Here is a 56,708-nt window from a genome sequence, read left to right as displayed (position 1 = left end):
GCCGGGTCACGAACGACTTGTTCGATATCGGGGAAGTGGCGCACCACGGGCCGGAAGACTTTTTTATCGCCATCATGACGTTACTCGGTGCGTTCGGGATCATGTTCTCGATTGACCCGGAACTCGCACTCGTCACCGTTGTCGCGGTACCGTTCCTCATCGTCATGATCACGTATGCGAATAAAAACATGAACAAGGCATGGCAAAAGATGTACACGAATATCGGGGAAGTGAACGCACGCGTTGAGGACAGTGTGTCAGGGGCACGTGTCGTACAGTCGTTCACGAATGAGACGTTTGAGATCGGACGTTTCCAAAAGGACAACAACTTCTATCGCGGCTCGAAGATTGAAGCGTATCGAGTCATGAGTAAGTCACTCGCCGGAATCTACATCACGACGCGTCTCATGACGTTACTCGTCCTCGTTTACGGAGCGTATTTGACGTATGAAGGACAGCTGTCTTACGGTCAGCTCGTCGGATTCATCTTGTACATGAACTTACTCATCAAGCCAATTGAAAAAATCACGGCACTTTTAGAGATGTATCCGAAAGGCATGGCAGGATTTAAACGCTTCACGCAACTTTTAGACGAAGAACCGGATATTAAGAATCGCGACGAAGCGGTTGATGTTGAGACGTTGAAAGGCGATATCGTCTTCGACAACGTCTCGTTCGGATACTCGGATTATCGCCAAGTGTTGACGGACATTGACTTGTCGATCAAGGAAGGGACGACCGTGGCCTTGGTCGGGACGAGCGGGGCAGGTAAGACGACAATCTGTTCACTCATCCCTCGTTTTTATGACGTCACAAAGGGTGCCATCTCGATTGACGGCATGGACATCCGTGATATGACGAAAGAGAGTTTACGTCGCCAAATTGGAATCGTTCAACAGGACGTCTTCTTGTTTGCGGGTACATTGCGTGAGAATATCGCTTATGGGAAGCTGGCTGCGACCGATGCCGATATCATGTATGCGGTAGAGAAGGCGCATCTCGGGACGCTCGTCGAGGAGCTCGAACACGGTCTCGACACACAAATCGGGGAACGAGGACTCAAACTCTCTGGTGGTCAGAAACAACGAATCGCTATCGCACGTATGTTCTTGAAAAATCCACCGATCTTGATTTTGGATGAGGCGACTTCGGCGCTCGACACGGAAACCGAGGCCATCATTCAAGATTCACTCAATGAACTAGCGGCGAATCGGACGACGCTCATCATCGCACATCGCTTGGCGACGGTGAAGAATGCCGATCGGATCCTCGTCGTGACGGCCGAAGGAATCGTCGAGGACGGGACACATGAAGAGCTCAGCCAAAAAGGCGGCGTCTTCACAAATCTGTTACAACGCCAACAGCTTTAAACGGAGGGTCACCTGTGAATGGTGACCTTTTGGGCGTGATATGAATGGTTCGTGGGTAAATACATATGGATGAACGAAAGAGAAGGAGGCAGATACACCATGAAAGCTGTGCAAGTCGTAGGATATGGGGATGTCGATCAACTTCAAGTGGTCGATATCCAAAAACCGACACCGAAAGCGGGAGAAGTACTGATCAAGGTGCGCGCCTGCGCCATTAACAATACCGAGATTTGGATGCGAGAAGGGGCGTATGGAACTGGCGAAAAGTCAGGTTGGCGCCCGGAAGGCGTCCATTTTCCCCGCATTCCCGGTTCAGACATTACGGGAGAAGTCGTCGAGGTTGGGGACGAGGTCGATCAAACGATGATCGGCCGACATGTCGTCTTGTTTCCGTTCACCTCGAGCGGACCTGAACGGAAAGAACACTTGTCAGACGATATGTCCTTTATTGGTTCAGAATATGACGGAGGTTATGCAGAATACGTTGCCTGGCCGGCCGACCTTTGTTTTGATATGCCACTCGACGATTTTGTCGAAAGTGCGGTTTTTTCCGTGAGCGGACTCACAGCGTGGCATATGAATGAACAGTTACACATCCGTTCCGGTGAGACGATTGTCGTCACAGGTGCGAGCGGTGGTGTCGGTTCGCTCAACGTTCAGATTGCTGCGAATGTTTTCGGTGCGAAAGTGTTCGCCATTGTCGGTGATTTGAAAAACGAGCAAGAATTGAAAGCGTTCGGGGCGACTGAAGTTTTTTTCCTATCGTTCTGAGACGCTCGCCGATGATATCATTGCCGCGAACGACGGTCCGATCGATGCCGTGCTTGATGTCGTCGGGGATGCGTTGTTTGATATGTCTCTTCAAGTATTGAAGAAGGGTGGGAAATTCTGCATTTCCGGTTCTGCCGGCGGACAGACGACCCATCTCGACTTCCGGACACTGTACTTGAAGCATATTGCGATGTACGGGTCTGTCCTCGGGACACGTCATGAATTTGCCGAAATGTTGCGTTCGATTGCTGAAGGGAAGCTAAAACCGGTCATTGATCGGACGTTCCCGCTTGAAGAGGCACGTGAAGCGCAAACGTACTTCAAACAATCAGGTAAGTTCGGAAAGATTGTCTTGATTCCGAACACATAAAAAGAGAGGGAATCCCTCTCTAAGTCATGCAAATTTTACTTTGAGACGATCGACGTAGGCGATGAACAGGCGGAACCGTTCTAACCAGAACTGGAAGAACGGACCGATGAGGAAAATCGATAGGACGGTGCCGAAGAAGAGCGGTCCGCCGAGCGCCCAGCCTATAAGACAAGCAGTCAACTCCATCCAAGTCCGCATAGCACGGACAGACTTTTTAAAACGGTCTGCTAAGGCAAGCGTCAATCCATCACGGGGACCGGCACCATACCCGACAGCGACGTACAGACCAGCTCCCATACCCATCACAAATATGCCGAATGTGAGCCAAACGATATTCATGATCATCCCTTCGAAAACAGGAAGCCATTGCTCATTTAAAATCAAGTTCATGAATACCCCGACGAAAACCGCGTTGACGAGCGTCCCGAACTGAGGACGAATGCGGTCAAGTATGTATTTAAATAGGATTAGTAAAAGACCGACGCATAAAATCACCGTTCCGATTGAAATCGGAAGATGGTGAGCGATTCCGATATGAAGGACGTCCCACGTGGAGACACCGAGATTTGCCGTGATCATGATCGATGAGCCGAGTGCGAGTAAGAACAATCCGGTCATGAAGAGGCCCCATTTGAAGAGAATACGTAAAAAGTGGATAGACCTTGCGTGCACGAACATCGCCTCGTTTCAATAAAATGATTGATTTATCTTAGCACACTCGATTTGAAAACATGAAAAAAACGTCTCAGCGTTAAAGCTGAGACGAGATCGTTATTTCTTCGATGATTTTTTAGCTTTATTCTTTTTATAATATTTGTAGACGAACGGTGCGACCGCCGTCGCGACTTTGATTAATGATCCCATCTTACCTTTCTTAGCCATAGTAGCACCCCTTTCTCTTCTAGATGAATATATTCCACACAAATTGGTTTTGAAAACATTTTTCAAACACATCCTAATCTTTTTGTACTAAACTGTCATCCATCATACTAAGTAATGGAGGAGGTCTCTTCATGAAAACAATTATATGGTACCAAAATGATTTACGCGTCGATGATCACTTGCCACTCGAGGAGGCGCTGCGACATGATGATCCGATAGAAGGGCATTATTTTATCAGTCCAAAGCAGCTTGTTGAGAATCGATATGGTGTCATTCCGCTCGGGAACGAACGGTTTCATTTTTTGAAAGAAACGTTAGAAGACGTGGCAGGTTCATTGAATGCTCTTGGGATTCCGTTGTATGTCCATGTCGGGCATCCGCTCGACACACTAGACCCGACCGACCGTCTCTTGTTTCAAAGGGCAATCGGATACAATGAACGAAAGCGTGAAGAAAAAGTAATCGGGGAGTGGGAGGGGGAGTACGAAACGTTCGAAGGATTTACGTTATTTGAAGAAGTTGATATCCCATTTGAAAAGATGCCGTTCCTGTTTACAGAGTTCCGTAAAGCAGTCGAATATGATGTACGATCACGCGAACTCACCTCCCGAAAGGCGACAGCGTCTAAACGCGAAGTGACGTTCCCATTCCCAGTTCAAGAAGTCGAGCAAGACCCGAGGACGGCATTCCCCTTCAAAGGTGGCGAATTAGCTGCAAAACGTCGGTTGAATGATTATTTGTCCGTGCCGATTCGAACGTATAAAGAGACACGGAATGGGTTCGGGGTCGACGATTCGACAAAGTTGTCCCCGTATTTGGCGAATGGCTCGTTGTCTCCGCGTCGAGTCTTCTTTGAATTAGAAGCGCACGAGCGGACACATAGTGTGAACGAATCGACGTACTGGCTCTACTTTGAGTTGTTGTGGCGTGAGTTTTTTCAATGGGTCGCACTTGAACAAGGAAAACGATTGTTTCGGGAGCAGGGGATTCGTTCGAAGCCGAAGGAGTGGCGGGTCGATTCTGACATCATCGAGAAATGGCGACGAGGCGATACCGGAGTGGAGTTTGTCGATGCGTTCATGCGCGAGCTAAATGCAACAGGGTGGATGTCGAACCGGGGTCGGCAAATCGTTGCCAACTATTTCGCTAAGGAGTTAATGCAGGATTGGCGATACGGAGCAGCCTACTTTGAATCGAAGCTGATCGATTATGATGTCGCTAGTAATTGGGCGAATTGGGCTTATCAAGCGGGTGTTGGAAACGACTCACGAAATCGGCATTTTAACATCGAGCGTCAACAGTTCACGTACGATCCTGACCGTGCGTTTCGTAACAAATGGTTGTGACGAAACTGTCACGAGAAGTCGGTGTTTCTCATTGACTTCTTTTTATAGAAGCGCTATAGTTAAATCAACAGATGGGATACCTGAGGTGTACGAGAGCCGCCTTCGTTATTTTGAGCCAACACTTTGAATACGGGAGACCGAACTGCTAACCGGATCAACTGCCTCATCACGTGCAGGAGGACTTGTGAAGGAAACGCTAGGTCACCCACCTGCATACGCAGGTTCAAAAGCAAGGCATCGTCACGGCACTCCGGGCCCCATCGATTTTTTTGAGAACACGTCGAGAGACGTCTTTTTTTTGAATATAATTCCGAGTAAAATAGTATGAGAAAATAGAATTGGTTGGAGGAAGAAACATGTTACACCAGTTTTCACGAAATGAATTGGCCATCGGTTCAGAAGGCCTCGATGCTTTAAAAAATAAAACGGTCGCGATTTTAGGTGTCGGTGGCGTCGGCTCATTCGCAGCCGAGGCACTTGTGCGCAGTGGCGTCGGACGCATCGTCCTCGTCGATAAAGATGACATCGACATCACGAACGTCAATCGTCAAATCCACGCGTTGTTGTCGACAGTCGGCCAACCGAAAGTAGAAGCGATGGGCAAGCGTCTCCTCGACATCAATCCAGACGTCGACCTCGTTCAACTGAAGATGTTTTATACAGAAGAGACGTACGAAGAATTCTTCGCTCAAAACATCGACTATGTCATTGATGCTTCAGACACGATCATTTATAAGATCCATTTAATCGTGGAGTGTAAGCGCCGTGGTATTCCAGTCATCTCGAGTATGGGGATGGCAAACAAGATGGACCCGACTCGCATCAAAGTCGTCGACATCAAAGATACGTCATATGACCCGATTGCGAAGATGGTCCGGACACGTCTCCGTAAAGAAAAGATTTATAAAGGGATCCCAGTCGTCTTCTCGGACGAATCTCCAATCGTGACACGCGAAGATGTGAACGAAGTCGTCGGCAAGAAAGACGCCCCGATTCGGAAAGCAAAGATGCCACCGAGCTCGAACGCGTTCGTCCCATCGGTCGCAGGACTTGTAGCTGCCGGTTACGTCATTAACGACTTGCTCGAACAAGCAGGAGTCGAGATCAATCGAATCCAAAAGTAAAACGACGCGACTCGTTGTGAGTCAGCGTCGTTTTTCCCAATACTCAAGCCGTTTTTGGATTTGTTGCTCGAATCCACGAGGCGTCGGCTTATAGTAGTTCGGTCGTTTTCGGGCCAAATTCTCAGGCCAATAGTTTTGAGGGACGAACCCGTCTTTTTCATCATGAGGATATTTATAACCGACCCCGTTCCCAAGTTCACGTGCCCCGGGACTATGGGCGTCACGGAGATGCACCGGTACAGGTCCACCTTCGACTGTTCGGACATGATGGAGCGCCTTGTCGATGGCAGTGATGACCGCATTCGATTTTGGGGCGGTCGCGAGATAAAGAACAGCTTCTGCAATCGGTATACGGGCTTCAGGAAAGCCGATGTATTCGCTCGCTCGTGCTGCCGCATCGACGACGAGTAGCGCGTTCGGATCGCTCATTCCGATATCTTCTGCGGCATGCACGTAAAGACGACGCATGATGAAGCGCGGGGACTCGCCAGCTTCGATCATGACGGCGAGCCAGTAGAGCGCGGCATCCGGGTCCGAACCACGAATCGATTTGATGAAGGCCGAGATGACATCGTAGTGTCGGTCGCCCGTTTTATCATATTTGATCGATTTTTGTTGAATCGACTCTTCTGCGACCTCTAGTGTGATGTGAATCTGCCCGTCCACTTCTGGCGTTGTTAAGACGGCGAGTTCAAGTGCATTTAATAGGACACGGTAGTCACCGTCCGCCATTTTGATATAATGGTCAGCAGCAGCTTCATCCATTTTCACAGAGTAGTTCCCGAGACCACGGGAGTCATGGAGCGCCCGTTCAAGGACGGCACGTAACTCCTCGGCACCCGGCTGCTCAAGTCGGAACACCGTCGCCCGAGACAACAGGGCGGCATTCACTTCAAAGCTCGGGTTTTCGGTCGTCGCTCCGATGAGGACGAGCTTTCCGGACTCAAGGGCAGGGAGAAGCGCGTCTTGCTGAAGTTTATTGAATCGATGGATCTCATCTAAAAAAAGAATCGTTCGCTCATCGTCGAAGTCAAACCGGGACTCCGCTTCACGAATGACGCTTCGCAATTCATCGAGCTTGGCGGTGACGGCGTTCAATTGGACGAACGTCGCCTTCGTGTAATTCGAAATGACACGAGCGAGTGTCGTCTTACCGGTACCCGGTGGACCGTATAAAATAATCGTACCGAGTCGATCCGCTTCGATGGCACGGCGAAGGAGCTTGCCCTCGCCGACGATATGTCGCTGTCCAATCACGTCATCTAACGTTTCGGGGCGCATCCGGTTGGCGAGCGGTCCACCATTCGATTGATGAAACAAATCAGGCATACGTAACCATTCCTTTCGACAAACGTTTGTTCGATTAGTATAACAGAAGGAGACTTGAAGATGAAAATATCTACAAAGGGCCGTTATGGCTTAACGATTATGATTGCGTTGGCACGAGAGACAGACAACAAACCGCTCAGTTTAAAAAAGATTGCGGCACGTCATGAGTTGCCGGAGCATTATTTAGAGCAACTGATCGGTCCGCTCCGAAACGGAGGCCTCGTCAAGAGCGTACGTGGTGCATACGGTGGCTATCAACTCGTCAAACCGGCAGAAGAAGTGACGGCAGGAGAAATTATACGCTTACTTGAAGGACCTTTAGCCGTTGTCGAGGACTCTGAAGCAGATGATGCGGTGAAACGAAAGCTTTGGGATAAAATCAAAGAGGCAATCGATACCGTCCTAGATGAGACGACACTCGCTGACCTCGCAGAAGAAGAGTCAGACGGCTACATGTTTTATATTTAAGAACGAGGTGACCTTATTATGAACTATTTTGATCACGCTGCGACGACGCCGATGCGACCGGAAGTCCTTGAAGCGATGACACCTTACTTTTTAGAGACGTATGGGAACGCGTCGAGCATTCACGGGATTGGTCGTAATGCCCGAGCGGCGCTCGATTCGTCACGTCGTGTCCTTGCGAAATGGATCGGTGCTTCACCGAACGAAATCGTGTTCACGTCAGGTGGGACGGAGTCGGATAATTATGCCTTGTTCGGTGCAGTCTATGCCCACAAAGGAAAAGGCAAACATATCATCACGACGAAAGTCGAACATCATGCCGTGCTTCATGCGATGGAACAGCTCGAACGAGAGGGGTTTGATGTCACGTATCTCGATGTCGACGCGTCAGGAGCTGTCGATGTAGATGTGTTCCAGGCCGCGTTACGAGATGACACAATTCTCGTGTCGATCATGTATGGCAACAACGAGGTCGGGACGCGCCAACCGATTCAAACGATTGGCGAGTTGTTACAAGACCATCAAGCCATTTTCCATACTGATGCGGTACAGGCGCTCGGTACAGAAGAAATCGATGTGAAAAAGATCCATGTCGATTTATTGTCGGCGTCCGCGCATAAAGTGAATGGGCCAAAAGGTATCGGTTTTCTTTTCATGAAAACAGGTGTAAAATTAGCGTCACGTTCTTTTGGTGGACAACAAGAACGTAAACGTCGAGCCGGCACGGAAAATGTTCCGGGTGCCGTCGGATTCCAAAAAGCAGCTGAACTCGTCATGGCAGAGCGTGAGGACCGGGTGACACTCTATGCGTCGCTCGATCTGGCGCTGCGTCAACGTCTTGACGAACTAGGCGTAACTTATGAAGTGAACGGGTCAAACCGTTTACCTCACATCGTGAACCTATACATCCCTGGAATTGACCTTGAACCTTTCCTCATCATGATGGATATGCGAGGCATGGCGATTTCGAGTGGGAGTGCCTGCACGGCAGGGTCGATCGAACCGTCCCATGTATTGTCGGCGATGTACGGGGATTCAGAACGGACGCGTCAGTCTGTTCGAATCAGTTTTGGACACGGCAACTCGGTCGAGGACGCGAAACGGCTCGCGGAGCGACTACAAGAAGTCGTCTCGACATTTATGAACGGAGTGAGATAGATGAATTTACGCACGAAAGCCCCTGAAGAGACGACGGTCGTCGTCGGCATGTCAGGTGGCGTCGATTCATCGGTGACGGCCCACGTATTGAAAGAACAAGGGTACAATGTCATCGGAATCTTTATGAAAAACTGGGACGACACGGATGAGAACGGTGTGTGTACGGCGACAGAGGATTATGAAGACGTCATCGCCGTGGCCAACCAAATCGGGATCCCGTACTATGCGGTCAACTTTGAAAAAGAATATTGGGACCGCGTCTTTGAATATTTCTTAGCAGAATATCGTCTCGGTCGAACGCCGAACCCGGACGTCATGTGTAACAAAGAAATCAAGTTCAAAGCATTTCTTGACCATGCTCTTCGACTCGGTGCCGATTTTGTCGCGACGGGGCATTACGCCCAAGTGAATTACGTTGACGGCGAGCACCGTCTGCTACGAGGAAAAGACGACAACAAAGATCAAACGTATTTCTTGAACCAATTGTCTCAAGACCAACTCGCGCGGACGATGTTCCCGATTGGTCATATGGACAAGAAAGATGTGCGTGCGATCGCAGAAGAAGCAGGACTCGCGACAGCGAAGAAGAAAGACTCGACTGGGATCTGCTTTATCGGAGAACGGAATTTCAAAGAGTTCTTATCGGAATATCTTCCGTCACAACCAGGTGAGATGCGGACGCTCGACGGTGTCGTCAAAGGACGTCACGACGGGTTGATGTATTATACGCTCGGACAACGTCACGGTCTCGGGATTGGTGGCGACGGGGACCCTTGGTTCGTCGTCGGAAAAGATTTGGAGAACAACGTCTTGTTCGTCGGACAAGGCTTCCATCATGACGCGCTCTATTCGGACGCGCTCCTTGCTTCAAAACTCTCTTGGACGGGTGTTGCTCCAACAAATGAGTTCCGGGCGACGGCGAAGTTCCGCTATCGTCAACAAGACGTGCCGGTCACGGTCGCTCCGCTCGAAAATGGCGAAGTCCTCGTCAAGTTCGATGAGCCGCAACGTGCCATCACACCAGGACAGGCCGTGGTCTTCTATGACGGCGACGTCTGTCTCGGTGGAGCGACAATCGACGAAGCATACCGCAATGGCAAACGACTCGACTATATCGGATGAGGTGATTGAATATGAACGCAAACGAACAAGGCATCCAAGCGATGCAACAAGGTGAATTTGAACAGGCAGCCAAACATTTCAATGAGGCGATTGAAGAGAACCCGACGGACCCAACAGGTTTCGTCAACATGGGAACGTTGCTTCAGGCGATCAACGATTACGACCGTGCCGCCATCTTCTATGACAAAGCGATTAAACTCGATGATTCATTCGGTGCCGCGCACTATGCGAAAGGCGCTCTCGCTTATGAACTTGAACAATTGGAGTCTGCGGAGACCTCGCTTCGCCAAGCACTCCTTTCGGGGATGGACGATGCCGATCTTCATTTCATGCTCGGCTTGACGTACAAGGCGATGGGTGATTTTGTTCGCGCGATGCCACGTCTACGTGAGGCGAAGAAGCAATCGCCGGAAGACGTGGAAATCACGTTCCAATACGGACTTGCACTTGCGCAAAGTGAACAGTTGGAAGAAGCGGTCGACGCATTGGAAGAGACGCTCGACCTCGATACGAGCCATACGGATGCACGCTACAACTTGGCAATCGCATATGCCTTCTTGGGAGACCAAGAAAAAACCTATGCCGAACTTCAACGCGTCTTGGAGATGCAACCGGATCATGAACTTGCACGTGACGCCATCGCGAAGATGGATGCACTGCTTGGGAACTGATTTCTTGAATAGGAAAGTGCCATCGCAATGGAGCGATGGCACTTTTTTCGTTAACGCGATTAGAGTTGTTTCGTCGTGATTTTGACGGGTTCTCCGGCAAATTCTCCGTAAGCCTCGTCCATATTTTTCGTATACAGTTCGATAATGTTATGGCTCGGATCCTTAAAGTAAGCAGAGCGCTCTTTCCCATTTTTCGTCTCGTCTTCATCCCACGTTCGCAGTTTGACCGGGACATTGGTATCATTCAAAATCTCAAGTGCTTTTTCAAACGACTCTATCGGAACGAAGAACGCGCAATGGACGTGGACGCCACCTTCGTCATAAAGTGTGTCCCAATCGGTCACATCTTGTTTGCGGTTCGCGTTTTCTTCCTCTGTGAAGTTACGCTTCAACCAAAGTCCGAGTCGTGTATTCCCTCCGATATAGAGCCATGTTGCCCACGGCTCGTTCGCATGTTCTTGGGATTCACTCGGTTCCGCATCGTCACCGACCCATTGTTCGACGACGGGGAGACCTAATTTTTCATGCCAAAATGCTACCGCTTCTTCCATATCCGTCACTTCTAACACGAGTTCGCATAATCCGCTGACTGGAATTCGTTTACCCATTTATGACTCCTCCTTCATTGTGTCATTCGAACAGTTCCCCGTTTCTTTGAATCAAAAACGCGACTACCCGTCTTGAAGTGGGGGAATGACAACCTATAGAAGGAGGTCGAGTGGCTTGCGAAAATTCAGCATGGTCAGTGTCATTTTGTTTTTCATTACCGAGTATGTGTGGTTCACACAATTACTTGAATCGGTGAATGAACGACTGGCAGACGGGAAGTGGACGAATACGATTTTGTATCAAGTGGTCATTGAACCACGAGGGCTCTTGACGTTATTACTCATGCTGTTCGTAGCGCTCCTCATTGTCGGATGGGTTGTTCACTACGTGTACTCGGAACGGAAGTCTTGGCAGCATACATCTGAACACGTCGGTGTCGGGTGGGTCGTTCCATTGATTCTTGCAGTACTCGGATTCCTCATTCCGAACGTATATGCCCAGGTTGGGATTTTACTCCTTCAGGTAACGTTCATTCCGCTCATCCCATTCATCCATCAGACCGTCCCGTTTTGGAAAGTCGTGACGAACTGGTTGATTCAGTTGGCGGTCATCGGTCTCGTCCTATTCGGGGCGAGGGGAATGCTGGAAGATTCGATTCGAATCGAGAAGACCGAGCTCTTCACAAAACTCGAGGCATATCAGGCATCTGGGGACTTAGACCGGATTCAGCGTCTGATTGAAGAAGTGGACCTTGATCAGGTTGAGCGCATTTTGGACCGGGTCGATATCGAACAGTTGATACGCATTTTAGAAGTCGTCGACCTTGATCGGATTGAACAAATCTTAAATCTGTTCGGATAGGTCATTTGTTCAATCGATTCATCTCGGGCTATAATGGATGATGGAAAAATAGCTGGAGGTGTCGGATATGATGGCAGCACCTTATGAGTTGACTGGAAAAGTCATTCGAGTCCTGTTTCAATCAGAAGAAGAAGCGCACACAATCGCGCTCGTACGAATAAAAGAAAAGAATTTTGAGACGGACGAGACCGAGATGGTCATCGCGGGCGTCGGTGTCGGCATCGAGAAAGGCGAGACGTATAAGGCGCACGGTCGTCTCGTAGAACACCCTAAATTTGGGAAACAGATGAAGGCCGATTGGATTCGCCGTGTCGTACCGATGACGAAACGGGCAGCCGTCCGCTTTTTGACGAACGGATCTTTCCCTGGAATCGGTCAAAAGACGGCGCAGAAGATTGCGGATGCTCTCGGCGACGATTGTATCGACCAAATCGTGAAACATCCGAGCATCCTGTCAGAGGTCGACGGGTTGAAAGAAAAACAGGCACGTGTGATTACGGAACGTCTGAACGTCTTATACGGGGTCGACCAACTGTTACTATTTCTCGCCCCATTCGACGTGACGCCACGTCTCGCCTCAAAGATTCATAAAGAATATGAAGGCCGAGCGATGGAAACGATTGAAAAGAATCCATACGCGCTCATGTACGATGTGCAAGGTATCGGCTTCAAAACGGCCGATGCCATCGCCGCGCATTTTGGGATTCAAGGAATCCATCCTGAACGCATCGCGGCAGCAGTACTTTACGTATTAGAACTCGAACAAGGGAACGGTCATCTATATGTAACCGCAGACCAACTCGAGGCCGAGATGCCTCGCATCATCGGAGCGGACCCAGGTGACGTCCTCGTCACGGCTTTGGAGTCACTTGCGAAAGAGGAACGAGTCGTTATCGAAGACGGGGTCGTCTATCACCCCCGTGTCTTCCGTGCCGAACGGAAGGCGGCAGAGGAGTTGGCCCGAATCATGGCGACGTCGACGACAGAAGACGTGGACATGACGACAATCTTTGATGCGGTCGGACGTGTTGAGGAGATGTTCTCGATCGAATATGCGACACAGCAACGAGAAGCCATCGAGCTCGCCCTTAAATCACCGCTCATGGTACTCACCGGAGGGCCGGGTACAGGGAAGACGACTGTCGTTCGAGGCATCATTCATGCACTCAGTGACGTCTTCGATTGGAAGTTAGAGCCTGTACCGAACCAACCGTTCCCATTCGTCTTGGCCGCACCGACGGGTCGAGCGGCGAAACGCCTCAGTGAGTCGACAGGGCTACCGGCCTCGACAATTCACCGTCTGTTGAAGTTCGACGGAAGTTCGTTCCAAGTGGATGAGACGAATCCGCTTGTCGGGAAAGTGCTCATCGTCGATGAGGCATCGATGATTGACATCTTCTTGTTTAGGAGTTTACTGAAGGCTGTTCCGAACGGCATGAAAATCTTGTTCGTCGGAGACCGCGATCAGCTCCCGTCTGTCGGACCGGGGCAAGTACTTGCGGATTTGATGCAGACGGACGGGATTCCGGTCGTTCGACTTGACGTCGTCCATCGTCAAGCGTCGGAGTCGAGTATTTTACGGCTCGCGCATTCTTTGAACGCCAAGAAAATGCCGGACGATTTGTTGGCGGCGCTCCCGGACCGTCGTTTCTATACGGCGAATCAGGAGACGGCGCTTCAAGCGATCTGTCAGATGGCAGGGGCTGCCCTTCGGAAAGGGTATTCACCGTTTGACATCCAAGTACTCGCTCCCACGTATCGTGGTGTATGCGGGATTGACGGGTTGAACGAGGCGCTCCAAAATGTGTTCAATCCTAAGTCGAATGCCCGTGAAGTAAAACATGGGACACGCATTTACCGAAATGGCGATAAAGTGCTACAACTCGTCAATAATGCTGAAGAAAACGTATATAACGGAGACATCGGTGAAATCACGAACATCTTCTTCGCCAAAGAGAACGTCGACAAGGTCGATAAGATTTATATTCGATTCGACCAAACGGAAGTCGAATATAACCGTAGTGAATGGGATCAGTTTACTCACGCCTACGCCATCACGATTCATAAGTCACAAGGTTCGGAGTTCCCAATCGTGCTCATGCCGGTCTTCTTCAACGGAGGATTCCGGTCGTCGCGTAACTTGATTTATACAGCTGTGACCCGGGCGAAGAAAAGTTTACTGCTGTTCGGGGACGTACGGGCACTCGAGGCGGCCACACGAGAAGAGGAACCAGTGCGACGGACGAAATTGGTCGAGCGCTTAGGTGGGAAGTCTTGACGTCTTCATAAGCGCGTGTGATAATGACGAATAGACAACTGAAACGATACAAACGATGAAGGAAATGAGTACGTCGTCACCACCTCTACAGAGACATCTTCCTAGGCTGCGAGAAGATGGGGGCAGGCCGACCGAAGCTATTCTGGAGTTCCCACTCAACCTGGGCGCATCATCCACGTTAACGGATGTTTCGAGGCACGGTGTTACCGTGCGAACGAGGGTGGTACCACGAAGCGATGCTTTCGTCCCTTTCCACAGGGGCAGGCATCGCTTTTTTTCGTTTCGTTCAGAATTTAAGGAGGAATTGTTCATGAAACCGCTCAAATCATTGACTGGCGCACAGATTCGCCAAATGTACTTAGATTTCTTTAAATCAAAAGGTCACAGCGTTGAGCCGAGTGCTTCGCTCGTTCCGGTCGAAGACCCGACTCTTTTGTGGATCAACTCAGGCGTAGCGACACTCAAAAAATATTTTGATGGTCGTGTCATCCCTGCGAACCCGCGCATCGTCAACGCTCAAAAATCGATTCGGACGAACGATATCGAGAACGTTGGGAAGACCGCTCGTCACCATACATTCTTCGAAATGCTCGGAAACTTCTCAGTCGGTGAATACTTCCGTGAAGAAGCAATCACATGGGGTTGGGAGCTATTGACGAGTGACGAATGGTACGGTCTCGACACGGAGCGCCTGTCCGTCACGATTCACCCGGACGATGAAGAGTCGAAACAGATCTGGTTGAAGCTCGGTGTGCCGGCTGACCGCATCATCCCGCTTGAAGATAACTTCTGGGAAATCGGTGAAGGCCCGTCTGGTCCGAATACAGAGATTTTCTTCGACCGAGGACCAGCGTTTGGAGACGACCCGACCGACCCTGAACTGTATCCAGGTGGGGAGAACGAGCGTTACCTTGAAATCTGGAACATCGTATTCAGTCAATATAACCATGATGGGCACGGGAATTATACGGAACTCCCACGTAAAAACATTGATACGGGGATGGGACTCGAACGGATGGTGAGCGTCCTTCAAGACGTTCCGACGAACTTCGATACCGATCTCTTCATGCCGATCATTCGTGAAACAGAAAAGATCAGCGGAGACGTTTACCGCCAAGACGGCAGCAAAGATGTCGCGTTCAAAGTCATCGCGGACCATATTCGTACCGTATCGTTCGCGATTGGTGATGGGGCACTTCCGTCGAACGAAGGACGTGGATATGTACTTCGTCGCCTCCTCCGTCGTGCCGTGCGTTATGCGAAGATGCTTGGCATCGAGCGTCCGTTCATGTATGAACTCGTCGATGTTGTCGGAGACATCATGATCGACTTCTATCCACAAGTGACTGAGAAGAAAGATTTCATTAAAAAAGTTATTAAAAACGAGGAAGAGCGTTTCCATGAAACATTGAACGATGGACTCGCGATCTTGAACGAAGTTGCAAAAGCACAAAAGGCAGCAGGGTCGAACGTGATCAGCGGTGAAGATGCGTTCCGTCTTTATGACACATACGGCTTCCCACTTGAATTGACAATCGAATACGCAGAAGATCATCAGATGACGGTCGATGAAGACGGCTTCAAAGAAGCGATGAATGAGCAACGTGAACGTGCACGACAAGCGCGTACCGACGTTGAATCGATGCAGATTCAGTCAGGTGTGCTCGCGGACATCACGATGCCATCGACGTTCCTCGGCTACAACAATTTAGAGACGAATGCAAAAATTGTCAGCTTGATTCACGATGGCGAACTCGTCGACGTCGTCGCTGCCGGGGAAGAAGCACAAGTGATGCTCGATCAGACACCATTCTACGCAGAAAGCGGTGGTCAAATCGGTGACAAAGGACAAATCGTCGGAGAAGATTTCGTTCTTCGTGTCAAAGATGTGTCAAAAGCACCGAACGGTCAAAACTTACACACGGTCACGGTCGAATCAGGTGTGGCAAAAGCGGAAGCGGCAGTCACGGCAACGGTTGACCAAGCATCACGTCAAGCGATCGTGAAAAACCATACGGCGACGCATCTTCTTCACCGCGCGCTAAAAGACACGCTCGGCGAGCACGTCAACCAGGCTGGATCACTCGTGACACCAGATCGCCTTCGTTTTGACTTCTCTCACTTCGGTCAAGTGACACCCGACGAGCTTCAATCGATTGAGCGTCAAGTAAACGAGAAGATTTGGGCATCGATCGGTGTCGACATCGAAGAGATGAACATCGCTGATGCGAAAGCAAAAGGAGCGATGGCACTCTTTGGTGAGAAATATGGCGATGTCGTTCGCGTCGTATCAGCAGGTGACTACTCGGTTGAACTTTGTGGTGGTTGCCACGTATCCAATACGGCTGAAATCGGACTCTTTAAAATCTTGTCTGAGTCAGGGATTGGCGCTGGGACACGTCGAATCGAAGCGGTCACAGGTGCTGGCGCATACGAAGTGATGAACATGCAAATCGAAACGCTTGAAGCGGCAGCGAAACTATTGAAGACGAAACCTCTCGAGGTTCCGGTACGTGTTCAGGCACTTCAAGCTGAAATCAAAGAAGTAGAGCGCGCTTCAGAGTCACTCAAAGCGAAGCTTGCGAACATCGAAGCGTCTTCTTTAACAGAGGCAATCGAGACAATCGGTGACGTCCAATTGATTGCGAAACGCGTCGATGGACAAGATATGGATGCTCTTCGTAGCATGGTCGACGACTTGAAAGGAAATCTCGGTTCTGCCGTGATCATCCTTGGGTCTGCGAACGGAGACAAAGTCAACCTCGTCGCGGGCGTGACGAAAGACTTGAATGACCGAGGCTTCCATGCCGGAAAACTTATTAAAGAAGTCGCGACACGTTGCGGTGGCGGCGGTGGCGGTCGTCCAGACATGGCGCAAGCCGGAGGTCGCGATGTAACAAAACTAGATGAAGCATTGAAGTTTGCTTCACATTATGTCCAATCACTGGCATAATAGAGTGTGAAGTGCAAACGGAAAGAGGTGGATTCTTGTGAGCCAAATGGATCGCACGATGCAATTCAATTTTCCAGAAGATGATCAACGTGCTAACACACGCGAAACGCTGATTACGGTATATCAAGCACTCGAGGAAAAAGGATATCAACCGATCAATCAAATCGTGGGATACTTATTGTCAGGTGACCCTGCCTACATTCCACGTCATAATGATGCGCGAAACTTGATTCGCAAAATTGAGCGGGACGAACTACTCGAAGAGTTGGTCAAATCGTATTTGAACGATCGTAGAGAGGGTTAATATGAAGCGAGTCATGGGACTCGATGTCGGTTCGAAAACAATTGGTGTCGCGGTAAGTGACCTAATGGGATGGACGGCACAAGGTGTGGAGACGGTCTACTGGACTGAACCTGACTTTGAAGAGGCCGTTCGTCTCCTTCGTCCGATTATCGAACAGTACGATGTGAAAGAAATTGTTGTCGGTCACCCGAAAAACATGAACGGAACAATCGGTCCTCGTGGAGAGGCGTCAGAAGCATTTGCTGAAGTCCTCACTGAACAGACTGGTCTTCCGAGTGTGTTGGTGGACGAACGATTGACGACGATGCAGGCGGAACGGATGCTCATTTCAGCAGATGTCAGCCGCAAAAAGAGAAAAGCGGTCATCGACAAAATGGCGGCCGTGATGATTTTACAAAACTACCTGGATCGTTCCGGGAATTAAAGGAGGAATCTCTCATGGCAGAAATCCGTCGTGAAGAAGAAATGTACCGTATTCCAGATGAAAATGGAGATGAGCATTTATTTGCAGAAATTTTCCGTATGACAAGCGACCGCACGAAAAAGACATTCGTCGTACTTGAGCCGGTCGGCGCTCCGGAAACAGAAGATGAAGACACAATCGAAGTATATGCATTTGAAATTGAAGAACTTGAAGATGGCGAATTCATCTTGAAGCTTGTCGAAGACGATGAAGACTTTGACGAGGTTATGGAGGCATTCGATATCGTCAGCGACGAAGTCGGTCTAGACTAAATAGGGGACGGGCGGCTAGGGATCATCCCTCGTCGCCTCTCTTTTTAAAAAGAACAGGGGAGAAATGCATGAATCATCCATCTATGTCAGATGAGAAACGTGCCCGCAACCGAATCGTTCGTCGTATCACGGTTGTCATCCTTGCCATCTTCCTTCTCGTCATCGCCACAGGATCTGCTCTCGCATATGTATTTGTGAAGCGCTCTGTCGAACCGATTGACCCGACATCGACGGAAACGGTCGAGGTCGAAGTCCCACTCGGAGCTGGTTCGGGATACATTGGTGAATTACTTGAAGAGAATGGGCTTGTAAGGAGTAGCACGATTTTCCGTTTCTATACACGCTTTAAAAATGAATCTTCGTTTCAGGCGGGGACGTATACACTATCTCCGTCACAATCAATCGATGAGTTGATTGAAACGTTGCAAACAGGTAAAGTCATTGTGGTCCCTGATATCAAGCTTGTCATTCCGGAAGGGTTCACAATCGACCAGGTGATTGCGCGACTTGCGAAAGTCGCTGAGATTCCGAAAGAAGAAATTTCAGAACAATTGAGTGACCGTGAATACATTCAGTCTCTCGTGAATGAGCACGAAATGTTGACGGAGGAAGTGTTGCAGGACGGCATCTATCATCCGCTTGAAGGATACCTGTTCCCAGCCACATATGAATTTAATAAAGGGGTAACGCTCAACGAAATTATCGATGAGATGTTATTGCCGACTGAAAGTATGTATCAAGAATACAAAGGTCGTTTAGCTGATTCAGGACGTACGTTCCATGAGACGCTCTCTCTTGCATCCGTTGTCGAGAAAGAGGCCGTGTCGACGGAAGACAGAAAAGAAATCGCCGGTGTCTTCGAGAATCGTTTAAGCGACGGAATGAGATTACAATCTGACCCGACCGTTTGGTACGGTACAGGAGAAACATCAATTTTCACTTCGTTCGCTGACTTGGAGAACGATTCCTTATATAATACGTATCGTTATGAAGGCATTCCAGTTGGACCGATTGCGGCCGTGAGCCGTGACGCCTTTGAGGCAGTGCTCAACCCGAACGATACAGAGAACATTTACTTCTACGCACGCCCTCCACGTGAAGGGTTCCCGAATGGTGAAGTCTTGTTCGAAGTCAACTATGAGGACCACCAACAAAACGTCAATAAGTACCGTTCCGAATGGGAAGCGTTTGAAGAAGCAAACAGTAATTGATGGGACGACCGGAAGCATCTGCTTCCGGTCGTTTGAATGAAGAGAGTGAAGAGGTGGGACGAGTGGACCATGCATCCTATGAAGGATATGTAGAAAAATTGATTAATGACCGCTCCCCGCTTTTGACGGAGATGGAGGCATTCGCGCGCGTTCACCATGTTCCGATTATGGATCTGACAGGTTCTGAAGTGCTTCTCTCGTTACTGGCGATGCAACGACCGGCTCGAATCCTCGAAGTAGGGACGGCGATCGGCTATAGTGCCATTCGCATGGCGGAGTTGTTGCCGGATGCGGAAATCGTCACAATTGAGCGAAATGCTCGCCGGTTTGAAGAAGCGACGGGCTTCATCAAGCGATCAGATGTCCGTGATCGTATCACGCTCATTCATGGTGATGCTGTCGAATTAATCGGTTCGATTGAAGGGAAGTTCGATGCGGTATTTATTGATGCGGCGAAAGGACAATATCAAAAATTTTTTGATGGGTATGGCGCTTTAGTACCAATTGGTGGTACGATTTACAGCGATAATTTGTTTTTGAGAGGAGACGTCCTGCTTGAAGACGTATCAGTACTTGATCGTCGAAGACGCCGGCTTGTCCGTCTTGTAAAACAATTTACTGAGCAATTGATGGCACGGACCGATTATCATACTGCAATTTTGCCCCTTGGTGATGGCCTAGCAATCAGTCGTAAATTACGATGAGGAGGACTTAACTTTGATGCAACATAAACCCGTCATTATTGGCGTGGCCGGGGGGACCGGATCTGGAAAAACGACCGTGGCCCGCGCGCTCGTCGATGCGTTTCAAGGTCAATCGGTCGTCATGATTGAGCAAGACGCGTATTATAAGGATCAATCAGAGATGACAATGGAGGAACGGTACAAAACGAACTACGACCACCCCTTCGCCTTTGATAACGATTTGTTAATCGAACATATCCAACAGTTACAACAGCATCAGGCAGTCGAGAAGCCAGTATATGATTATGCGGCCCATACACGGTCGGACGAGACGATTTTGATCGAGCCGGTCGATGTCGTCATCGTAGAAGGCATATTGGCGCTCGAAGATGCTCGTTTACGTGATTTAATGGATATTAAAGTCTTCGTGGACACAGATGCGGACGTTCGAATTTTACGACGAATGCAACGTGATATTAATGAACGTGGACGCTCGATTGATTCAGTCGTGGCACAGTATACGAATGTCGTACGTCCGATGCATTTGCAATTCTGTGAACCGACGAAGCGGTACGCAGACATCATCGTTCCTGAAGGCGGAGAAAACTTTGTCGCGATTGATTTACTCGTGACAAAAATCCGTTGGGTGCTCACTGAGCGCAATCGCGCGTGAGGAAATAAATCGTTTTCAATTCAACCCTAGCTGTAATATACTAGGAGACAATGAAGGAGTGACAGAAATGGCTGAAAAACAACACTATATGACGTTAGACGGAAAAGCGAAAATCGAGAATGAATTAAACGAACTGAAGACGGTGCGCCGTAAAGAAGTCGTTGAAAATATTAAGATTGCTCGTGATTTCGGTGATTTGTCAGAGAACGCGGAATATGACGCGGCAAAAGAAGAACAAGCGATGGTCGAGGGACGAATCGCACAACTAGAAGAGATGCTCCGCAATGCGGTCATCATTCAAGATGACGCAGGGGATAACTCGGTTGTCTCTATCGGTAAGACAGTGACGTTCTTCATTCAAGAAGACAACGAAAACGAAACGTATACAATTGTTGGTGGAGCCGAAGCGGACCCGTTCACAGGGAAGATCTCGAATGAATCACCGATTGCCAAGGCATTGCTTGGACGTACAATCGGAGACGTGGTTACGGTTCAAACACCGGGTGGCGACATGGTCGTCGAAATAAAAGAAATCAAATAAATTGTTGAGCGACCTCCTATTCGGAAGTCGCTCTCTTTATGAGGAGGAACCGGAATGAAAGTAGGCATCATCGGCGCGATGGAAGAAGAAGTGAATTTGCTTCGGAATGAGTTGACGGAACGGAAAGATACGGAAATCGCAAACTATCATTTTTATGAAGGCTATCTTGGAAACATGCAAGTCGTCATCTTGAAGTCGGGCATTGGCAAAGTCAATGCGTCAATCGGGACGACACTCTTGATTGATAAGTTCAAGCCGGACGTTGTCATCAATACAGGCTCTGCCGGCGGCTTTAAAAAAGGAATGAAGGTCGGCGACGTCGTCGTCTCGACGGAAGTCCGTCACCACGATGTCGACGTGACTGCTTTCGGGTATGAATACGGGCAAGTTCCAGGGATGCCGCCGGCGTATGAGGCAGATGCCAAACTCGTCAGTGTTTGTAAAGATGTGATTGAAAGCTTGCCTGATGTGAATGTCCACCAAGGGTTGATCGTCACAGGAGATTCATTCATCAATGACTCGAAACGTGTAGCAGACATTCTTGGACATTTCGACGAGGTCGCTGCTGTCGAGATGGAAGCTGCACCAATTGCACAAACATGTTATCAGTTCGGCGTACCGTTCGTCGTGACACGTTCCATCTCGGATAGTGCGGATGAAGAGGCGAACTTGTCATTCGATGAATTTTTAGAAACGGCTTCGATTAATTCTGCGAAGATGGTCATGGCTGTTACGAAGCGACTAGAACAGGCATAACCGAGTTATACCGAAGAGGATGCATTGACATCCTCTTTTTATTCCCTTATATTAGTACCAGATACTAAGAATAGGGGTCGACGATATGAATATTGGAATCATCGGCATCGGATCGTTCTTACCGGACAATCGGGTGACAAATATCGATTTAGAAAAGCGAATGGATACGAGCGATGAATGGATTCGTACGCGTACAGGCATCGAGGCACGACATTTAGCAGAAACAGGGACGTCGGTTGCAGATATGGCAACACGTGCCGCAGAGCGTGCTCTACAGAGCGCAGGAGTCACGATTGATGAGATTGAGGCAATCGTTTGTGCGACGGCTACAGCACCATCTTTCCCGGCAACAGCATGCCTCGTGCAGGCGAATCTCGGTGCAAAGCGGGCCGTGGCGTTTGACGTGAGTGCAGCATGTAGCGGATTCATCTTTGCGATGGACACTGCGAAGAGCTTGATGGATTCAAAAGGGTTTAAAAAGACGCTCGTTATCGGGGCAGAAAAGATGGGAAGTCTGATTGATTGGGATGACCGATCGACGGCTGTCCTCTTCGGGGACGGGGCAGGTGCCGTCGTACTTGGAGAAGATGAGGTCGCTTCAATTGACTCATTCGTACTCGGGAGTGACGGTACTGGTGGTAAATACCTATATGAAAATGAAGAGGGTAAAATCGTCATGAATGGTCGTGAAGTCTTCAAGTTTGCGGTACGTAAAATGCCGGAAATCGTACTTGAAGCGCTTAATAAAGCGGATAAATCGTTGAATGATCTCGATGTTCTCGTACCGCATCAGGCGAACCGCAGAATCATCGATGCTGCGATGGAACGGTTGAATTTAGAAGAAGAGAAAGTCGTCATGACCATTCAAGACCATGCAAACACATCGGCAGCATCCATTCCGCTCGCTTTAGCCGAAGCGGTAAAATCAGGTAAAATCCAAGATGGACAAACGGTCGTCATCGCAGGGTTCGGTGCCGGTCTCACATGGGGTGCTAGCTGTTTGACATGGAATCAGGCAACAATTACGGAGGGGAATCATCTATGAAACGAGTAGTAGTAACAGGGTTAGGAGTCGTATCACCGTTAGGAAACGACGTGTCGACAATGTGGGATCGCCTTTTAAAAGGGGACAATGCGATTGATACGTTGACGAAGATTGACATCAGTCAGTATCCGGCGAAGGTTGGGGCAGAAGTGAAAGAATGGAGCATTGAACACTTAGTTGAACCGAAAGAAGCACGTAAGATGGACTCTTTCATTCAATATTCACTTTTAGCAGCAGATGCTGCGCATAAAGACAGTGGGCTCGATGTGAAAGCGATGGCGGATGATGTCGGTACTTGGATTGGGAGCGGAATCGGTGGCGTCGAAACGATTGATAAACAATCTGCCATCCTACACGAACGTGGACCACGTCGTGTCAGTCCATTCTTCATTCCAATGATGATTCCGAATATGGCTAGCGGACAAGTGTCTATTTATCTTGGCGCAAAAGGACCGAGTAACTGTTCCGTGACAGCTTGTGCATCAGGGACGAACTCTATCGGGGAAGCGTTCCGCGTTATTCAACGTGGAGATGCGATTGCGATGTTCGCTGGTGGGGCGGAAGCACCGATCACACCACTCTCGTTCGCAGGGTTCTGTTCCAACAAAGCATTGTCAACGAATCCGGATCCAAGTACGGCGTGCCGTCCGTTTGACGAGAATCGTGACGGGTTTGTCATGGGAGAAGGAGCAGGTGTGCTCGTCTTAGAAGAATATGAGCATGCATTAGCACGAGGTGCGAAAATGTATGCAGAAGTCGTCGGATACGGCATGAGTTCAGATGCTTATCACATCACAGCACCGTCACCAGAGGCAGAAGGTGGCTCGAAGGCGATGAGTGAAGCGATTCGTGATGCCGGGATTAAACCGGAAGAAGTTCAATACATCAACGCGCATGGAACGAGCACGCCGCTCAACGATATGCTCGAAACAAAAGCGATTCGTCGTGTGTTCGGAGAACATGCCGACAAGCTCGCAGTGAACTCCTCGAAATCGATGATTGGACACCTCCTTGGTGGTGCAGGTGGCGTCGAGGCCGTCATCACAGCGCTTTCGATTCATGAAGGTAAAATTCATCCGACGATTAACTGCGAATCACCTGCAGCGGATTGTGATTTAGACTATGTACGAGAAGGAAATCGGGAACTTGAAATCCAGTATGCACTTAGTAACTCACTCGGCTTCGGGGGCCACAATGCGACACTCGCATTTGCGAAAGTGACGAACTGACGGTAGAAATATCATTCAAAAAAGGTTAGGGTATAAGGGTTGGTCTAACAGAAAGGAGCACAACGAATGAAAAAGAAATCATTCATCGTGACCGCCTTGTTAGGTTCAGTCCTTATCCTTTTTTTATTTATTTGGAACGAACAACGAGAGCAGTCACGTGAACTATTACCGCTAGAAGAGCAAACCTTGACGATTTACGGAGAGTCACTTCCAACACAACCGGATGTCATGTTAGCGATTGATCCGGCATCACAAACAATATTGTCGCATCTATATGAAGGACTGTATCGCTTTGGTGAAGATGGGTCCATCGAGCCGGCCCTTGTCGAAAAATTGGAGCGTTCAGAAGACGGGACGGTATATACGTTTACGTTAAAAGAGAGTATGACAACAGAAGGAAACGCGATTACGGCGCAAACGTTCATCGACCATTTTCGTAAACTTGTCGATGATGACACGAATTCACCATTCAGTTTTTTACTCGCAGATGTCAAGTCGGCAAAAGAAATTGGTTTGGGGCAAAAAGAGCCCAGTACGTTAGGAGTTAAGGCAATCGATGATCAAACGCTCGAACTGACCCTCATCCGACCGATGGAAGGATTCGAGAAGGTACTAGCGATGCCCGCATTTTTACCACAACTATCGGCGAAGGCGTGGGATGAACTAGAAACAAACGGTCCGTTTGAAATCAATTCAATTGATGATACAACTGTCTCGTTACATAAAAACGAAACGTATCGTGAGGCGGAGAGCGTCATGCTCGAAACCGTTTCTATCCGTAGTGAGCCGAACTTGTCCGAAACATCCGGGATGCATCCGATTCCATATGATTTTGACATGTCTACTGTTAACGAAGAGGTCATGACGATTCGGGACGTATCACGGAGTGGTGTATTTTACTTAAAACCGAATGTTGAAAAAGCACCGTTTAATGATGTAGCGTTTCGACAAGCCCTCGCGTTGACATTAGAACGGACGGCGATTGAAGATTCTCTCGCACGAGCGGAGCAAACAACGGAACGATTGCTCGTCATGGACGAAAAGTCAGCTGTCAAAGAGCTAGAAGGAGACCCCAGTCAATTATTTGAGGATGTAAAACAACGTCTCAAGAAGGACGAAGTGGAGATTGAACTGCTTAGTTTTGTTGATGAGGAAGCACGCCAAATTTCAACAAAGTTGAAAGAGAATTTAGAACAGTTAAACGGATTAACAGTCAAAGTCATCGAGCTTCCCTTAGGAGATAAAGTTAGGAAAGAAGTCTCAGGTGATTACACATTCTCCTTGTCGGGTTGGCAACCAGACTATCCAATGTTATCAGCCTATTTGACTCAATTTGAGACAGAAAATGTGTTGAATTCGAGTCGATATGCAAGTGAGTCGTATGATGAGTTGCTGGATCAGGCGCGCGTGACAGAGAATTTAGATGAACGAAACAAGATCTTACGACAGGCAGAAGCACAGTTGTTAGAAGAAGCAGTTGTTATGCCAATCTATCAAGCAGGACGTTCATATATGATTGATAAAAGTTATGATCATGTCGGTTATCCGGTCATCGGTCCTTCATATGTCCTAACGTTTACAAAAAAATATGAAAATTGAGCTAAAAGCCCGCCGCTGTAGGCGGGCTTTTAGCCTATAGAGAAAATTTTTTAGAAAAATCAAAATAAACACTTTGCAAAATTATCAGAATATTGTATTATTGCATCAACGGGATTTTGGTAACAAATACTGTCAGAACAAATGACTGAATTTTCTACCATCATTCAATTCGTTAAAACGAAAAAATCAGGGGGTCATCGCAATGAATAAGAAAAAAGGTTTTGCTTTAGCATCTTCGGTTACACTTTTATCTAGTGCATTCCTAGCTGCATGTTCGACAGGGGATGAAGACACAGGGTCTTCAAACGGATCAGGTTCGGAAGGTTCTGCAGATGAAGCGCAAGTCCTCAACTTGCTCGACAGCTCGGATATTCCTTCACTTAACCCTACACTCGCAACGGATGCTGTATCGTTCAACGTGTTGAACAACGTTAACGAAGGTCTTTACCGTATGGATGAGAACGATGAGCCAACTCCGGGTATGGCTGAATCTCACGAAGTTTCAGAAGACGGGAAGACTTACACATTCAAGCTTCGTGAAGGCGCGACTTGGTCAAACGGGGAGCCTGTCACAGCGAACGACTTCGAATACGCTTGGAAAGAAGTACTCAACCCAGATAACGCTTCACAATATGCATACGTTATGTCTGTCATCGAAGGCGCAGATGCGTACAATACAGGCGAAGGCGAACGCGATGCAGTAGGCGTTAAAGCAATCGACGATCAAACACTTGAAGTTAAATTGACAGCACCAGCTGACTACTTCCTCGGATTGACAAGCTTTGGTGTCTTCATGCCAAAACTTGAATCATTCGACACAGAGCAAGGCGAAAACTTCGGTACATCTGCAGAGACGACTCTTTACAACGGACCGTTCAAACTCGATAGCTGGGAGCGCGAACAAGGTTGGAAGATGGTCAAGAACGAAGACTATTGGGATGCAGAAGCAGTTAAACTTGAAGAAATCAACGTTAAAGTCGTTAAAGAAGTTTCGACAGGTGTTAACTTGTACGAAAATGGTGACGTTGACCGCACAGGCTTGACTTCGGAGCTCGTAGCCCAATATCAAGATAACGAAGACTTCTCAACAGTCGTAGAACCGACGATTTTCTATCTCCAATTCAACACAGAAGTGGAAGAGCTTAACAACCAAAAAATTCGTAATGCGATTGACCGCGCTTACGACAAGTCTGCGATTGCAGAAACACTTCTTGCGAACGGTTCAATCCCTGCGAACTTCTTCGTTCCAAAAGACTTCGCATCAGGTCCTGACGGAAAAGACTTCCGTGAAGGTAATGGAGATATCGGCGGATACAACGTTGAAGAAGCTCAAAAACTTTGGGAAGAAGGGCTTTCTGAGCTCGGAACAGAAGAAATTGAACTTGAACTTCTCAACTATGACTCAGAATCTGCGAAGCAAATCGGTGAGTTCATTAAAGGTGAACTAGAGAAAAACCTTCCAGGTATGACGGTTACTATCAAGCAACAGCCGTTCAATAACAAACTTGACCTTGAGAACAACGGAGACTTCGAGTTCACGTTCGCTGGTTGGGGTCCTGACTACCAAGATCCAATGACATTCGTTGACCTCTTCGTCACTGACGGACCATACAACCGTGGTAAATGGTCGAACGAAGAATTCGATAAACTCATCGCTGATGCGAAATCAAGCACAGACCCTGCTGAGCGTTGGACTCAAATGCAAGATGCTGAGAAAATCGTTCTTGAAGAGAACGCAATCTCACCAGTTTACCAACGTGGTTCAGCTCGCCTTACGAAACCATACGTTAAGGATATCGTCGAGCATGCATTCGGTGCGGACTACTCTTACAAGTGGGCTTCAATCGAAGGCAAAGAATAATCAATCATCTTTACTAAGAGAGACAGGGACGCCTGTCTCTCTTTTTTGTGTATTAAAAAGACTCTCAAAAAATGAACTGCACCCCAATTGTTAGACACATCTAACAATTGGGGTGCAGTTTTTTAATAGGTTAAATTACTTTTACACTTTTGCCCGTTTGCGACTAAGACCCATCGCTTTTTCAATCTTCGCGAGATTTTTATTGGCGACGGCTTCTGCTTTCGCGCGGCCAGCATCGAGAATTTCATCGAGTTCTGTAGAATCGATCAGTTCGTGGAAACGCGCTTGAATCGGTTCAAGTAAAGCGACGACAGCTTCCGCCACATCTTGCTTGAACGTTCCATAATTGGAGTTCTCATATTGTTTGACGAGGTCGTCAATCGATGTCCCTGTCGAGAGTGAATAAATTTCTAATAAGTTTGAAATACCTGGTTTGTTCTCACGATCGAACGAGATGACACCGCTCGAGTCCGTGACGGCACTCTTGATCTTCTTACGAATGACATTTGGTTCATCGAGCATTGAAATATACCCTTTTGCGTTTGTATCCGATTTTGACATCTTCTTCGTCGGATTCGTAAGAGACATAATGCGTGCGCCTTCTTTTTGAATGAGTGGTTCTGGCAACGTGAACGTCTCGTAGTAGCGTTTATTGAAACGTTCTGCCAAATCACGCGTTAATTCGATGTGTTGCTTTTGGTCATCCCCGACAGGAACGAGTTCTGTATTGTATAACAAGATATCAGAGGCCATGAGGGTCGGATAAACAAACAACCCTGCGCCAACGTTTTCGTTGCCTTGCGACTTATCTTTGTATTGCGTCATGCGTCCGAGTTCACCCATGCCGGCGATACATGTTAACATCCATCCAAGTTGGGCGTGCGCTTTTACTTCAGACTGTACGAAAATGGTTGCTTTCTCTGGGTCGAGACCCGATGCAAGATAAAGTGCTGCTAGTTTCCTTGTGTTGTTCATGAGCTCGATGCGGTCAAGTTGAACTGTGATTGAATGTAAATCGACGATACAATAATATGCATTGTGATCGTCTTGTAGGTCGACGAATTGCTTCATCGCGCCAAGGTAGTTTCCGAGCGTCACGACGCCGGTCGGTTTAATACCTGAAAAAATAGTTGCCATGTGTATACACCTCCGTAAAATATAAAAAACCGCAGTCGTCCGCCCGAAAAAATCGGGACGAATAACCGCGGTGCCACCCAAATTTGCATGAAATATGCCACTTGAACGCAATAACGAGCGTGAACCGTCTCGCCATACTCAAGTTCAAGCGAGCCACTCCAAAGTCCATTCGTTCAAAGTCTTATCATCTACTCGCAGCACCGTAGACTCTCTGGAGAAAAGGAAATTTGAACTACTTGTCTTCTTCCATGTGTTCTTATTCTGCATTAAGTTTAGCACAGAATCCGACTAACTAAAAGATGAATTAAATCAACGCAATGAGGAATGAGAGTACGGTACTCCCGACTCCCACGTACACCCAGCTCCACGCTGATTGTTTGCGAAGAAGACGATTTTCAGGATCTTCTTCCTCGTCCTCTTCATAGTCTGAATCGATTTCTTTAAGTTTCGCCCGTCGATTTCGTTTGAAACCATACATGAAGCCATCGAACAGACCGGTCGCGCTCATATGTGAAAACATTCCGATCGCAAACGTGAGAATTCCTGAAACGAATAATCCGCCACTCAAATGAAAGAGAAAAGATTCACTTCGATAATAGGCGGAAAAGGACCAAATGGTGTAGACGATTGTAACAATTCCCCAAACAAAAAATATATTTCGAAACTTTTTCAACGCTGTAATCTCCTTTCAAACCGTAGAAGGTATGAGTCGCCATTCTATGTTTCTTCTATGATACTAGTAAGACGGGGGGGAAAGCGAGTGTGAAAGGTAGATTTTATGATAGCGTTTTATTCCATAGTTGACAGTTTGATTAAAAATTTCTTACAATAGTCCTAACGTTCTTTCGTCGAATACTTTATGAAATATTCAGAAAATTAAAGAAAAAGTAAGATGTTCATTCGACGAACGGCTAGCTTTTCAAATCGAAAGGGGAAATCGCAATGAAGAAGAAATCGATTCTGCTCATGATGACACTCATCTTAGCACTCGGTTCAGTACTCGCAGCTTGTTCGACAGGCGGAGACTCTGATGGCGACGGTTCTTCAAATGGAGAAAAAGTTCTTCGTTTGACGGATACGTCAGATATCACAACAGCCGACCCGGCGCTTGCTACAGATGCAGTCGCATTCAACTTGATCGCAAACACGATGGAAGGTCTTTACCGTCTTGATAAAGATGGAAATGCCGTTCCGGCACTCGCAGAAAGTGAGCCGGAAGTAAGCGAAGACGGAACTGTTTATACGTTCAAACTTCGTGATGCTGAATGGTCAAACGGAGAACCGGTCACAGCAAATGACTTCGTTTATGCATGGCAACGCGCTGTCGATCCTGCGACAGGTTCACAGTACGCTTACATCATGAACACAATAAAAAACGCTGAGGCGATCAACACAGGTGACACGCCGAAAGAAGAGCTTGGCGTAAAAGCAATTGACGAGAAGACACTCGAAGTCACGCTTGAGCGTCCAGACCCATCATTCGTATCGCTTACTTCATTCGGTACGTTCACACCGATCAATGAAGCATTTGCAACCGAAGCGGGAGAAAATTTCTCAACAAACCCTGAAAACCTTCTTTACAATGGACCGTTCACATGGACTAATTGGGATCGTGAGCAGGGATATGTTTTAACGAAAAATGACACGTACTGGGATAAAGAAAACGTCGCACTTGACTCTGTTGACGTAAAAGTTGTTAAAGAAACATCTACAGTCGTGAACTTGTACGAAGCTGGTGATGTGGATTACGCTGGCCTTGCATCTGAACAAGTCGCAGCATTCCAAGAAGATGAAGACTACAATACAGGTCTTCGTTCGTCAATCGGCTACTTCAAGTTCAATCATGAAGATGACATTTTCTCTGATGTAAATGCACGTAAGGCAATCGCACGTGCAGTTGACCCATCAGGAATCATCGATCAGCTCTTGAACAACGGTTCAATGGCAACAACTTCATTCATCCCGAAAGACTTCATCAAATATGAAGATGGAACGGATTATACTGAAGGCGTCAAATACTTCGAAACGAACGCTGACGAAGCAGCTTCACTTTGGGAAGATGCAACAGGCGGAGAAGCGACAACAATCGAACTTCTCTCATTCGATAGCGAAGTATCGAAACAAATCTCTGAGTACATGAAAGGTCAAATCGAGTCGAACTTACCGAACGTAACGGTTGAGATCGCGCAACAGCCTTTTAACAACAAACTCGAGCGTGAAGCAAACGGGGACTACCAAATGTCGTTCGCACTTTGGGGACCTGACTATCAAGATCCACTTACAAACCTTGGTATCTTCACATCAAATAACGGCCAAAATGATATCAAGTACAAGTCATCTGAATATGACAAGTTGATTAATGAAGCATCTGCTGAAACAAACATTGATGCACGTTACGAATTGTTCAAAGAAGCAGAAGCGCTCTTGATTGAACAAGATCAAGCAATCATGCCGATTTATCAAGCTGGTGTGGCATACTTGATTCGTCCAAACATCGAAAACTTTAACCGTCAATTATTTGGTGCTGATTACCAGTACAAATACGTTGATATTAAGTAATGGAATGAGGGGGCATGCGAACCGCATGTCCCCAATTTTCTAAAAAATTCTACTGAAGTAAGAAAAAATACTGTTCAAATGTTTTGTTGGTAAAGTATAATGTAGTAACAGTGAAAATTCAGAATAATCTTTGAAAAGAATATTCTTTGTTTTCAGCCACTGTACTAAGAGCCTTGAGATGAGGTGTAATCTATTCTTTCAGAAAATTCCTTTCATTTTGTGAATTTGAAAAATGGATCATATGTCATAGTAAAGCTGTTGGTGCAAGTAGTAGAAAGAATTAGACAAAAAACAGGGGGTTTTTATTCATGGGACGTTATATCCTACAACGGCTGACTTACGGCGTCATTACGTTCTTTTTGATTGCCACGTTTACGTTCTTCCTGATGGACCTGCTCCCAGGTTCTCCGTATCAAAACCAGGAAAAACTGACAGAATCACAAATTCAATTATTGAATGACCGCTACGGACTCAATGATCCGCTGCCGGTCCGCTACGCGACGTACATCGGAAACATGCTTCAAGGTGACCTTGGTGTATCATTCCGTACAGCAAACCGTCCAGTAACTGAATTGATTATGGAACGAATCGGTCCTTCAGCACAACTAGGGCTCCAAGCATTAGTTCTCGGAACTCTTGTAGGTATATTGTTAGGTGTTGTCGCGGCAATTCGTCACAACACGGTAATCGACTATGGTGCGATGTTCATATCGGTAATCGGTATTTCTGTCCCATCTTTCGTCTTCGCAGCCCTTCTTCAGTACTATGTTGGGGTCAAATTGCAGTTGCTCCCAGTCGCATTCTGGGATTCGCCAGCACATACGATTTTGCCGACGATTTCATTATCTCTTGGAGTCACGGCATCGATTGCTCGTTTTGTCCGTACCGAGATGCTTGAGGTTACGGGACAGGACTATGTCACGCTCGCCAAGGCTAAAGGACTTAGTGGTAACGCGATTGTGTGGAAACACATGGTGCGTAACGCAATGATTCCAGCTATTACAATTTTAGGTCCGTTAACAGCGGCTCTTTTGACAGGTACATTCGTTATTGAGAAAATCTTTGCTGTACCTGGACTCGGAGAATTGTTCGTCACGTCAATCACATTGAACGACTATACCGTAATCATGGGGACGACACTATTTTTCTCGGCTGTCTTCATTTTAATTATCTTACTTGTCGACTTGCTATACGGCGTTGTTGACCCACGTATTCGTCTTGGGGGGAATAACTGATGATTGAAAACAAAAAGAATTTCGAACAGTTCGACCAAGACATGTTCGCACCGGTAAAAATGAATGAACAGCTTGGTGAAAGAATTGCAGGAAAAAGCTTAAACTTTTGGCAAGATGCTTGGATGCGTCTAAAGAAAAACAAAGCGGCAATCGTATCGCTTTCGATTATTTTACTTCTCGTGTTGCTCTCGCTCTTTGGTCCTATGCTTTCAGGGCGTGACGCATACGAACAAAACATTTCACAAGCAAAGCTACCGCCTAAAGTCACTGGTCTCGAATGGGCAGGCTTTGACGGGATGGCGTCACTCGGTGGACGCGACATCGATTTTTATGAACAAAAGAGTGTAGAAGAGAACTTTTGGTTCGGTACGGACTATCTCGGACGTGATCTTTGGTCGCGTATTTGGGAAGGGACGCGTATTTCCCTCTTCATCGGTTTGATGGCAGCGATAATCGATACGGTCATCGGAGTCGCATACGGTGGAATCTCTGCCTACTTCGGTGGACGTACCGATAATATCATGCAACGGATCGTTGAAATTTTGACAGGTGTACCAAACTTAATCTTAATCATTCTATTCATCTTGATCTTTGACCCGGGTGTCTTCACCATCATTTTAGCCATGGCGATCACAGGATGGATTGGGATGAGTCGACTCGTTCGTGGTCAGATTTTAAAATTGAAAAACCAAGAGTTCGTCTTGGCCGCTCGTACATTAGGCGCATCAAGTACCCGTTTAATTTTCAAACACTTGATTCCTAACACGTTGGGTGCGATTATCATCACACTCATGTTCACGATTCCATCGGCCATCTTTTTCGAGGCATTCCTCAGCTTTATCGGAATCGGGCTTCAACCGCCACAAGCATCACTTGGTACGTTGATCAACGATGGATACAAAGAATTACGGACATTCCCGTTCCTCCTTGTTATCCCATCGGTCATCATCGTCTTGCTCATGGTTAGCTTCAACTTGCTTGCCGATGGCTTGCGTGATGCGTTCGATCCGAAAATGCGTAAATAATACAGAAAGAGGGGGACTCGTGCATGGAAACGATTTTATCAGTACGAGACTTAGAGGTCTCGTTCCACACATATGCCGGAACAGTTCAAGCTGTTCGCGGTGTATCGTTTGATTTGAAAAAAGGCGAGACGCTCGCCATCGTAGGAGAATCGGGTTCAGGTAAATCCGTTACTTCGAAGGCAATCATGCGTCTCATTCCGAACCCTCCAGGTGAAATCACGAACGGAGAAATCATGTTCGAAGGGAAAGACTTGGCGAAATTATCGGAAAAAGAAATGCTCAAAATTCGTGGTCGCGACATCGCAATGATTTTCCAAGACCCGATGACATCGCTTAACCCAACAATGACGATTTACAAACAAATCGCTGAAGGGCTAAAGCAGCACCAAGGATTGACAGGTGAGGATGCGAAAAAACGTACCCTTGAACTGTTGACACTTGTAGGGATTCCAAACCCTGAAGCGCGTTTGAAGCAATATCCACACCAACTTTCTGGTGGGATGCGTCAGCGGATTGTAATCGCGATTGCACTCGCATGTAACCCGAAAGTGTTAATTGCCGATGAACCGACAACGGCACTTGACGTTACGATTCAAGCACAGATTCTTGAACTGTTAAAAGACATTCAACAAAAGACAGGTACTGCAATTATCTTCATCACGCACGACCTAGGTGTTGTCGCGAATATGGCTGACCGCGTTGCTGTTATGTATGCAGGTCGTCTCGTCGAAAAAGGAACGGTTGATGAAATTTTCTATGAGCCACGTCATCCATATACATGGGGACTTCTTGGTTCAATGCCGCGTCCGACAGATGACCGAAATGAAGCGTTACCGGCAATCCCGGGTACGCCTCCGAACTTGCTCGATCCTCCGAAAGGAGATGCATTCGCACCGCGTAATCCATACGCGATGAAGATTGATTTTGAGAAAGAGCCGCCGATGTTCCAGATAAGTGATACACACTTTGCGTCAAGCTGGTTATTACACCCGCAAGCACCAGTGGTGAATCCTCCACGTGCGATTCGTGAACTCGCTCTCAAATATCGTCCGGACAGTGCGTTCGCTAAATCGTTTACGAAAGGTGGTGCTGAATAATGGAAAGCGAGAAATTACTCGAGGTAAAAAACCTGAAGCAGCACTTTAAAATTGGCCGTGGCCGTGTCGTTAAAGCGGTCGATGGCATCACGTTTGACATTTACAAAGGTGAAGTGCTCGGACTCGTAGGTGAGTCTGGTTGTGGAAAGTCGACGACAGGACGTACAATCATCGGTCTTTATGATGCGACGGATGGTGATGTTGTCTTCAAAGGCGAAAACGTCCACGATAAAAAGTCAAAAGCAGACAAGTTGAAATTCAACCGTGCGATGCAAATGATTTTCCAAGATCCATATGCATCTCTTAACCCGCGTATGACCGTTGCAGATATTATTGCGGAAGGGATCGATATTCACGGTCTTGCGAAGACGAAAGAAGATCGCATGAACCGTGTGTATGATCTTCTTGAAACAGTTGGATTGACGAAAGAGCACGCGAGCCGTTACCCACACGAATTCTCGGGTGGTCAACGCCAGCGTATCGGGATTGCCCGTGCCCTAGCCGTTGAACCAGACTTCATCATTGCAGATGAGCCGATTTCTGCTCTTGACGTATCGATTCAAGCGCAGGTCGTCAACTTGATGAAAGAATTGCAACGCGATCGCGATTTAACGTATTTGTTCATCGCCCATGACTTGTCGATGGTTAAATACATCTCTGACCGCATCGGTGTTATGTATCAAGGTCACCTCGTTGAGCTTGCGACAGCCGATCGTCTCTACGAGAACCCAATTCATGCGTATACGAAATCGCTTCTTTCAGCGATTCCGCTTCCAGACCCGGAGCATGAACGCACACGTAAGCGGATTGTGTATGAATCAACTTCAAAAGGTCCAGTCGGACGTTCGGATGAGGATTCAAGCATTCCACCACTTCGCGAAGTTGAGCCAGGACACTATGTCTCACTCACAGACGAAGAGTACGAAGCGTACAAAGCACAACTCGTTTAATGAAAAAGATCCTGACTCACTCGTTGAGTCAGGATCTTTTTGCACAAAAAAATCACCTATCGAACTAGGTGACTGGTTATCCATTTGAAATGCGAGGCAAGTTTGATAATCGTTCAACGATTGCGTCAATCTGGCGAACGCGAGCTAACGCATCTTCGACTTCCATTGTTTCATAATGATGCAGACCGCCTGGCTGCTCGACGAATGTATCGGCGTCATGGACGAGCTGTTGAAGAGGTGTGCGCTGAATGCGGCTCGGTGGTAAATATGAATCGGTGTGCAGGAGAATCATCACAGATATCTCTTTTGCTCGAGCGGGGTCTTCCCCTAATCGAATCAATAGTTTATGGGCACGTTCAGCACCTTTGATCGCATGAATATCATTTTGACGATACAAATCATAATTCCATTTACCTTCCGTATACCATTCATAATGACCTATATCATGAAGTAAAGCGGCCTTTGTCGCTAAATCGGTGTCGAGCCCTCGCTTTGTCGCCATCTCGAGAGCGCGTTCACATACGTCGATTGCATGCTTTAAGCCTGATCGAGTCAAATATTTTTGGGTGATGGGATGTTTCATAATTGTTTCTAATGTGATTCTCATCATCGCTCTCCTCCTTAAAAATAAAAAGGTTATTTCTATAAACTGTACAGGTTTTATTGGGTAGTTGCAAATTTCAACTATGTAAAGAAATCATGAACCTTTAAGAATGATTCACAATTCACAAACAAATGTGCTATAATTTAATTGTAGATTTAGTGCAACTTTAAGATTTTCAGAATCGGTAATGCTCTGCATGTTCCTTACGCTGTATGGGGGTGAGAGGCCTTGAAAGAACGTGATAAAGTTTTGCGAGAGAAAAAAAGACTTTTAAAAGAAGTGCTGAAGAAAAAGTTGAAAGACTTACAAGTAAAGCCAGGGAAAGAGACGGTGTCTCAACCGGTTTCTCGAATCCCTGCATCTTGAAATAGGTCATTCAAGGTCGCATTCAACGAATGCGCCCTCTTTTCTTATCCGACTGATAAAGAATATCATTGAAGTTTCAACAATTAAGAATTATTATAATTAAGTGGATGCGAATTTGGGTATACAAATAGAGTCACTTAAAAAGATGGACGCATACTCGATCAGGGAGGAAGAAAAATGGTCACACTATATACGTCTCCAAGCTGTACATCTTGCCGAAAGGCACGGGCTTGGCTCGAAGAACACGATATCCCTTTTACAGAAAGAAACATATTTTCAGAACCGCTCTCACTTAATGAGATTAAGCAAATTTTACGTATGACTGAAGATGGGACAGATGAAATCATTTCGACACGTTCAAAAGTCTTTTCTAAAATCGATGTATCTGTTGATGCCTTATCACTTCAACAACTTTATGATTTGATTCAAGAATATCCGGGTTTATTACGTCGTCCGATTCTTATTGATGAGAAACGTTTGCAAGTTGGATATAACGAAGATGAGATTCGTCGATTCTTGCCACGGAAAGTTCGGACGTTCCAGTTGCAGGAAGCACAGCGACTTGTGAATGAATGAATGAATGAAAGCATACTGTTTAAGCAGTGTGCTTTTTATTATTGATTATTTCCTATAAAATAAAGATATAACCCGTCATCCAGATTGAATGATGTCAAAAAGGGTACAATGATAAAAAGAGAATTTCCCCTCTCCTCCTTATGTGAATTGGGAGCGAGGTGAGAAGGGAGTGGACAATCGTGAAAATTGAGCGCATCAACGATAATACCGTCAAATTTTTCATCACATATGTGGATATTGAAAAGCGTGGTTTCGCACGTGATGAAATTTGGTACAACCGAGAACGTGGCGAGCAGCTGTTCTGGCAAATGATGGACGAGGCTAACGAACGTGAAGATATCTCGTTTGATGGTCCACTATGGATTCAAGTCCAGGCTTTTGAAAAAGGTCTAGAAGTGACGGTGACAATCGCGAAAAATGTAATGGATTCTGAAGATGATTCTGAACTCGGTTCGCTTCTCCGCTCGGCAATTGATGAAGCACGGGATCAGCAGTCAGTACTCGATCAATTGAGTGAGTTAGATGAACTTGAAGCTGAAACAGATGCTTGGGCCCCACTTGCGATGGAAACAAATGATTTCGAGGCAATCATTTCACTGAGTAAGCGTGCAGGTGACACTTTCAGTGATCTTGATTTGAAACTATATCATTATCAAGACCGTTACTACTTGTGGATTGAGTTCCCGAATGAAATGGAACCTGAAGACGAAGAGAATGCACTCAGTCTCTTAGCGGAATATCTATCATTCAGTACACAGACGCAACCTATGCTTGAAGAGTATGGAAAAACCATTCTCGAAGGGGACGTCTTTGCGAAAATACGTCACTACTTTTAATGGTGCATCGCCTGTTCAGTTGGACAGGCGATTTTTTCAAATCAATGGCAAAGAGGTGTTGGTATGGTGAGACGAATACGTTTATTACTCAATGAAAGTGCTTGGTTTGTCCCCTTCTTATACGGAGCGGGCGGAATTTTACTAACGATTTTGACTCAACTGTTTAGTGAATTCTTTCGAGATTTACTCCCGAATTTCATATATTTAGATTTGGACTCAGCTGCATCTGTTTTATCTTCGACGTTTACGAGCCTTATGACGATGATGACATTCAGCTTTTCCACCATTTTAGTGGTTTTGACGACCTATTCGTCTCAATTTTCTCCACGGACAGTAAATAACTTCTTAACGAATACTGCGGCTAAGCATACGCTCGGCCTTTTCATCATGACCACAATTTACGGGATTTCGAACTTATTCCTCGTTCGCACTGCGGATGAAGGTGTTGTGCTGTCATCTGGAATTAGTGTGCTCTTGGTGATTGGATCAATTTGGGCTTTCGTAAAATTCATTCAAACAGTCAGTGTCTCGATTCAGGCGGAGCGTCTCTTATCAACATTACATAAAGAGGCTTTGTCGGTCATCAGTGAGCAAAAAGATGCAATCGAGTCGGAAGAGGTGAATCTCATTCTGTCAAGATCAGTTCATTCATTCGAAGGGACTGCAGTCCGGGCACCACGAACGGGATACGTCCGTTTGTTTTTAAGAGAAAAGCAAGGAAATCATGAAACGGACTTTGAATCAGTTGTAGCCGTGGGAGATTTTGTTGCAAAAGGGGACCTCGTTGGATTTTGGAAGAGTGAAGAAACTCCAGATGTCGAATTGTTTGAAATCGGAGAAGTTCGTTCTTCGATGCAAGACCCGTCTTTTGCAATTGAAAAATTGAGTGAGATTGCGTTGCGCGGGATTTCGCCGGGGGTTAATGATCCGAATACGGCCATCCACGCGATCCATTACATCGGAGATATATTAAGGGAATTATGTGAACTGCCGGATGGTGATTTCCTCTATTCAAATGGGAAGTGCGATTGGCACGTGAAGCGTAAGACACTAGACACGATTTTATTTGAATCGTTGTCACCGATGCAAACATACGCAAATCAAGATATTTTCGTGATGGGTTCTGTATTTGAAGCGATTCGAATGGCTCGTCTCGAAGCCCATGAAACATTGGATTCAACGTTTGATGGTATGGTTGATTACTTTGAAGACGTAATTAATTGGGATCATTTTCATTCAAAAGAGCAACACTATTTGCGGAATAAGATGAATCGTGCGAAAAAGCTGACAGCATGAACAGAGACCACCTTTTCAAAAGAAGAGGTGGTCTTTGTTCAAGAGAGGGTATAACCGCCGTCGACGGTAAGGGCTTGTCCATTTATATAAGTCGAAGCGTCAGTCAATAAAAATTCGACAACAGGAGCAACTTCTTCAGGTAAGGCTGCATGTCCTCGGAAATGATGGCTCATGGCATCTTTGAATTTCGCCTCACCTCCATACAGTTTGTGGCTTAGCGGCGTATCAACAGGACCGAAACAGACAGCATTGAATCGTACTTTTCCTTTCATTCGGTGTGCAAACGTTTTGGTCAAGGCGACGACGGCCGCTTTTGAAGCAGCATAATGTGCGAGCATCGGTGGAAATTTGACGTGGCCAACGATGGCGGCATTGTTAACAACGCTGGCACCTTGTTCAAATAACGGGATTGCGCGTTGTGTGACCGTGTTAAGTGCATATAGGTTGACGTCGAATACTTCGGTATAGGCATCATGCGTGAGACGTTCTGGCGTACCGGGTCTGCCAAAAGTCGCCGCGTTGTTGAACAAGCCGTTTAACGTCACGCCCTGCTCTTTCAAATGTCTGAAGAGATGGTCGATGTCTTCTGCAGACTGAAGGTCACAACGAATGAAGGTGGCCCGTCCGTCCGAATCAGATTCAAGGGAAGCCCCCCTTGTTTCATCACGACCAATCCCGATCACACGATGTCCATTCGTTGTTAACTGCAATGCGACGGCGCGTCCAATTCCGCTAGTCGCACCTGTTATTAGAAAAGTCCCCATAGTTTGTTCGCTCCCCTCAAAAATTTAGCGTTACGATGTATAATTAATGATAATACATGACAGAAACGAGGTCAGGATATAATATGTTGCGACGCATACAAGTACTCTTTTCCCTTATTTTGCTCGCGGGACTCATTGCGATATTATCGTATTACTGGAGCTCGCAAGTGATTGGACTCTTCTCGATTCTTGTCTTTTTGACAACGTTCAGCATTTTGCTGGTGATTCTGCTCGAAAATCGAAATCCGCAACGAACATTGATTTGGGCGATTGTCATGATTGGATTTCCTGTCATTGGATTGTTCGCGTACTTTGTGTTCGGTCAGAACTATCGACGAAAGCGAATGTTTACAGAAAAAGCGATGCTCGACGAAGAAACTTACTTAGCTTATCGCCAAAAGGCGATGACGCTATCCCCATCGCTTATGTTCACACATGACGATTATGAGAAGTTGATGCATCTCACTTCTTCGTTAAATCAGCTTCCGGTCTCCTCGAATACGTATACACAAATCTTGACGAATGGTCGTGAAAAATTCTCGAAACTGTTACCTGCTTTGAAAGGGGCGACAAGACACATCCATCTCGAATATTACATTTTTCGGGATGATCGTATTTCTCGGGAAATTCAGCGGATCCTCATCGAGAAAGCGAAAGAGGGGATCGAAGTCCGATTTTTATATGATGCGGTCGGCTCGATTCATACGAGTGGCAACTTTTTTGAAGAAATGAAACAGGCTGGCGTTCAAGTACAGGCGTTTTTCCCAGTCGTACTTCCGCTCGTCTCGAGCAAGACCAACTATCGTAACCATAGAAAAATTGTAGTAATCGATGGGACCGAGGCATTCACTGGAGGCTTGAACGTTGGGGATGAGTACTTGGGTGAGCATTCTAAATTTGGATTTTGGCGAGACACGCATCTGTATGTCAGAGGAGAAGGGGTGTCTGAATTACAGCTAATTTTCCTACAAGACTGGTATTACATGACCGGTGAGCGTCTTTTCACTCCGTTTTATTTAGAGCCACTTGAAACGGTTCGAAGTGCGAGTGGAGGCGTCCAAATTGTGGCGAGTGGACCAGATGAACCATATGAAACGATGAAATCGATTTATTTTTCGCTGATTATTGCCGCGAAAAAGTCTGTTTATATCTCTTCACCCTATTTAATTCCCGATGAAGATATTATGAGTGCATTGAAGACGGCATCTTTGTCAGGAATTGATGTACGGATTGTGCTGCCGAGTTATCCCGACCATAAGATTGTATTTTATGCGAGCCGTTCCTATTATGAAGAGCTACTACTAGCTGGGGTGAAAATCTATTTATATGAGGAAGGCTTCATGCATTCAAAAGTTATCGTCGTTGATGACGGACTAGCTACGATTGGAACGGCAAATATGGATTTTCGTAGCTTCCACTTGAACTTTGAAGTGAATGCCCTCTTGTATAACACGAATTCAGTCAACCAACTGAAACAAGACTTATATCATGATTTTGAAGGATCTCACGAGTTAGTGTTAGAAGAGTTTGTAAAACGCTCATTCTTTATCAAACTCGTGGAGTCATTGGCTAGAATGTTTTCACCACTACTATAAAAAGGGGGGGAGCGAGATGCGATTTGCAATCGGTCGGGAAGGGGACATTGTTGATTCTTTTACCCTAAATCGAATGCAGGCGGAGCAGCTTGCTCCTTTTCGATGTCCAACTTGTCAAGAAGTGCTCATCCTGAAGCAGGGCGCGAAGCGGCGCCTCCATTTTGCTCATATCCATACGTGTGGAAGCGCAGAATCGGTTCCACACCATCAAGACAAATGGGCGGTGAGTCAGTGGTTACAAGAAAGAGGGTATCCAGTCGACCAAGAAGTAACGATTGGAGCGCGACGTGCGGACATTTTAACTAAAATCGATGGAAAGTCGACAGTTATTGAGATTCAGGCATCTTCATTACGCCCGGAAGAATATGTCGAGCGGACGAGCGACTATGAGAAAGCAAATCTTGATGTCATTTGGCTCGCAAGTGGTCTCGACTTGAGGATGAACCAATCTTTCCAACCGTGGATGCGTCTTGAACTCTCGAGACGTCATATGTTGATGACGGTGAATAACGGTTCTATAGTTCGTTTCAATGGGTTTCCGATTTCGATCAAGTATGGAATAGGCAATTGGGAAGCCTTTTCTTCAGCGAAGACGTCGCCGTTTGAAGCATACTATCGGTTCAACGCGATGGAATGGACGGAAATGGTTCGTCGGAAGCGAATGGCTCCGCCCTATCCTTCCCCAAAGAATCGCCGATTGATCTTCAATCGTCTCTATCCACTCGGTTTATTGCCGGCACTTTTACCGACAGGCTGTTATCTTCCGCTCACATCGCTATGGGGAATACGTGTACATCCGTTAGATTTTCAGACCGTCCTTTATTTAAATCGGTACGAGTCACCAAATGATTCGATAGAATGGAGTATTGAAAAAACGTGTCGTCAGTTTGGAGTAACACCGACAAGCGACTTTTCGGAGTCATTTCATGTACAATGGAAACAACTCTTGAATGCATGTCGTCTATCTTGTGATGTCAGGTCATGGTCGTTACCGATTACATATGAAGGGGCGAGACATCACGATACACGTTTGTTTCAAGGATTTCAACGATTGATGTTACAGTCGACCAATCGATAAGAAAAGGGAGTGGACGTATGTCAGAGGTATTAACAAGACAGCAAGTTCCAGTGGAAGAAACATGGAACTTAGAGACCATCTACAACGACGATCAAGCTTGGGAAGCAGACTTTCAAGCGCTGAAAGAACAAGTACCAGCTTTAATTGGATTTAAAGGCCGCCTTGGAGAATCGGCAGATGTTCTACACGAGGCATTACAGCTTCGAGATGAACTATCTCGTAAGTTACATAAGCTGTACACATACGCACACATGCGTTATGACGAAGATACGTCAAATAGCCATTACCAAGCATTGAATGACCGTGCAGGCTCACTCGCGTCTCAAATTTCGGCTCAGCTCGCGTTTATGACGCCTGAACTTCTATCGATTGATGAAGCTCAGATTGAAGCCTACATGGATCAACACGATGCACTTCGTGTATATCGTCATGCATTTGATGAACTAGCGCAAGAACGTCCTCATGTGTTGACGGAAGCGGAAGAAGCAATCCTCGCTCAAGCAGGGGACGTACTCGGACAATCGAGTTCGACGTTCGGTATGCTCAACAACGCGGATTTAAAATTCCCGAAAGTGAAGAATGAAAACGGGGAAGAGGTCGAGTTGACACACGGTCGTTACATTACGTTCCTCGAGTCGGCTGACAAAACCGTCCGTGAGGGCGCATTTAAAGCGATGTATGGGACGTATGAGCAATACTTGAATACGTTTGCTTCTACGTTGTCAGGAAGCGTGAAGAAGGATAACTTCTATGCGACTGTCCGCAAGTTTGAAAGTGCAAGACAATCAGCACTTCACAATAATACGATTCCGGAGTCTGTCTATGATGGTCTCGTTGAGGCAGTGAACGAACGTCTTGATTTGTTGCATCGTTACGTCGCGCTACGTAAACGTGCACTCGGCTTAGATGAGTTGCATATGTATGATTTATACACGCCGCTCGTCAAAGACGTAGAGATGAAAGTGTCATATGAAGAGGCAAAACAATTGATGGTCGACGGTTTAGCGCCGCTTGGTGAAGAGTACGTTCAAATTGTGAAAGACGGGCTCGACTCGCGTTGGGTAGATGTACGGGAAACACGAGGCAAACGCAGTGGCGCTTATTCGTCAGGCGCGTATGATACACAACCGTTCATCCTCATGAACTGGCAAGACAACGTCAACAATTTATTCACGCTCGCACACGAGTTTGGACACTCTGTGCACAGTCATTACACGCGTACGTCACAGCCGTATCCATACGGTGACTACTCCATTTTTGTGGCGGAAGTTGCGTCAACGACAAATGAAGCCTTGTTGAATGATCATTTATTGAAGACGAGAACGGCAAAAGAAGAACGTCTCTATTTGTTGAACAATCAACTTGAAACGTTCCGTGGGACATTGTTCCGACAAACGATGTTTGCTGAATTCGAACATTTGATTCACAAGGCGGCACAAGAGGGTGTCTCGCTCACGCCAGAATATTTAAACGAGACGTATTTGGAGTTGAATAAACGTTATTTCGGAGACGGCATTGTCATCGATGAAGAGATTTCATATGAATGGGCGCGTATCCCACACTTTTACTACAATTATTACGTCTATCAATATGCGACCGGTATTTCAGCATCAGCTGCGTTGTCGCAACAGATCATGGAAGAAGGGGAGGCGGCCGTTCGTCGCTATATCGACAACTTCTTAAGGGCGGGTTCTAGCGACTATCCAATTGAAGTATTAAAAGCTGCGGGTGTAGATATGACAACGAAAGAGCCGGTACTCAAAGCGCTCAATCAGTTCGAAACGGTTCTCGATGAAATGGAATCATTATTATTCTCGTGAACAATATGTGACAATGTACACAAAGAGGTTGTCAGATGAAGTTGGGCCAGGTATATTATAATTGTGAAAACAATCACAAACCCCTTTATTGACCGTAAACTTTCTCCCATCTTGTAGGCCTTCCCCGGGCCTCAAGGTTCGACGTTTCTTGTCCCCGCTTGAAACGTCAAAATCCCCACGGCTAACCGGCCGTGGGGTTCTTTTTTATTTCGTTTGAGCCCATGCTTCCCCGCTACATCCCGGTACAGGACGACAACGTTGCTGCAAAGATAGCTTTTTCAGTTCGCGTTCAATCACAGTTTTCTCCATGTCTAGAATGTATGAAAGTTCGGTAATCGTCGATGCATCATAACGAGCCAATACTTTGGCTACGTCCCAATCGGTTGAACGGCTAGGGGCATAGCCTAACAACTCTGTCATGACCGATTGATACACATCGTACGGATACACGCCTTCAATCTTCAACGCCTCATCACGAGTCACAAAAGTGAGTGCGGGCAATGACTCAATCTCCCAATCTTTCAACACTTGATGGTCGACCGCTAACGCATTCAAGAGCTGGTTCGATTGAAGATCGGCTTCGAGTTCACTTAAATCAAGACCATACTCTTCGAAAGATCGTGCGAGTTCCCATAGATCGATGGGGTCGGGTTGTTTACTGGAAAATAAATCATTCACATGCAAATGACGCAAGAAACGCATTGCATGACGCTTTCCTTGTAATTCTAGCGCTTTGATCATGGTGAGAAGGCGAACCTCTTCCTGACATCCGCCAACACAGCTAGGAACAGTAGAGACCATGCGGAAACGAATGACATGTCCGTATTCAATCTCTAACTTTTTGATTAATGTCATCACATGAAAGTTTTCAGGGCTCGAAATGTCCATGAAATAGAATAGCTCCAATGGCTTATAAGTTACTTGAATAGGAGTTTCTTCCAGTGAACAAGATGACCCATTACAATAATCACGTTCCATTTGTGTCGCCTCCTCTCGTTAAAAATTCTTTTAACTTTGTAAGCTTATTGTAGCAACGAAAAAAAAAGGTTGGCAATGTATCTGCTCAACCTTTAAGAGGATTCATTTTTAACTCCATGAATCGAACGATTTTATTTTTGGCGGGACGGTAAGGAAGTCCGTGTTCTGCTAAGAGTCGTTCAAAGGCGCGTCGACCGGCTTCTTCGTTCGTCACTTCAAATTCTATTTCGTAGTCTGTTGTCTCCAAATAATGGCTTTCATCTAGGACGAGTAGTCCATCTTTCATTTGATGTTCTGCCCGGTGCGTTTCGAGACGACCGAGGTGTTCGAGTGGGGCGCTCAACTGAAATGGTGCAAGTGCTTGTTTCATTTGGTCATCGTGAATAATGCCGTATTTAAATAAATCTTCAGCCTCTGCCTCTGTGATAATTGCGTGTGTTTCAAGCAACCCGACATCATTCGGCTGCTTTAGCGTCAATACTTGACCGTGTTTCTTCTCGCGAATGCGGAGTGCTGCACCCTTTTCTTTTAACTGGAACGATGGTGTGTCAAAATAGTCATTCGCTTGCCAGCGAACTTGATTCTCTAACTTGTAGGTTTGAAGTAGTGTCTCGTATTCTTTTTTCGTCAACATTGATTTAAATTCAATTTCCACTTCTTGGGTCATGAATCATCGCTCCATTCTATGAACAATTGTTCGTTTATGATACCATACAAACGGATACATACGGAAAGGACACGTTTTTTCCGGAAAAGAACGAAAGTGGTGACAGCGTATGCAATCAATAAACTGGGATCAGTTTTTAGTACCGTACCAAATCGCGGTAGACGAGTTGAAAGTAAAATTAAAAGCAGTTCGTAAGCAATTTAAGTCTCAAAATGACCATTCTCCGATAGAGTTTGTCACTGGTCGAGTGAAACCGATTGGGAGCATACTTGAAAAAGCGAAACGAAAAAAGATCGCTAAACACGAATTGGCGACAGATATGCAGGACATTGCTGGATTACGAATTATGTGCCAATTTGTTGATGATATCGTTCACGTCTTGGATTTGCTTCATCGTCGAACAGATTTTAAAATAGTGGAGGAACGGAATTACATTACTCACCAAAAAGATTCTGGTTATCGATCGTATCATGTCATCATCGAATACCCGGTTCAAACGATTCATGGAGAAACCCCGACGCTAGTCGAAGTACAAATCCGCACGCTTGCGATGAACTTTTGGGCTACGATTGAGCATTCATTAAACTATAAATACGATGACGATATACCTTTAGAAGTACAAGAGCGTTTGAGACGTGCGGCCGAGGCGGCATTTCTTCTCGATGCAGAAATGAGTCAACTCCGCGTCGAAATTCAAGACGCCCAGCAAGTGTTTCGCGATAAAGAGATGAACGTGAAAACGGATGAGGACTAGGGGGAATTGATATGCAGTTTGCGATTGTTTCGAGAGGGGATACGCGATCAGCGGAGATTGCCCAGGAACTGACTGGTAAACTTCAAGCTGCCGGGCATACGCGATCTGAGGAGCCGCGAATCGTGGTATCGGTCGGGGGAGATGGCACGATGTTGCAGGCGTTCCATAAATACATCGACCGACTCGATGAAACGCTTCTCGTCGGCATTCATACTGGACATTTAGGCTTTTATGCCGATTGGCAACCGGATGAATTGGACGAATTGACGGAAATGATTACGAGTGAGTCGTTCGAGCCGGTCTCGTACCCACTATTAGAAGTTCTGATCGACTACGAGAACGGAAAGACCGATCGTCAATTAGCGATGAATGATTGTACGATTAAAAATTACAAGCGAACTCTCGTTTGTGATTTATCGATACGAGATGATTATTTTGAGACATTTCGTGGAGATGGACTGTGTATCTCGACCCCATCCGGTTCGACTGCTTATAATAAAGCGCTCGGCGGGGCAATCGTTCATCCGTCAATCGAAGCAATTCAAGTGACGGAAATGGCCTCGATTAACAACTTGGTTTATCGAACAATCGGGGCGCCGCTTCTTTTACCGAAACATCATCAAGTGAAAATCAAGCCGCATACAAAAACCGAATTCGAATTGGCGTTTGACCATCAAGAAGCTTTGTCTTGGTCTGACGTCGTCTCGATTCGATGTGCGGTTGCAAAAGAAAAAGTGACGTTCGCTCGATTTCGGCCTTTCCCGTTTTGGCGCCGGGTGCGCGAATCGTTCATTGAGGAAGGAAAGTAAGGGATGCAAGGATTTACAATCCGTCGCGTTGTGGAGAAAGAAAGCCCACTTCGCGATTTTTTAATGCAAGATATGGGCATTTCCCGAAAAATGCTCACGCTCGTGAAGTATGAAGGGAAGATTGAAGTAAACGGATTAGCTCGAACCGTGCGTCATAATCTCGAACAGGGTGATGAAGTGGAGGTCACGTTCCCAGAAGAATCCCCTTCAACAGAAATGGTCGCTTCAAACCGATTGCTTCGTATTTTATACGAAGATGACGCTTTGTTAGCGGTTGACAAACCTGCAGGAATCGCGACGATTCCATCAAGATTACACCCGACCGATACGCTCGCGAACGCAGTACTCGGATATTATAAACAAATCGGTCTTCCTTCTGCGATTCATGTCGTCAACCGACTCGACCGCGATACGAGCGGGGTGGTTTTATTTGCGAAGTTTGGTTTTGTTCATCATCGATTCAGCGAACTTCAAAAGGCGAATAAATTGATGCGCTCGTACATGGCACTCGTTGAAGAAGAAGTGGTGCCCCAAACAATTGATGCGCCGATTGGGCGTGCTGAGGGATCAATCATGGAACGGGTCGTGACAGAAGATGGGCAACGTGCCGTCACACATGTTCTCGATTGCCAGAAATTCGGAAGTGACTTTTTATTGACCATACGTCTTGAGACAGGACGGACTCACCAGATTCGCGTTCATTTGCGCCATATTGGACATCCTCTCATTGGAGACTCTATGTATGGTGGAGTCAACCGAATGGGCCGTCATGCCCTTCACAGCGCGTCTGCACGATTTATTCATCCGTTAACAGGAGAAGATATCTTTATCGAGGCGCCAATCCCAGAAGATTTTATCCGAACGTGAACAAAGCCCTCAAGTTCAATTCCTTGAGGGCTTTTGTCAATCGTCATCAAACATATATGTTTTTGATTTGGATGCCACGTTCATCACGAGACCGATTGCAATCATGTTCATGATGATTCCCGTTCCCCCGTAACTGACGAATGGAAGTGTGAGACCCGTGATTGGCAAAACACCAATCGTCATCCCGATGTTTTGGAAAACCTGGAATGTGAACATAGCGATAATGCCGGTGACGATGTAACTTCCAAAAGCGCTACTTGACTCTAATGCAATATGAATCATGCGATAGAGGAACAGGAAAAAGACGATGATAACGAGCGCTGCGCCAATGAAACCATAGTGTTCGGCGATTACTGCGAAAATAAAGTCTGTCTGCGATTCCGGCAAATAGACGAGACCTTGTCCATACCCTGTCCCGAACATTTGTCCGGACCCGATTGCTTGTAACGACTTGATTAATTGGAATGCTAAATCGTCTGAATACTCGTATGGATAAATCCATGCTTGAAATCGGTTGAGGGCATGGCCCGGTACGAACGCTTGCAACAATTCAAAATGGGAGAAGAACAGATACATAAATGTTCCAATCGTCAGAGCGGCCGCACTGAAGAGACCGAGCAACCACTTCCAGCCAATTCCCGAGACGATAATGACGGCGCCGAGCATCGTTGTTAAGACGAGCCCTGTTCCCAAATCGGGTTGCGTTACGATCAGTCCGAGTGGTGGGAGGGCGACTAAAATCAGTTTGACCAAGAGCCACGTATCGAGTTGAGATGAGCCATATCGTTTGTTGTGTTCATACACAATCGTCGACATCGAAATTAGCAGGAACAATTTCATGAACTCGGCAGGCTGGAAACTGAAACCTGGAACGTTATACCACCCATACGCCCCATTAATATTTGGAACGAGCGTTGTATCTCGGAGAGGGATTAACCCTACGAGAAGGAGCAGGCCGAATGCGTACAAATACCAATGGATTTTCCGTAGTTGTTCATATTCAATCGTCATGATGGCAAACATCGCAAGAAAGCCAATAACGTAACGAATGCCTTGCTCGAGAGCGAAGTTGATATGCTGAAGGCGTGTCGGCAACATCGGCTGTGCCGTATAGATTGCACCGAGGCTGATGACCATTAACAGGAAGACGATGGTCAACAGCGTCGTGTCTAAACTTTTAAAATATGATTGAATGCGGTTCATAATGGAGTCGAGTCACCCTTTCTATACGTATTTTATCTTACCGCAACTTAAAAAAATCGCAATACGAAACGAGCCGGTTGACAAAAGAGAAACCTTTCTGTAATCTGATAACAGATATTATCACCAGGTACTAAAAAGGGGAGTTTATGATGTCAATTTTTCCAACGTTAACAGATAAAACTTATGTCGTCATGGGGATTGCCAACAAGCGCTCGATCGCCTGGGCCATCGCCAAAACGCTTGATGAAGCGGGAGCGAAGCTCGTATTGACTTATGCAGCAGAACGATTCAAATCAGGATTAGAATCACTTGCGGGTGAGTTAAAGCAAGAAGCGATTTTACTTGAGTGCGATGTGACGAATGACGAAGCGATTGAAATGACGTTCCGCTCAATCCACGAAGAAGCAGGGGAGATTCAAGGAATCGCTCATTCGATCGCGTTTGCTGACAAAGAAGCGCTCCGCGGTGAGTTCTCTGAGATGACACGAGGTCAATTTGCGCAGGCGTTAGACATTTCAGCTTACAGTTTGACAGCCGTTGTGAAAGCAGCGAAACCATATTTCGCATCTGATGCTTCAGTGATCACGCTCACGTATCTCGGTGGAGAGCGTGTCGTCCCGAACTACAACTTGATGGGCGTTGCAAAAGCGGCACTTGACTCAAGTGTCAAATACTTGGCGAACGAGTATGGACCTCACGGGGTTCGTGTCAATGCAATTTCAGCAGGCCCGATTCGCACGTTATCGGCTAAAGGGGTCGGTGATTTTAACAGTATCCTCTCTGAACTTGAACAGAAGGCACCGTTACGTCGAAACGTATCTGCAGATGAAGTGGCTTCGACAGGACTCTTTCTTCTTTCGGGAATGGGGAGCGGCGTTACCGGTGAAGTCATTCACGTGGATAGCGGGTACCATATTTTATAAGTTTGGGGAATGGCGCAGTGATGCGCCATTTTTGTATTACCACATGAAAGAATCGGGTAAGGACCTATGAAGGAGGTCAGATCATGGGTCCTTATCAAATTGATTTCACAGTCGTGCAATATGTCAATCGTCAAGTCCAGCCATCAGGTCGAGCGAGCATCGAACCGGTGACACGCATCAAACGTGTTCAACGTATCCGGCCTCGGCGGGAAGAATGGCTAGAAGAAGAGCAAGAAAAATACCCCGGTCGCTATGTCGACCGGAGCATATAAGTTTAACCACGGAAACGGAACGTCTCATAGACGTTCCACGTTTCGTTTTCGAGTTCGTACATGACGGCCATCCGTGTGATGGTCTCTTCAAAATGAACTTGTTCCATACGCAAACGCTCGAGTACATCGAACAGTTCCGCATCGGTCAAATCTTGACCGATGGTGATATGCGGCAAAAATTCATATTTCGGCGGTTGATTGAGGATACCTTCATGTAACCGCTGGTGAAGCGTGGATAGTTCACGTGTCGGGAGTACTTTCAAATACAATACATTGTTTGTTGGTGCGAAAGACCGGACACCATCGACTTTTAATTGAAGCGGTTTAGTCGAATCTGCGACTTGCTGTAAATATTCTAGTACTTTCGGCAACTCTTCTTCTGACACTTCTGTACGTGCTTTAATTGTCACATGAGGTGAAATTAACGCATATTTCGTGTCATAACGTTTTCGATAAGAGTTCGCAAAATCTTGCACTTGTTTTGACGGAAATAAGACTACCCCAATCTTCATTCCTCTTCCCCCTTTAATCGTTTACACTACATGTTTATGATGAACGATTTAATAAGCGAAGTCAAAGCAGGGTTCGTCTTTTTTTCGATTTTTCAGTATAATGGTTATATCATATAGAGAGATTATAACTCTCTGAACGAAGGGATGTGAAGCAGGATTCCGATCCTGCGCATACAATGAAACACGTACCACACTCACGAGACGTCCGAGAAGCGGCTCGTGCTCGTCTATTCGAGCGCGGCGTCACAATCGAATCGATTGCGGAGATTGTCTATCAGATGCAAGCACCTTACTCACCGCATCTTTCATTAAAAGATTGCATGGATTCTGTCGAGGCGGTTCTCGACAAACGTGAATTACAACATGCAATTCTTGTCGGCTCAGAGCTTGATATGTTGGCAGAAAAAGGTCAGTTATCAGAACCACTCTTATCAATTATCGCATCTGATGAGGGATTATTTGGTGTGGATGAAACGATTGCGATTGGTGCCGTCAACACATATGGTTCGATTGCCGTGACCACATTCGGATACTTAGACAAGGCAAAAATAGGTATCATCAAGCAACTTGATACGAAGATGGACGATGGTCAAGTTCATACGTTCATGGATGACCTCGTCGGCGCGATTGCGGCAAACGCTTCAGGGCGTTTGGCACACCGGTTACGCGATATGGTCGATTTCGGAGAAGAAGAGATACGTGAACGAAAAGGGTTATATTGATGGCGTGGACACCGAAGAAGGTAATGATAGCCGGGACGGTCGCTTATGTGATCGTGTCGGTGTTTGTCGTTTTAGGGGCGGTCGATCCGATGAACACAATCGTATATGAATGGTTACAACCGTTACCGAATCGTATATTTTCATACGTAACAGAATTAGGGAGTGCTCAAGTGATCGTTGGACTCTCGATTTTAGGATTGTTATTTTGGTTATGGCGAGGGAATCGTGTCGAGGCTTGGCGCCTAGCGCTCGTGGGAATCGGGACACTTCTGTTGACCCAAGTGTTAAAACTCATCTATGGAATTGACCGACCGCTCATCGATGCGTCTCTTGATGCGACGACGTACAGTTTTCCGAGCGGACACGCTTCCGGTTCGTTTGCGCTGTATGGATTGATGGCATATGTACTGTATAAAAAGGGGCAGTCGAAGGTCGCTATTGCAATACTCGTCTGTCTTGTGGTTGCGGTGTCGCTAAGTCGGGTCATCTTAAATGTTCATTACTTTAGTGATGTGCTCGGTGGATGGTTCGTTGCACTGACCATGATTGCACTCTCTGAATGGTTCATAAGGAGGAAGACAGTTTGATCATCGTCGTAGATGTAGAAAAATGGCTGTTTGTTCACAAAAAAGAAGCGGATGAAGCATCAATCCCTACGATTTTAGTGGAAAAAGATATTGAGGGGGCAACTTGGTTCACTTCGATGAGAATTTTGTTCCAATTGAAAAAATGGGCGAGTCAACGCCAGTTTATCCCGCTTTTATCTTATAACGAAGGGACGTATCGTTCGTATGAAGTGTTTCATGTCGATGCCGTCCCACCGATGACGTTACTCGATGGAGGGCGGACGTTACTTGTAAACAACCAACGTGACGAGACTTACGATCTCGCCTTGCAGAAAAGTGGGCATGAATCGGAAGAATCCGTCTTGTCGTTCGCGTTTCACTATATTGAACAGGCGACAGGCGAAGATGTCGTGTTTGCGGGAAATGGCACGATTGACGTATCTCGAGTCGTTCCAAACGAATTATGGGATGCGACTAACCGACTCGATTCCGGCCGTCGCCTTTTTGAGTGGATGAGCGAAGAAGACTCACGTAAGGAGAATGGACATGACTGATTGGGAGACAACGTTTCAGCAATTGTTAGAGGGACAAGTAGAGGAAGTGAAAGTGCTGAAAGAAGACTTCTTACTTGTTCGAACTATGTTAATTGAGAATGGTTGGCTTTTCGAAGTTGTAGGGGAAGCCAAGCATGGGGGAATAACCATCTATCGGAAAAACTCGATCACGCCGACTTCATAATATAAAGAGAAATGAAGGGAAGTTCCGAATTTAGATAAAGAAACAAGGTCTTTCTCCCACACGGAGACAAGACCTTGTTTTGTTTAAGCGTTTGAAGCTAATTTGATTTTTTGTCGTTTCATCTTGTGTAGTAACCATGCATAAAGGACTTCACAAGAGTTGTGAGGAAGGGTCAGCTCCACAAGCGGGTGAGTATGACCAAATATAGTGAAGCGCGAATGGTCCTCGTCGAGCAGAGAGACTTGAATGTCGGTCGCATCCTGTAATGAAATGCGTTGTTCCCCTGCATGAGCATCTTTTAATTTCAGCATTTTTCCATTCGTCGCAAACTTGGTGAACGAAGAGACTCCTTGTACTTTCAGTTGTTCCATTTCGTGTATCTATCCATCCGCGTGATGAATAGATTTTCACCTCGCTTTCTCTATATTGCCTTCCATTCCTCCAGAAGGTTATTCCTAGTATAACGCCTCATTCAGAAAAGAAAAGTGTTAATTTAACAAAAAATTAAGACAATTTGTTATCAATTTTTAAGGATAGCGTTCAAGCCCGGTTATGAAGGGAAATTGCTTGAAATAATCAGTCTGAAAATAACAAAAAAGAACCTCTTGTCCAGAGGTTCAGATACGTTAGTTACATGTGTGACCTTATAACCGCTCGATTTGCCAAGTACGACGGCGATATATCAACTGTCCTTTAAGTGCGATGGACTCTTTCTTGGCGTCGAAGTCTTCTTCGAGGACGGACATGTCCTCATAACGGCCAGCCACATAGAAAGAAATAACAATTTGTCGATTGAATAAACTTCGTTTTGTATGATCGAAGTCGATGATTAGCCCTTGAGGTGCCAAGTCGAGCAATTCATCAATTACAGGAAGTGGGATCGGGACAAAACTAATGTTGCGAATGTCTCGGTCGAGTTTACTTTGCAACATGTTTTGAACAAATCGATTGATGGTCGACCAGTCTCGAATGTAGAGGCTACTGTGCCGATCATTCGCTTCGTTGAAAAAAGCAATCTCATTATCGAGCGAATCCAAAAACGGTTTTTTAATCCCACGTTCCATATGACTTAAAAACAGGATCTCTGCAATCTCATGATCAGACAACGTTTCAAGCGTGTTGTAATCTGGAAAGTCGATTGCTGTGAATGTCGTTTGGTTATTCAAATACTTTGACGAGAACGAAGAAAGCTCATGCGCTTCGATATAGCGAAAACGTGACCGTGATGATTGCCTCATCCCTTTAATATCGGTTCGACAAATGATCATCGGCCTCCTTACGGAAAAAGCCTCTGTTACATCGGCCAATGTTACACCATGAAGCGTGAATCGTTGGACGTCTCGGTCTAGTTTCAAATAAAAGAGTTGTTTTGACATATGGTATCCCCTCAGTTTGACATACTACATTCATAGTAGCAAAAACACTTGGTTTCTGCCATCTTGAGACGATTACTGAGGATTGAGTTCGATACATTTGGGAAAAGACAAGTATAATTGAGGAAATGAATAGGAAAGGCGGGTTCCATATGTGGGGATTGAAACGTAGTTTTCCTGAGCTCGCTACGCCACGGTTTATCCTTCGGGAGCTTGAACCGCGTGATGCAAGAGCGCTTTATACCATCTTATCCACGGAAGAAGTGATGCGATATTATGGGTCGGACCCGTTGCTTGCCGTCTATGAAGCGAAGAATGTGATCGCTTATTTTAAAGATCAATTTCAGCAAGGGAAAGCCATCCGCTGGGCGATTTGCGATCGATTTACGAACGATTTGGTCGGAACGATTGGATTTCACAATTGGACCGCCCAATACTATCGTGCTGAGATTGGATTTGAGGTCTCTCATCATTATTGGAGACAAGGTGTGGCGTTTGAAGCGGCTACGGCTGTCATCCAGCACGGATTTGAAGAGTTCAAGTTCCACCGGATTTCCGCATTGGTCGCACCAGGTAATGAAGGGTCGAATCGACTCGTACAAAAACTCGGGTTTATCGAGGAAGGATTATTGAAAGATTATGCGTACAGTCATAGTCGTTTTATGGATTTGACGATGTATCGATTACTCAAAACAGAATGGGAAGAAAAGGAGCATTCAATCTTATGAAAGCACTTGTCTTGTTACATGGATTATGTGGTTCGCCACAGTACTTTGAACAGTTAGAACCTTTGCTAGATGCGGAAGTTCATGCATTCATATTACCGGGTCATGCAGGCACGGAAGTGGGACCGGAAACGATGGATCAGTTCGCGGACTGGGTCATTGAAGAGATACGACTGCGTAATCTTGACAAACCACTCGTATTCGGGCATTCATTCGGGGGATATGTGACTACAAATCTCGTTCGTCGTTATGAGAGCGAGTTGTCTGGGTTTGGACTGATTCATTCAACCGCTGCGTCAGATTCAGAAGAGGCTAAAGAAAAACGTAATGCGGCGATCAATAAAGTCATCGAAGAAGGGGTAAAGCCGTTTATTGATGGGATGATTCCGAGTGTCTTCTCGAATGATTCAGACCCTATGCTCGTCGAAAATGCGATTAAGATTGGATACCATATGTCGGTCGACGGAATCGTGAATGCGCAACGAGCGATTCGGGATCGTGAAGATGAAGTGAACACTGTCGAGGCAACCGAACTTACGGGATTATTCATTTATGGAGAGAAAGATCCGAACATGAATGAGGACCGGGCGTTTTTAGGTGCGAGTCGTCACACGACCGCCGTTGTCCCTTACAGTCATATGGGGATGATGGAAGCACCTCAGGAAGAGGCTGCGATTATTAATCAATGGCTACAGGAGGCTTCTCATGAAAAAGTATAAATTGATTGCGATTTCTGGCAGCCTTCGGAAACAATCATTCAATACGGCTCTTCTCC

Annotated in this window: 59 protein-coding genes, 1 other RNA gene, 1 pseudogene and 1 other annotated feature (2 of these 62 cut by a window edge); of the genes and pseudogenes, 48 read left to right on the top strand and 13 right to left on the bottom strand. The window is 46.4% G+C overall.

Annotated elements, in window-relative coordinates; genetic code table 11:
• Positions 1-1,370, top strand: the 3' portion of a protein-coding gene (locus KNO76_RS02070; protein ID WP_214881942.1) for an ABC transporter ATP-binding protein. The gene continues 343 nt to the left of window position 1, outside the view; the window shows 1,370 of its 1,713 coding nt (coding positions 344-1,713); its start codon lies off the left edge, out of view; the stop codon is at positions 1,368-1,370.
• 99 nt (positions 1,371-1,469) lie between these two features.
• Positions 1,470-2,511 (top strand): annotated as a pseudogene (locus KNO76_RS02065) (alcohol dehydrogenase family protein).
• 24 nt (positions 2,512-2,535) lie between these two features.
• Here the strand turns inward: KNO76_RS02065 and KNO76_RS02060 are convergent.
• Entirely contained in the window at positions 2,536-3,189 is a 654-nt protein-coding gene (locus KNO76_RS02060; RefSeq protein WP_214881939.1) for a DUF6198 family protein, read from the bottom strand.
• Between the two features lie 335 nt (positions 3,190-3,524).
• On the opposite strand from KNO76_RS02060, the gene KNO76_RS02055 reads away from it, so the two are divergent.
• The 3 genes from KNO76_RS02055 (at position 3,525) to KNO76_RS02045 (ending at position 5,863) form a co-directional block, all read left to right on the top strand.
• Positions 3,525-4,739, top strand: coding sequence for a DASH family cryptochrome (locus KNO76_RS02055; RefSeq protein ID WP_214881936.1), 1,215 nt, complete (start codon positions 3,525-3,527; stop codon positions 4,737-4,739).
• Positions 4,740-4,813: 74 nt separating this feature from the next.
• Positions 4,814-5,000, top strand: a non-coding RNA gene (gene ssrS / locus KNO76_RS02050) — 6S RNA.
• A 95-nt stretch (positions 5,001-5,095) separates the two neighbouring features.
• Positions 5,096-5,863, top strand: a complete 768-nt coding sequence (locus KNO76_RS02045) for a tRNA threonylcarbamoyladenosine dehydratase (RefSeq protein ID WP_214881934.1) — start codon at positions 5,096-5,098, stop codon at positions 5,861-5,863.
• A 21-nt stretch (positions 5,864-5,884) separates the two neighbouring features.
• Here the strand turns inward: KNO76_RS02045 and KNO76_RS02040 are convergent, their stop codons facing one another.
• A complete protein-coding gene (locus KNO76_RS02040) occupies positions 5,885-7,192 on the bottom strand; it encodes a replication-associated recombination protein A (RefSeq protein ID WP_214881930.1) in 1,308 nt (435 codons plus the stop codon).
• 60 nt (positions 7,193-7,252) lie between these two features.
• Here KNO76_RS02040 and cymR point away from each other — a divergent pair, with 60 nt between their 5' ends.
• Genes cymR through KNO76_RS02020 form a run of 4 tightly spaced genes read left to right on the top strand, consistent with a single transcriptional unit; the run spans position 7,253 to position 10,608 of the window.
• Positions 7,253-7,660: a cysteine metabolism transcriptional regulator CymR gene (cymR, locus tag KNO76_RS02035; RefSeq protein ID WP_026826435.1), complete on the top strand. Its 408-nt coding sequence runs from the start codon at positions 7,253-7,255 to the stop codon at positions 7,658-7,660.
• A gap of 18 nt (positions 7,661-7,678) precedes the next feature.
• Positions 7,679-8,815: a cysteine desulfurase family protein gene (locus tag KNO76_RS02030; RefSeq protein WP_214881927.1), complete on the top strand. Its 1,137-nt coding sequence runs from the start codon at positions 7,679-7,681 to the stop codon at positions 8,813-8,815.
• Positions 8,816-9,937 carry a tRNA 2-thiouridine(34) synthase MnmA gene (gene mnmA, locus KNO76_RS02025; protein WP_214702351.1) on the top strand — a complete coding sequence of 374 codons (1,122 nt, stop codon included), beginning with the start codon at positions 8,816-8,818 and terminating at the stop codon, positions 9,935-9,937.
• 11 nt (positions 9,938-9,948) lie between these two features.
• Positions 9,949-10,608 carry a tetratricopeptide repeat protein gene (locus KNO76_RS02020; RefSeq protein ID WP_214881924.1) on the top strand — a complete coding sequence of 220 codons (660 nt, stop codon included), beginning with the start codon at positions 9,949-9,951 and terminating at the stop codon, positions 10,606-10,608.
• Between the two features lie 59 nt (positions 10,609-10,667).
• Here KNO76_RS02020 and KNO76_RS02015 read toward each other — a convergent pair whose 3' ends face one another.
• Positions 10,668-11,216, bottom strand: a complete 549-nt coding sequence (locus KNO76_RS02015; protein ID WP_214881922.1) for a VOC family protein — start codon at positions 11,214-11,216, stop codon at positions 10,668-10,670.
• Between the two features lie 115 nt (positions 11,217-11,331).
• Here KNO76_RS02015 and KNO76_RS02010 point away from each other — a divergent pair, with 115 nt between their 5' ends.
• The 15 genes from KNO76_RS02010 (at position 11,332) to KNO76_RS01940 (ending at position 27,886) form a co-directional block, all read left to right on the top strand.
• Positions 11,332-12,018 (top strand): hypothetical protein, encoded by a 687-nt coding sequence (locus tag KNO76_RS02010; RefSeq protein WP_214881920.1) that lies wholly within the window; start codon positions 11,332-11,334, stop codon positions 12,016-12,018.
• Between the two features lie 70 nt (positions 12,019-12,088).
• Positions 12,089-14,296, top strand: coding sequence for an SF1B family DNA helicase RecD2 (recD2, locus tag KNO76_RS02005; RefSeq protein ID WP_251127834.1), 2,208 nt, complete (start codon positions 12,089-12,091; stop codon positions 14,294-14,296).
• A 310-nt stretch (positions 14,297-14,606) separates the two neighbouring features.
• The gene (gene alaS / locus KNO76_RS02000) at positions 14,607-17,249 is read left to right on the top strand and encodes an alanine--tRNA ligase (protein WP_214881916.1); all 2,643 of its coding nucleotides are present in this window, start codon (positions 14,607-14,609) and stop codon (positions 17,247-17,249) included.
• A gap of 37 nt (positions 17,250-17,286) precedes the next feature.
• A complete protein-coding gene (locus KNO76_RS01995) occupies positions 17,287-17,553 on the top strand; it encodes an IreB family regulatory phosphoprotein (protein ID WP_026826427.1) in 267 nt (88 codons plus the stop codon).
• 1 nt (position 17,554) lies between these two features.
• Positions 17,555-17,977: a Holliday junction resolvase RuvX gene (gene ruvX / locus KNO76_RS01990; protein ID WP_214881914.1), complete on the top strand. Its 423-nt coding sequence runs from the start codon at positions 17,555-17,557 to the stop codon at positions 17,975-17,977.
• A 14-nt stretch (positions 17,978-17,991) separates the two neighbouring features.
• A complete protein-coding gene (locus KNO76_RS01985; protein ID WP_026826425.1) occupies positions 17,992-18,288 on the top strand; it encodes a DUF1292 domain-containing protein in 297 nt (98 codons plus the stop codon).
• A gap of 68 nt (positions 18,289-18,356) precedes the next feature.
• Positions 18,357-19,499, top strand: a complete 1,143-nt coding sequence (mltG, locus tag KNO76_RS01980) for an endolytic transglycosylase MltG (protein ID WP_026826424.1) — start codon at positions 18,357-18,359, stop codon at positions 19,497-19,499.
• A 62-nt stretch (positions 19,500-19,561) separates the two neighbouring features.
• A complete protein-coding gene (locus tag KNO76_RS01975) occupies positions 19,562-20,203 on the top strand; it encodes an O-methyltransferase (RefSeq protein ID WP_214700763.1) in 642 nt (213 codons plus the stop codon).
• A gap of 16 nt (positions 20,204-20,219) precedes the next feature.
• On the top strand, positions 20,220-20,855 hold the full coding sequence (udk, locus tag KNO76_RS01970; protein ID WP_026826422.1) for a uridine kinase: 636 nt from the start codon (positions 20,220-20,222) through the stop codon (positions 20,853-20,855).
• Between the two features lie 67 nt (positions 20,856-20,922).
• Complete coding sequence (gene greA, locus KNO76_RS01965; RefSeq protein WP_214700714.1) at positions 20,923-21,396, top strand: transcription elongation factor GreA; 474 nt, start codon at positions 20,923-20,925, stop codon at positions 21,394-21,396.
• Between the two features lie 54 nt (positions 21,397-21,450).
• A complete protein-coding gene (gene mtnN / locus KNO76_RS01960; protein WP_214881903.1) occupies positions 21,451-22,152 on the top strand; it encodes a 5'-methylthioadenosine/S-adenosylhomocysteine nucleosidase in 702 nt (233 codons plus the stop codon).
• An 85-nt stretch (positions 22,153-22,237) separates the two neighbouring features.
• On the top strand, positions 22,238-23,197 hold the full coding sequence (locus KNO76_RS01955) for a beta-ketoacyl-ACP synthase III (RefSeq protein WP_214700716.1): 960 nt from the start codon (positions 22,238-22,240) through the stop codon (positions 23,195-23,197).
• Entirely contained in the window at positions 23,194-24,426 is a 1,233-nt protein-coding gene (fabF, locus tag KNO76_RS01950) for a beta-ketoacyl-ACP synthase II (protein WP_026826418.1), read from the top strand. Before KNO76_RS01955 ends, fabF begins: the two co-directional genes overlap by 4 nt.
• Positions 24,427-24,492: 66 nt before the next feature.
• Entirely contained in the window at positions 24,493-26,025 is a 1,533-nt protein-coding gene (locus tag KNO76_RS01945) for a peptide ABC transporter substrate-binding protein (RefSeq protein WP_214881891.1), read from the top strand.
• Between the two features lie 202 nt (positions 26,026-26,227).
• On the top strand, positions 26,228-27,886 hold the full coding sequence (locus KNO76_RS01940; protein WP_214702332.1) for a peptide ABC transporter substrate-binding protein: 1,659 nt from the start codon (positions 26,228-26,230) through the stop codon (positions 27,884-27,886).
• A 141-nt stretch (positions 27,887-28,027) separates the two neighbouring features.
• Here KNO76_RS01940 and trpS read toward each other — a convergent pair whose 3' ends face one another.
• Together trpS and KNO76_RS01930 are read right to left on the bottom strand one after the other, a co-directional pair.
• On the bottom strand, positions 28,028-29,023 hold the full coding sequence (trpS, locus tag KNO76_RS01935; protein WP_214881890.1) for a tryptophan--tRNA ligase: 996 nt from the start codon (positions 29,021-29,023) through the stop codon (positions 28,028-28,030).
• A 50-nt stretch (positions 29,024-29,073) separates the two neighbouring features.
• Positions 29,074-29,281, bottom strand: a binding site (T-box leader).
• Positions 29,282-29,327: 46 nt separating this feature from the next.
• The gene (locus KNO76_RS01930) at positions 29,328-29,696 is read right to left on the bottom strand and encodes a DUF3899 domain-containing protein (RefSeq protein ID WP_214881888.1); all 369 of its coding nucleotides are present in this window, start codon (positions 29,694-29,696) and stop codon (positions 29,328-29,330) included.
• 269 nt (positions 29,697-29,965) lie between these two features.
• Here KNO76_RS01930 and KNO76_RS01925 point away from each other — a divergent pair, with 269 nt between their 5' ends.
• The 5 genes from KNO76_RS01925 to KNO76_RS01905 all read left to right on the top strand — a co-directional run bounded on the left by KNO76_RS01925 (position 29,966) and on the right by KNO76_RS01905 (position 35,889).
• Positions 29,966-31,582, top strand: coding sequence for a peptide ABC transporter substrate-binding protein (locus KNO76_RS01925; protein ID WP_214881886.1), 1,617 nt, complete (start codon positions 29,966-29,968; stop codon positions 31,580-31,582).
• A gap of 308 nt (positions 31,583-31,890) precedes the next feature.
• Positions 31,891-32,817, top strand: coding sequence for an oligopeptide ABC transporter permease (gene opp3b / locus KNO76_RS01920; protein ID WP_026826412.1), 927 nt, complete (start codon positions 31,891-31,893; stop codon positions 32,815-32,817).
• A complete protein-coding gene (opp3C, locus tag KNO76_RS01915; RefSeq protein WP_483297382.1) occupies positions 32,817-33,842 on the top strand; it encodes an oligopeptide ABC transporter permease in 1,026 nt (341 codons plus the stop codon). The genes opp3b and opp3C overlap by 1 nt, the downstream gene beginning before the upstream one ends.
• Positions 33,843-33,865: 23 nt before the next feature.
• Positions 33,866-34,939: an ABC transporter ATP-binding protein gene (locus KNO76_RS01910; protein WP_214881884.1), complete on the top strand. Its 1,074-nt coding sequence runs from the start codon at positions 33,866-33,868 to the stop codon at positions 34,937-34,939.
• Positions 34,939-35,889 (top strand): ABC transporter ATP-binding protein, encoded by a 951-nt coding sequence (locus KNO76_RS01905; protein ID WP_214702329.1) that lies wholly within the window; start codon positions 34,939-34,941, stop codon positions 35,887-35,889. The genes KNO76_RS01910 and KNO76_RS01905 overlap by 1 nt, the downstream gene beginning before the upstream one ends.
• Before the next feature lie 76 nt (positions 35,890-35,965).
• On the opposite strand, the gene KNO76_RS01900 is transcribed toward KNO76_RS01905, so the two are convergent.
• Entirely contained in the window at positions 35,966-36,496 is a 531-nt protein-coding gene (locus tag KNO76_RS01900; protein WP_034771496.1) for an HD domain-containing protein, read from the bottom strand.
• Positions 36,497-36,721: 225 nt separating this feature from the next.
• Between KNO76_RS01900 and KNO76_RS01895 the strand changes: the two genes are divergently transcribed.
• From KNO76_RS01895 to KNO76_RS01880, 4 genes are all read left to right on the top strand, one after another.
• The gene (locus KNO76_RS01895) at positions 36,722-36,859 is read left to right on the top strand and encodes a hypothetical protein (RefSeq protein WP_015881216.1); all 138 of its coding nucleotides are present in this window, start codon (positions 36,722-36,724) and stop codon (positions 36,857-36,859) included.
• Positions 36,860-37,036: 177 nt separating this feature from the next.
• A complete protein-coding gene (gene spxA / locus KNO76_RS01890; RefSeq protein WP_015881217.1) occupies positions 37,037-37,435 on the top strand; it encodes a transcriptional regulator SpxA in 399 nt (132 codons plus the stop codon).
• A 179-nt stretch (positions 37,436-37,614) separates the two neighbouring features.
• Entirely contained in the window at positions 37,615-38,271 is a 657-nt protein-coding gene (gene mecA / locus KNO76_RS01885; RefSeq protein ID WP_214881882.1) for an adaptor protein MecA, read from the top strand.
• Between the two features lie 63 nt (positions 38,272-38,334).
• Complete coding sequence (locus tag KNO76_RS01880) at positions 38,335-39,567, top strand: DUF2254 domain-containing protein (protein ID WP_214881880.1); 1,233 nt, start codon at positions 38,335-38,337, stop codon at positions 39,565-39,567.
• A 38-nt stretch (positions 39,568-39,605) separates the two neighbouring features.
• Here KNO76_RS01880 and KNO76_RS01875 read toward each other — a convergent pair whose 3' ends face one another.
• Positions 39,606-40,331, bottom strand: coding sequence for an SDR family NAD(P)-dependent oxidoreductase (locus KNO76_RS01875; protein ID WP_026826405.1), 726 nt, complete (start codon positions 40,329-40,331; stop codon positions 39,606-39,608).
• 83 nt (positions 40,332-40,414) lie between these two features.
• Here KNO76_RS01875 and cls point away from each other — a divergent pair, with 83 nt between their 5' ends.
• The 3 genes from cls to pepF are packed head-to-tail and all read left to right on the top strand — an operon-like array spanning position 40,415 to position 44,824.
• Entirely contained in the window at positions 40,415-41,926 is a 1,512-nt protein-coding gene (cls, locus tag KNO76_RS01870) for a cardiolipin synthase (RefSeq protein WP_214881878.1), read from the top strand.
• Between the two features lie 16 nt (positions 41,927-41,942).
• On the top strand, positions 41,943-43,004 hold the full coding sequence (locus KNO76_RS01865) for a competence protein CoiA (RefSeq protein ID WP_214881876.1): 1,062 nt from the start codon (positions 41,943-41,945) through the stop codon (positions 43,002-43,004).
• Between the two features lie 17 nt (positions 43,005-43,021).
• Positions 43,022-44,824, top strand: coding sequence for an oligoendopeptidase F (gene pepF / locus KNO76_RS01860; protein ID WP_214881874.1), 1,803 nt, complete (start codon positions 43,022-43,024; stop codon positions 44,822-44,824).
• Positions 44,825-45,028: 204 nt separating this feature from the next.
• On the opposite strand, the gene KNO76_RS01855 is transcribed toward pepF, so the two are convergent.
• Together KNO76_RS01855 and KNO76_RS01850 are read right to left on the bottom strand one after the other, a co-directional pair.
• Complete coding sequence (locus KNO76_RS01855) at positions 45,029-45,802, bottom strand: DsbA family protein (RefSeq protein WP_214881864.1); 774 nt, start codon at positions 45,800-45,802, stop codon at positions 45,029-45,031.
• 85 nt (positions 45,803-45,887) lie between these two features.
• A complete protein-coding gene (locus tag KNO76_RS01850) occupies positions 45,888-46,469 on the bottom strand; it encodes a CYTH domain-containing protein (RefSeq protein WP_214881862.1) in 582 nt (193 codons plus the stop codon).
• Between the two features lie 109 nt (positions 46,470-46,578).
• Here KNO76_RS01850 and yjbM point away from each other — a divergent pair, with 109 nt between their 5' ends.
• From yjbM to KNO76_RS01835, 3 genes are read left to right on the top strand one after another with little or no spacing between them, the layout of a single operon-like run.
• Positions 46,579-47,223, top strand: a complete 645-nt coding sequence (yjbM, locus tag KNO76_RS01845) for a GTP diphosphokinase (protein ID WP_214881860.1) — start codon at positions 46,579-46,581, stop codon at positions 47,221-47,223.
• A gap of 11 nt (positions 47,224-47,234) precedes the next feature.
• Positions 47,235-48,032, top strand: a complete 798-nt coding sequence (locus tag KNO76_RS01840) for an NAD kinase (RefSeq protein WP_026826398.1) — start codon at positions 47,235-47,237, stop codon at positions 48,030-48,032.
• Between the two features lie 3 nt (positions 48,033-48,035).
• A complete protein-coding gene (locus KNO76_RS01835; RefSeq protein ID WP_214881858.1) occupies positions 48,036-48,899 on the top strand; it encodes an RluA family pseudouridine synthase in 864 nt (287 codons plus the stop codon).
• Positions 48,900-48,935: 36 nt separating this feature from the next.
• On the opposite strand, the gene KNO76_RS01830 is transcribed toward KNO76_RS01835, so the two are convergent.
• Positions 48,936-50,102: an FtsW/RodA/SpoVE family cell cycle protein gene (locus KNO76_RS01830; protein WP_214881856.1), complete on the bottom strand. Its 1,167-nt coding sequence runs from the start codon at positions 50,100-50,102 to the stop codon at positions 48,936-48,938.
• 149 nt (positions 50,103-50,251) lie between these two features.
• On the opposite strand from KNO76_RS01830, the gene fabI reads away from it, so the two are divergent.
• Positions 50,252-51,025, top strand: a complete 774-nt coding sequence (gene fabI, locus KNO76_RS01825) for an enoyl-ACP reductase FabI (RefSeq protein WP_026826395.1) — start codon at positions 50,252-50,254, stop codon at positions 51,023-51,025.
• Between the two features lie 83 nt (positions 51,026-51,108).
• On the top strand, positions 51,109-51,297 hold the full coding sequence (locus KNO76_RS01820; RefSeq protein ID WP_214881853.1) for a hypothetical protein: 189 nt from the start codon (positions 51,109-51,111) through the stop codon (positions 51,295-51,297).
• A 2-nt stretch (positions 51,298-51,299) separates the two neighbouring features.
• Here KNO76_RS01820 and KNO76_RS01815 read toward each other — a convergent pair whose 3' ends face one another.
• Positions 51,300-51,809 (bottom strand): YjcG family protein, encoded by a 510-nt coding sequence (locus tag KNO76_RS01815; protein WP_214881843.1) that lies wholly within the window; start codon positions 51,807-51,809, stop codon positions 51,300-51,302.
• Between the two features lie 176 nt (positions 51,810-51,985).
• Between KNO76_RS01815 and KNO76_RS01810 the strand changes: the two genes are divergently transcribed.
• Genes KNO76_RS01810 through KNO76_RS01795 form a run of 4 tightly spaced genes read left to right on the top strand, consistent with a single transcriptional unit; the run spans position 51,986 to position 53,835 of the window.
• Positions 51,986-52,531 (top strand): phosphatidylglycerophosphatase A family protein, encoded by a 546-nt coding sequence (locus KNO76_RS01810; protein WP_026826393.1) that lies wholly within the window; start codon positions 51,986-51,988, stop codon positions 52,529-52,531.
• A complete protein-coding gene (locus KNO76_RS01805) occupies positions 52,531-53,118 on the top strand; it encodes a phosphatase PAP2 family protein (protein WP_214881840.1) in 588 nt (195 codons plus the stop codon). Before KNO76_RS01810 ends, KNO76_RS01805 begins: the two co-directional genes overlap by 1 nt.
• Positions 53,115-53,651, top strand: a complete 537-nt coding sequence (locus KNO76_RS01800) for a hypothetical protein (RefSeq protein ID WP_026826391.1) — start codon at positions 53,115-53,117, stop codon at positions 53,649-53,651. The genes KNO76_RS01805 and KNO76_RS01800 overlap by 4 nt, the downstream gene beginning before the upstream one ends.
• Positions 53,644-53,835: a hypothetical protein gene (locus tag KNO76_RS01795; RefSeq protein ID WP_214881836.1), complete on the top strand. Its 192-nt coding sequence runs from the start codon at positions 53,644-53,646 to the stop codon at positions 53,833-53,835. The genes KNO76_RS01800 and KNO76_RS01795 overlap by 8 nt, the downstream gene beginning before the upstream one ends.
• 83 nt (positions 53,836-53,918) lie before the next feature.
• Here KNO76_RS01795 and KNO76_RS01790 read toward each other — a convergent pair whose 3' ends face one another.
• Both KNO76_RS01790 and KNO76_RS01785 read right to left on the bottom strand, forming a co-directional pair.
• Positions 53,919-54,206 (bottom strand): hypothetical protein, encoded by a 288-nt coding sequence (locus tag KNO76_RS01790; protein WP_214881833.1) that lies wholly within the window; start codon positions 54,204-54,206, stop codon positions 53,919-53,921.
• A gap of 273 nt (positions 54,207-54,479) precedes the next feature.
• The gene (locus KNO76_RS01785; protein WP_214881830.1) at positions 54,480-55,211 is read right to left on the bottom strand and encodes a hypothetical protein; all 732 of its coding nucleotides are present in this window, start codon (positions 55,209-55,211) and stop codon (positions 54,480-54,482) included.
• A 149-nt stretch (positions 55,212-55,360) separates the two neighbouring features.
• Here KNO76_RS01785 and KNO76_RS01780 point away from each other — a divergent pair, with 149 nt between their 5' ends.
• The 3 genes in view from KNO76_RS01780 to KNO76_RS01770 are tightly spaced (each overlapping or abutting the next) and all read left to right on the top strand, a layout consistent with a single transcriptional unit that may run on beyond the window.
• Positions 55,361-55,936, top strand: a complete 576-nt coding sequence (locus KNO76_RS01780) for a GNAT family N-acetyltransferase (RefSeq protein ID WP_214881827.1) — start codon at positions 55,361-55,363, stop codon at positions 55,934-55,936.
• Positions 55,933-56,652, top strand: coding sequence for an alpha/beta fold hydrolase (locus tag KNO76_RS01775; RefSeq protein WP_051545982.1), 720 nt, complete (start codon positions 55,933-55,935; stop codon positions 56,650-56,652). The genes KNO76_RS01780 and KNO76_RS01775 overlap by 4 nt, the downstream gene beginning before the upstream one ends.
• Positions 56,639-56,708, top strand: the 5' end (the start) of a protein-coding gene (locus KNO76_RS01770) for an NADPH-dependent FMN reductase (protein ID WP_214797859.1). Its footprint extends 491 nt past the window's final position; 70 of the gene's 561 nt are visible here — the first part of the coding sequence; the start codon lies at positions 56,639-56,641; its stop codon lies off the right edge, out of view. The genes KNO76_RS01775 and KNO76_RS01770 overlap by 14 nt, the downstream gene beginning before the upstream one ends.

Origin of the sequence: Exiguobacterium sp. s101 (genome assembly GCF_018617835.1) — a bacterium.
GTDB classification, from domain to species: domain Bacteria; phylum Bacillota; class Bacilli; order Exiguobacteriales; family Exiguobacteriaceae; genus Exiguobacterium; species Exiguobacterium marinum.
This window is presented reverse-complemented; position numbering and strand designations above follow the sequence as displayed.

Excerpts from the sequence above, each read along its gene's own strand:
- KNO76_RS02060 (WP_214881939.1), bottom strand. The coding sequence starts at position 3,189 with ATGTTCGTGCACGCAAGGTCTATCCACTTTTTACGTATTCTCTTCAAA.
- KNO76_RS02055 (WP_214881936.1), top strand. The coding sequence starts at position 3,525 with ATGAAAACAATTATATGGTACCAAAATGATTTACGCGTCGATGATCAC.
- KNO76_RS02045 (WP_214881934.1), top strand. The coding sequence starts at position 5,096 with ATGTTACACCAGTTTTCACGAAATGAATTGGCCATCGGTTCAGAAGGC.
- KNO76_RS02040 (WP_214881930.1), bottom strand. The coding sequence starts at position 7,192 with ATGCCTGATTTGTTTCATCAATCGAATGGTGGACCGCTCGCCAACCGG.
- cymR (WP_026826435.1), top strand. The coding sequence starts at position 7,253 with ATGAAAATATCTACAAAGGGCCGTTATGGCTTAACGATTATGATTGCG.
- KNO76_RS02030 (WP_214881927.1), top strand. The coding sequence starts at position 7,679 with ATGAACTATTTTGATCACGCTGCGACGACGCCGATGCGACCGGAAGTC.
- mnmA (WP_214702351.1), top strand. The coding sequence starts at position 8,816 with ATGAATTTACGCACGAAAGCCCCTGAAGAGACGACGGTCGTCGTCGGC.
- KNO76_RS02020 (WP_214881924.1), top strand. The coding sequence starts at position 9,949 with ATGAACGCAAACGAACAAGGCATCCAAGCGATGCAACAAGGTGAATTT.
- KNO76_RS02015 (WP_214881922.1), bottom strand. The coding sequence starts at position 11,216 with ATGGGTAAACGAATTCCAGTCAGCGGATTATGCGAACTCGTGTTAGAA.
- recD2 (WP_251127834.1), top strand. The coding sequence starts at position 12,089 with ATGGCAGCACCTTATGAGTTGACTGGAAAAGTCATTCGAGTCCTGTTT.
- alaS (WP_214881916.1), top strand. The coding sequence starts at position 14,607 with ATGAAACCGCTCAAATCATTGACTGGCGCACAGATTCGCCAAATGTAC.
- ruvX (WP_214881914.1), top strand. The coding sequence starts at position 17,555 with ATGAAGCGAGTCATGGGACTCGATGTCGGTTCGAAAACAATTGGTGTC.
- KNO76_RS01985 (WP_026826425.1), top strand. The coding sequence starts at position 17,992 with ATGGCAGAAATCCGTCGTGAAGAAGAAATGTACCGTATTCCAGATGAA.
- mltG (WP_026826424.1), top strand. The coding sequence starts at position 18,357 with ATGAATCATCCATCTATGTCAGATGAGAAACGTGCCCGCAACCGAATC.
- udk (WP_026826422.1), top strand. The coding sequence starts at position 20,220 with ATGCAACATAAACCCGTCATTATTGGCGTGGCCGGGGGGACCGGATCT.
- greA (WP_214700714.1), top strand. The coding sequence starts at position 20,923 with ATGGCTGAAAAACAACACTATATGACGTTAGACGGAAAAGCGAAAATC.
- mtnN (WP_214881903.1), top strand. The coding sequence starts at position 21,451 with ATGAAAGTAGGCATCATCGGCGCGATGGAAGAAGAAGTGAATTTGCTT.
- KNO76_RS01955 (WP_214700716.1), top strand. The coding sequence starts at position 22,238 with ATGAATATTGGAATCATCGGCATCGGATCGTTCTTACCGGACAATCGG.
- fabF (WP_026826418.1), top strand. The coding sequence starts at position 23,194 with ATGAAACGAGTAGTAGTAACAGGGTTAGGAGTCGTATCACCGTTAGGA.
- KNO76_RS01945 (WP_214881891.1), top strand. The coding sequence starts at position 24,493 with ATGAAAAAGAAATCATTCATCGTGACCGCCTTGTTAGGTTCAGTCCTT.
- KNO76_RS01940 (WP_214702332.1), top strand. The coding sequence starts at position 26,228 with ATGAATAAGAAAAAAGGTTTTGCTTTAGCATCTTCGGTTACACTTTTA.
- trpS (WP_214881890.1), bottom strand. The coding sequence starts at position 29,023 with ATGGCAACTATTTTTTCAGGTATTAAACCGACCGGCGTCGTGACGCTC.
- KNO76_RS01925 (WP_214881886.1), top strand. The coding sequence starts at position 29,966 with ATGAAGAAGAAATCGATTCTGCTCATGATGACACTCATCTTAGCACTC.
- opp3b (WP_026826412.1), top strand. The coding sequence starts at position 31,891 with ATGGGACGTTATATCCTACAACGGCTGACTTACGGCGTCATTACGTTC.
- opp3C (WP_483297382.1), top strand. The coding sequence starts at position 32,817 with ATGATTGAAAACAAAAAGAATTTCGAACAGTTCGACCAAGACATGTTC.
- KNO76_RS01910 (WP_214881884.1), top strand. The coding sequence starts at position 33,866 with ATGGAAACGATTTTATCAGTACGAGACTTAGAGGTCTCGTTCCACACA.
- KNO76_RS01905 (WP_214702329.1), top strand. The coding sequence starts at position 34,939 with ATGGAAAGCGAGAAATTACTCGAGGTAAAAAACCTGAAGCAGCACTTT.
- KNO76_RS01900 (WP_034771496.1), bottom strand. The coding sequence starts at position 36,496 with ATGAGAATCACATTAGAAACAATTATGAAACATCCCATCACCCAAAAA.
- spxA (WP_015881217.1), top strand. The coding sequence starts at position 37,037 with ATGGTCACACTATATACGTCTCCAAGCTGTACATCTTGCCGAAAGGCA.
- KNO76_RS01880 (WP_214881880.1), top strand. The coding sequence starts at position 38,335 with ATGGTGAGACGAATACGTTTATTACTCAATGAAAGTGCTTGGTTTGTC.
- KNO76_RS01875 (WP_026826405.1), bottom strand. The coding sequence starts at position 40,331 with ATGGGGACTTTTCTAATAACAGGTGCGACTAGCGGAATTGGACGCGCC.
- cls (WP_214881878.1), top strand. The coding sequence starts at position 40,415 with ATGTTGCGACGCATACAAGTACTCTTTTCCCTTATTTTGCTCGCGGGA.
- KNO76_RS01865 (WP_214881876.1), top strand. The coding sequence starts at position 41,943 with ATGCGATTTGCAATCGGTCGGGAAGGGGACATTGTTGATTCTTTTACC.
- pepF (WP_214881874.1), top strand. The coding sequence starts at position 43,022 with ATGTCAGAGGTATTAACAAGACAGCAAGTTCCAGTGGAAGAAACATGG.
- KNO76_RS01855 (WP_214881864.1), bottom strand. The coding sequence starts at position 45,802 with ATGGAACGTGATTATTGTAATGGGTCATCTTGTTCACTGGAAGAAACT.
- KNO76_RS01850 (WP_214881862.1), bottom strand. The coding sequence starts at position 46,469 with ATGACCCAAGAAGTGGAAATTGAATTTAAATCAATGTTGACGAAAAAA.
- yjbM (WP_214881860.1), top strand. The coding sequence starts at position 46,579 with ATGCAATCAATAAACTGGGATCAGTTTTTAGTACCGTACCAAATCGCG.
- KNO76_RS01840 (WP_026826398.1), top strand. The coding sequence starts at position 47,235 with ATGCAGTTTGCGATTGTTTCGAGAGGGGATACGCGATCAGCGGAGATT.
- KNO76_RS01835 (WP_214881858.1), top strand. The coding sequence starts at position 48,036 with ATGCAAGGATTTACAATCCGTCGCGTTGTGGAGAAAGAAAGCCCACTT.
- KNO76_RS01830 (WP_214881856.1), bottom strand. The coding sequence starts at position 50,102 with ATGAACCGCATTCAATCATATTTTAAAAGTTTAGACACGACGCTGTTG.
- fabI (WP_026826395.1), top strand. The coding sequence starts at position 50,252 with ATGTCAATTTTTCCAACGTTAACAGATAAAACTTATGTCGTCATGGGG.
- KNO76_RS01820 (WP_214881853.1), top strand. The coding sequence starts at position 51,109 with ATGGGTCCTTATCAAATTGATTTCACAGTCGTGCAATATGTCAATCGT.
- KNO76_RS01815 (WP_214881843.1), bottom strand. The coding sequence starts at position 51,809 with ATGAAGATTGGGGTAGTCTTATTTCCGTCAAAACAAGTGCAAGATTTT.
- KNO76_RS01810 (WP_026826393.1), top strand. The coding sequence starts at position 51,986 with ATGAAACACGTACCACACTCACGAGACGTCCGAGAAGCGGCTCGTGCT.
- KNO76_RS01805 (WP_214881840.1), top strand. The coding sequence starts at position 52,531 with ATGGCGTGGACACCGAAGAAGGTAATGATAGCCGGGACGGTCGCTTAT.
- KNO76_RS01795 (WP_214881836.1), top strand. The coding sequence starts at position 53,644 with ATGACTGATTGGGAGACAACGTTTCAGCAATTGTTAGAGGGACAAGTA.
- KNO76_RS01790 (WP_214881833.1), bottom strand. The coding sequence starts at position 54,206 with ATGGAACAACTGAAAGTACAAGGAGTCTCTTCGTTCACCAAGTTTGCG.
- KNO76_RS01785 (WP_214881830.1), bottom strand. The coding sequence starts at position 55,211 with ATGTCAAAACAACTCTTTTATTTGAAACTAGACCGAGACGTCCAACGA.
- KNO76_RS01780 (WP_214881827.1), top strand. The coding sequence starts at position 55,361 with ATGTGGGGATTGAAACGTAGTTTTCCTGAGCTCGCTACGCCACGGTTT.
- KNO76_RS01775 (WP_051545982.1), top strand. The coding sequence starts at position 55,933 with ATGAAAGCACTTGTCTTGTTACATGGATTATGTGGTTCGCCACAGTAC.